This is a genomic window from Flavobacterium sp. UBA7680 (genome assembly GCF_002482975.1).
GTDB lineage: Bacteria > Bacteroidota > Bacteroidia > Flavobacteriales > Flavobacteriaceae > Flavobacterium.
Genome location: NZ_DLHA01000028.1, coordinates 240761 through 298431 on the forward strand (window position 1 = coordinate 240761; position 57671 = coordinate 298431).

Genomic DNA, 57671 nt, shown 5'->3' on the forward strand with positions numbered 1-57671 from the left:
ATCGCAATTGTTCATATTGATGAAGATTACGAAAATGCCATTCACATGCAGGAAAAAGAGAAAGGTTTTAGAGATTATTTTGAAAATCTTGAAAGCAAAAAATTCGAAATTAAAACCTTTAAGGTAAAACATCCGCAGTTTAAAAGTACACTGAAAGAGTTCTTAGATGCTAATCCAAAAATTGAAGGTCTTTTTGTTACGACTTCAAAAGCGTATCAGGTTGCAAAAATTATTGCCAAAAATCCTGAAAAGAAAATTGCGCTTGTGGGTTATGATTTATTAGAGAATAATCTGGAATATCTGAACAATAAAACGATTGACTTTTTGATTCATCAAAACCCGAAACGTCAGGCTTATTTAGGAACGACAAGTTTAATTGAGCATTTTATTTTTGAAAAAGAAATTAGTCCTGAAAAATTACTTCCAATTGATATTGTAAATACGGAGAACGCTAAGGATTATTTTTTATAGGTTCTTTGCGGGTATTTTATTTAAACACATAGAGACATAGGTTTAAATGTTCATAAAAAAGAATATAAAAGAAACTAGTTTCCACAAATAGCTATGTGTATTGATGCAAGTGAAACGCCTTTTTTAAACGCATAGAAAAGCTATGTCTCTATGTGTTTAAAATATCCACCAAAGATTGGCAAATATAGCCCGCGGTTTCAACCGTGGGAAACGAGTTATGATAATTTATTGTGCTCTCATTGTGTTCCAGTGGTTGAAACCACTGGCTATGTTTTATGTAGCTAGCCTAAAATTAGTTTTCCAAAAGAACTGGCGATATGAAAATTAGGAGTTTCTGTATTTGGATTTACCCACGTAATCCACGTTGGTTCAAATAATTTATTTTCCTGTTTGATGTATTTGGCCCTAAAAATTCCGGTTTCAATAATGTTGTCTTTTATTAAGTGAAAGTTTTTCAGCGATTGAATGCTTATGGAGAATTCTACAATAAAATGATCGCTTTTTATACTTGATTTTACCGACAGATTATTTTCTGGCCAATTCCAGTCAAAATCAAATTTCTTTTTCGGAGAAGCGATAAAATCCATTACTCTTGGCGTAGGATCAATTTCTAAACAATAATAGGGATTTAGGTTTTCATCTGTTCGAAAGAAAATCTCAACTCGGTCTGATTCTCCAATGCTGTCAATAGAATCGTCTTGTCTGTCAATGTGAATGTTAGCATCGTAAACCTTATAGCAGAAATAAATATTTTCGGTATCCCATAAAGATCTGAATTCGATTTTTTCAGGTTCTAAATCACTCCAGGGCGAAGTAAAATCGGTTAATGTTTCTGCTTTGTTCCAAAAAGGATTATCACCCAAACCATTTATTTGTAAAATGTTTTTCTCGATTCGGTTTACATTGTAATTTTTCATTCTAAAAAGGTACGGAATTTTGAAAAAAATAGAAAGGAGCAAAAGAAAAAATTCTTCTGCTCCTCAATAGTATTATTTTAAGTAAATTTTATTGTGTGTTATTTCATTATCGGCATTAATTTGAAGAATTACTAATTGCGAATTGATCTTCAAACTGGAAATATTAATTCTTGCTGATTCAACCGAACTGAAATCCTGTTTTAGAAGTTCTCTTCCGTTTAAATCCAATAAAATAATATGAGCTGAATTGACGCTTTTTCCGAAATTAATATTGATTTCATCTGAAGCCGGATTTGGGAAAACAGAAAAGCTTGGGGCAATTTGTTCTTCAGCAACTTCTAATGTTGCTGCTTTTTTGGAGGTAGATCCTGTCTGAAGTTCTGAACATCCAATATCGATTCTTCCGTTTCTTTTTCGAATATCATCATCAAAATCTAAAGTTCCCGAATTTGTACTACTATACGTTGGATCACCTTTATCAGTAGCAAAAGCTCCCGAAGCCAGCGTAAAATTAAAAGCAGCAGCGTTTGTAAATCCTGGTAAACCAACTACAGAATTTACATCTTGTCCGGTTGCTGTGGCAAACTGCGCCGCATTATACGATCCGGTTGTAGAACTTCCGTTAAAACTTGTTCCCGTTAAATCAATTATAAAATCTGTATTTGTTTCTCTGTAGTATAAATTATAGTTCGAAACAAAACTTGAAATCGTATATCCGTACGAAGCTAAAAATGCTTTTTTACCCGTTGTCGCATACATAATATTGTTTTTGTATGTAATTCCCGAACTGTTTTGAAAATGCACTTCACCTCCATAAATATCTGCTAATGTAGAAACTGCAGTTCCCTGAATTGTAGTAACTCCGTTAATCGTTGCTCCGGTTCTGTTTTTGTAAAAAGTATTATTGAATATTTTGGTATTCCCTACACTTGTCGTGTAACCAGAACCATTAACACCTCCAAAAATTGCTCCCGTTATAACATTGTTATAAACCGAATTGTTGTTTACAATATGCCCTGTAGAAAGACCTCCGTTTCCGGTTGAAGTATTTTGCTCTGCACCAACAGAAAGCCCTACTCCACAATTGAAAACTTCATTTCTTTGTACCGTACAATTTAAAGCACCGTCAACATAAATACCTGCGCTATTGGCAACGGCACTCATACAATTAAAAACTTCGTTTGAAGCAATTATACCGTTTCGCGCCTGATTATTGCTTGACGCTCCGGTTGATAAATAATTTCCAGCAGCCACAATTCCAATATTGGCAATGTCATAAACCGTATTTCCAGAAACCGAAAACCCGTTTACGTTTCCAGTTACAGTTACAGCTTCTCCCCAGCCTGTTGCGCAATTTGCAACTTCATTAGTTTCGATTTTTACGTTTGTAATGGCATACGTTCCGTTTCCTCCATCAACTTTTATGGCATTGGTAACAATACCGCTGTTTGCAGGTATCGCCGAAAGATTATTGCTAATCCAGCCGATATTTTTAACAATACAATTTTTGATTGTTATGTTATTCAAATTGGCTGTTGCACCAGAATTGGCTAAAATCCAGATTCCTTTACTTCCGTTTCCAATTTTGTTCGAAATTGTCAAACCATCAATAGTAACATTACTGGTGTTTACAATTCCTAAAACATAAGTATCAGGACTTGTCCATCCTGAAGCGTTTACAACAACGGCTCCAGATCCGCTTTTTTGAATCGTTAAAGGTTTTCCAACGAATATTGGTCCCGTAACGGCATACGTTCCGGAAAGCACTAAAACGGTTCCTCCAGACGGCGCAGCCTGAACTCCTTTTACAATGGTTTTATACGGCAGCGCAGCGGTTCCCGTACCGGTTGTATCGTTTCCTGTTGTTGAAACATAGGTTTGCGAAAAACCTTGTACAAAACACATTAAAATAAAAAATGTAATTTTCTTGACTTTCATAATTTTGATATTTTGGGTTAACAACTAAAAAAAATTATAGATAGAATATTGCAATATTTTCTATTTCAAATACGCCTTTTCTGCATTTCAATTTTAGAACTAAAAACATCAATTTAATGTTCTATTTTATTCTTTTTGAGTAACATAAAAAAGCTTATTTCTGACTAAAGTAAATATTGTATTGTAATTTGCAAGAAAATAATTAGAAAAAATGTGTTCGAACACAAAATTTTAATATTTTGAAAGTTTTTTAGTACAGATTTTTGAGCCGTTTTATCAAAATATTAAATGTGTTTGAGCACAAATAAATATTATACTACAAATAATATTAAGTTTAAATTTTAAAAGCAAAAAAAATGCCTTTAAAATCTCCATTTTAAAGGCATCATTTTATACTAATTTTGAAGCTTAGTTTTTCAATCTGTATTTATTAAAAATGATAAAAACTATAGCCGTAATTGCTAATAAAGAAATATTTGCTAATCCTAATAAAAACTGACTTTTTACAGCGTATATATTCACAAAACTATAGCTAAAAAGAGCACTTACCATATAAGCTCCACCCCCAGTTAATCCGCTGGCGACTCCGGCATTTTTGGAGAATCGGCTTAAACAATAACCCAGAACAATATTGTATATAAAACCACCGCAGATATTCAGTCCCATTGTAAAAATGACCAAAGTATAAATATTACTTTCGAAAGAAGAAGTAAAAATCATCAGCAAAGCCAAAATCAGCTGAATGGTTATGGCTGTTCCCACTTTTTTTGCCAAAGGTTTTTTGATCATAGATTTTGCCGTGATTCCGCCAATCATAACCGACAATCCAGATAATAAAGCGCTGTAACCTGTTGTTATGGCCGAATATCCAAAAATACGTTCTATGATAAACGGACTGGTTAAATTGAACATGATAACAATCGCAAAAGTGATTCCCAGAATTACAAATCCTAAAGTAAAATCAACTGATTTCAGCATGTTTGAATACGTATTTGTAATCGCTTTAAATTTAAACGGATGGAATTCTTTTATGGTTTCTCCGCTATGGCGAAGTTCTAAAAGCAACATAAGCAACGACAATCCGCCTAGGAAATAAAAGTTAGATTTCCACCCGAAACTATGTTCCAGATATCCGCCTAAAAATGGTGCCATAATAGGCGCGCTGGCCCAAATAATCGAAAACAAACTAATGTAGCTTTTTAATTTTTCGCCTTTAAATAAATCGACAAAATAAGCACGTTTTGCAATTACGATAAAGGCAATGGCGATTCCCTGAATGATACGCATGGCATAGATTACATAAATATCCGGAACGAGTGCGATAATAAAACTGGCTATTGAAAATACAGCAAGCGATGCAATACTGATTTTAAAACGTCCGAAACTGTCTAATATACTGCCAATAAAAATCTGGCTTATGCCGAGGCTGAACATAAAAAATACTAACGTAAGCTGAATGGCCGATGCCGAAACATTTAAATCTTTTGTCATTGCCGGAAGCGATGGCAGATAAATATCTGTTGCAAATCCTGATAACGGAATTAAGGCCAAAGCCAATATGGTACTGAATCCTTTGTGATCCTCTTTTAAATTTCTCATTCTAATTATTAATTTATTTATTACAAAATAGACCAATCGGTCTAAAATATTTTAAAAAAAATATGTTAGATAACATATCTTTCAAATTCGTTTTTTAAGATTTCTAAAACAACTTCCATTTGGTTGTTGTTATCAAAAACTTTTCGGCACAAAATAGCACCTTCTATCATCGAAAATGCCATTATAGCAAATTTTTCAGGGTTGATTTCTGCCAAAAGTTCTTTGTTTTCAACTCCCAATTCAATTATATCCGTATATCTTTTATGCGCTGAGAGAATAGCTCTTTTTACCTGCTCTTTTATAGCTGGGTTTGTATCATCTGCTTCAATTCCAAAATTTAAAATTGGACAGCCGTCCATCATGTTATCTTTATTTTCATAAACAGCCAATACTTTATAAAGCTTTTCTTTTGCTGTTTTTCCCTGCGAAACCGCATTGTCTAATTTGGCCGCTAACTGCGATCTTAAATACAAAAACGATTCTTTACAAATTTCTTCTTTACTTTCGAAATTTCCGTAAATACCTCCTTTTGCCAATTTTGTGGCTTCCATAATGTCGCTTAGAGAAGTTCCGGCCATTCCTTTTTTATTGATAATCGCAGCCGATTTTTCAATAATAAACTGTTTTGTACGTTCTGCTTTACTCATAATCTTTTTCATTTTGACACTGCAAATTTAGACCGATCGGTCTAAATTTGCAAGCTTTTTTTAATTTATTTTTCATAAATCATTAAAAGTCAAGCAAAATCAAGGGTTTATATTTCTGTTTTAAAAGAGAAAACGAAGCAATTCTTAAAGAAAATAATCTAATTTTAATTTTTCGAAGGCAATTCTATCCGTAGGAAGTATCAAAGGATTAGTCTCTGAATTAATATCAAACCATTCTAATTTTTCGATAGTTGGAATTTGAACTTCTAATTCTTCCATATTAAGAATCTTAACCTGATAATAAATAGTAAAGATCTGTCTGTTATCTTTCATTCTGGAAACTATAAAATTTTCTTGTGTATAAATATGTTTTATAACTTCAATTTTTAAGTTTAGCTCTTCCTGAAATTCTCTGTGCAGGCAGTCAATTGTTCCTTCACCAAATTCAAGTCCGCCGCCCGGCAGTTTGCAAATGTTTGATCCGGCATAGCTTTCGTGTAATGCTAAAACTTTGTTGTCATTTACACAAAACGCATATACCCTGACATTAAATCCAATTAATTCGCTCATAAAGTTTTAATTAACAACTTGTCGTTTTACAAAAATAAGCAATTGATCGCCCGCTGTTGAATAATATCTATTTAAAAAATAAATAGTAACTTTTCATGCTTTTTATTCAAACCTCAGCTTCCATTATGACAACCGATATTATAGAATTACACGATTGTATTGTTTTAGTAGAGCAATCTAATACGACTAAAACTATAGTTCAGAAATGTGAAATTGACGGAGATGCCGTGGGTTTTGCTTTTTATGGTTCTGGCAATGTTGAGCTGGAAATCAAGCATAATAATCAGACGAAATATTTAATGAATACAACGGGTTTGGCCATTTGTTTCTTCGGAAATCAAAAAGTCGAATTCTCACATAAAATTGAGCCTGATAAACCTTTGCAGTCTATCAGCATTTTTACCAAACTCAAAAATCTAAATTCGCTTCCGCAGGCTGAAAGGGAGATTTTCGAAAATTATTTACCGCAGTTATTAAATCCGAAAGAACATTTTGTAAAAGGACCTTCTTTTTATATGACGCTCGAAATGCAATTGGCAGTTCAAAAAATCTTTAATACATCGTATACCGGAAACACGCGTTTCCTGTTTTTAAAAAGTCAGATTAATGAACTTTTGGCGCATTTCTACGGACTTTTAGCTTCTGATAAAAAATCAGAATTATCAGAGATTGATAAAAACAAACTTTTTCAGGCTAAGGAAATTGTAACAACACATTATTCTACGCCGCCTTCGATTACGCAATTATCACAAATGGTGGGTTTAAATAGTAATAAATTAAAGAAGAATTTTAAAGAACTTTTCGGGATTCCGGTTTTTAAATATGTTCAGGAAGAACGGTTGAATAAAGCGTATGAATTACTCCGCGAAAGCGAAAAAACAGTTCAGGAATCGGCTTGGGAAGTTGGCTATGAAAGTCTGAGTTCGTTTTCGAATGCTTTTCATAAAAAATTCGGAATGCGCCCAAATGATGTAAAACAGCAATTCTTTTCAAACAAATCATAATTCTTTTACGACAAATGATTGTTTTTTAATCTCAGCAACTTTGTATCAGTAATCATTTAAAAACGATATTGATATGAAAACCAAAATTTTAGTTCTGGGTTCTACCGGAAAAACAGGAAGCAGAGTTGCAGCAAGATTAGAAAACAATGCTGAAGTTGAACTTCGTTTAGGTTCACGAAATGAGAAAATTCCATTTGATTGGGAAAAACCAGATACCTGGGAAAATGTTGTAAAAGATATTGACACGGTTTACATTACTTTTCAGCCAGATTTAGCCGTTCCTTTTGCTGCAGATGCGATAGAAAATTTCACCAATCTTGCCACAAAATCTGGCGTTCAAAAAATAGTTTTACTTTCTGGAAGAGGCGAACAAGAAGCGCAGGTTTGCGAGGAAATTGTAAAGAAAAATGCCAAAAACTGGACCATAATCCGCGCCAGCTGGTTCAACCAAAACTTTAGCGAAAGTTTCTTTTTAGATCCAATCCTTTATGGAATTGTTGCTTTACCAAGAGCCGAAGCACTTGAACCTTTTACAGATGCCGATGATATTGCCGATGTTGTTACGGCTGCACTTCTAGACGAAAATCACAACGGAAAAACGTATGAATTAACGGGACCAAGATTATTGACTTTTAAAGATGCGGTTAATGAAATTGCCAATGCAAGCGGCAGAAATATTTCTTTTCAAAGTTTAAGTTTAGAAGAATATACACAAATGCTGAAAGAGTATCAAATTCCTGATGATCACATTTGGCTGGTAAATTATCTTTTTGAACAGGTTTTAGACGGAAGAAATTCGAGTGTGACTTTTGATATTGAAAAAGTTTTGGGCAGAAAAGCGAAAGATTTTAACGCTTACGCGAAAGAAACAGCCAAAACCGGAATTTGGAATCCTGAAAATTAAAAAGATGAAATATATCAGAGCAATATTTTCGGGAATTTTGGTTTGGTTTGCGGTTAGTCTTTTCTTTTATATTTTAGAACAAATTCCCGTTGTAAAAGATTCCTTTTTTGAGCAGTCGGTTATTGTGGCGATCTCTATTGTATTTTTTGCCATTGGCGCGGCGAAGTTTTATTATCTGAAAAAATATAAAATGAGCGGTTTAAAACTCGGAATTATAATGTCGCTTACGGCTTTGTTTCTGGATATAATTATTACGGTTCCTTTTGTAGAAATTCCAAACGGACGAAGTTACGAGAGCTTTTTTACAAGTCCTGTTTTATGGATTCTGGCTTTTGTAAATGCGGTTTCTGTTTTTCTTTGGCGAAAGCTAAATAAAAGTGTGGTTTAATTTTAGAAAATAAAAAAATGGAAGGATCGCATTTATATCTTTCCATTTTTTTGTCGTTTTTTAATTAATTCAAGCTGCTAGTTTAATAAATAAATTGGCTCTAAAAGAAGTTTAATCCCTACGGGATATTTTTTCTGGTAGATTTTATTATTCTACTACCAATATTTAACTCCTAACGGAGTAACAAAAAAATATCTCGGAGAGATTATATATTGGTAGAAATCAATTTATTTATGTCAATTTTTGTCCCGTAGGGACTACTACTACCAATATTTAACTCCTAACGGAGTAATAAAAAAATATCTCGGAGAGATTACATATTGGTAGAAATCAATTTATTTATGTCAATTTTTGTCCCGTAGGAACTATACTTATTGAGTAATTTTATCCTGAGACTTCCTTTTTGCTAACAATTTTTAAATCCTAAAGGATTATCTCGTAGAGATTAAATATTGGTAGCAAAAAGTTATAAATAGATTATTGTCCCGTAGTGACTATACTTATTTATGCTTTTAATTTCCAAAAAAAACTCCTGTTTAGTGGAACAGGAGTTTTCGAATTAATATATAATAGTAGTCAGTGGAATTTATTATCCTCGTGTCAGCCAGCCTTTTTTGCGAACTGTAATAATTGAGTATGGCGCAATCCAGAACAATGAAAAGGTATAGAAAACACTATAAGAATAGGCCCAAAATGCTTCGCCTAATGAATATCTTTTTGCATAGAATAAAACTGAAAAGCTTGATACCAGCAATATTCCTAAAAGTGCAGAACTAATAAACAATAACGGATGTACTGCAATAAAATAGATCATAAATATAAAAAACGGATAAGTCATTAATATTCTTATAAATTGTTCTGTATACAAAAGTCTTGCTCCAACTTTAGATTCTTTCCTAAAATCTTTCCAAACATATTTTGCCATCATAATGTTTTCACGAACATTGCTTCTTCCCCATCTTATAAACATTTTGTATAATCCAGTATAATCTTCGGGAACGTTTGTTAAAACATAGGCATTACGCTGAAATAATACGTGATGTCCTTGTTTTAAAATCATGTTTGTCATGGCACGGTCTTCACCAATGTCAGACGGCTGTCCCATAAAAGTCTGGTCAATCCATTCTGGCAAACAAGCAAAAACGGCAGTTCTTTTGTAAGCTGCTAAAGCTCCCGGAGTACAAAGTACAGAACCTAATGCACTTTCGGCAGAACGCATGAATTCAAAACTCATTACAAAACTTACGTTTAGCATTTTTGGTAAAATTGCTTTTTCGTTGTTTAAAACCTGAACGTTTCCTGCAACGGCTCCGCATTTTTCGTCCACTACAAACGGACTTACCAAGTTTCTTAAAGTATCTTTTTTAACGATTGAATCTGAGTCAACAGTTACGAAGATTTCTCCTTTTCCTAAATTAAATCCACGGTATAAAGCGTGACGTTTTCCTTTGTTTTGCGGCTGTTGAAAAATAGAAACACGGTCTCCCAATTTTAATTTTGCTTGTTGAATCCAGTACCAGGTATCGTCTTTACTTCCATCGTCGATTGCCAGAAGCTCTAATTTATGAGCCGGAAAATCACTTTCGGCCAGACTCATTAAAGTTTCATACACTAATTTTCCTTCGTTGTAAGCCGGAACAATTACGGTACAAGTTGGCAGTAATTCATCTGATACAGATTCGATTGGTTTGTATTTGAAATACAAAACTACATTGTACAAAAACATTCCGCCTTTAAAAAGGAATAAGGCTACGGTAATAGCTAGAAAAATGATTCCTCCAGTTGAGTTTAATCTTTCTAAATGCAGCTGATCAAAATCGGGCTGCAATTGAACAACTAAAAGAGATCCTGCAATTAATAATAAAAATGTTGCGGCAAGAACCATAAAACCAAAAAGGCTTTTTGGTCTTTCTATATGTGTTTTGGTTGAGTTGTTGTTTATTTTAAAAATAGATGGGCTGATTACTTCGCTACTGATATCGCCTCCTGCATAAAATTGTTTTGAAATAATTGTTTCGCTTTCCATGTCCTGTTTGTTTGTATTAATTCTCTAAAATGGCTTTTATCAAATGGTCTTTCTTTGCATTTTTCTTAAGTAAACACCAAAAAAATTAAAGAGTGACATGTTCCCAATTTGCAAGCGTTGTGCCATTTAGGTTTTAAACTGAATTTAAGCGGTTTACGAATTATTACATAAAATGAGGTGTGTAATATTTTTACACTTTGTAGAATGTTTATACAGTTTTTTGTGTGTAAACAGCAGTAAAATAAGGGATTTTTGCAACTGCGAAGAAGTGTCGCAGAATATAAAAACGCATCCTTAATTCAAAAATTGTATTTGGTTTTGATACTTTTTAAAATTGGAGGCCCGTTTTTTCAAAATGAAAACTTTTACTTACAAAAATATTTTAGTACGAATTATTAAGAGAGAATCTTTTCAGATTTTAATTTAAATGAGTTAATTTTATGTGTATTTAAGTAATTTTCCTGCGAAAATTAATTTTATCTTAGCGGGAAACAATTCATTTTTGATTCTATTTTTTTAATATTTTATACTGCATGAACCAACAGATTTACAAAATTTTACTTGCTGACGACGATGATGATGACTGCTCTTTCTTTGAAGAAGCTCTTGATGAACTGTCGCTTGCAACAACTCTTGTAACTGTAAATGACGGAGTTCAGTTAATGAATTTTTTAGACGAGAAATCTGGAGAGCCTCTTCCTGATGTTCTTTTTTTGGATTTGAATATGCCTAAAAAAAATGGATCTGAATGCCTGACAGAAATCAGACAGATTGAAAGACTAAAAGATTTCCCCATTATTATATTTTCAACTTCTCTTGATACCAAAATTGTAGATGTGACCTACGATATGGGCGCTACATTTTATATTCGAAAACCCGGTGATTTTTCAAAACTAAAAACCGTTATTGAAAATGCACTTATTGCAGCTTCTCAAAATAATTTTAAACAGCCTGAAAGAGCGCATTATATAATTCAACCCTAATTTATTTTGAATGAGCCAAGAACATAAGGGACATTATTTTCTAGCCGATGGCGGTGAAATGGGAGAATTAATTCGGTCTAAAGACTGGAGCAAAACTCCTTTAGGTGATCCTGAAAACTGGCCTCAAAGTCTGCGAACCGTAACTTCTGTTATGCTTAATAATCCTTTTGGAATGTACATTGCCTGGGGAAAAGATTTTACGCAGTTATACAATGATGCCTTTTTAAAAATTATTGGTTCTGAAAAACATCCGCAGGCTCTTGGAACTTCTCCTAAAGATACTTTCTCAGAAATCTGGAACATTACAGAGCCAATGTTTGAAGAAGCTATGCAGGGAAAATCTATTTCTTTTCCTGATTTTGTTGTTCCCTTGAACAAAAACGGAGTTGTAGAAAGTTGTTATTTTGATTTTTCTTATTCGCCCATACGAATTGAAAATGGCGAAGTTGGCGGCGTTTTAGTAACCGTTGTTGAAACCACGGCAAAGAAAAAAGAAGTTATCGATCAGGTTGAAGCGCGTTCCAAACTTCAGGAAAGCGAACAAAAAATAAGACAGTTGGTTGAAAATGCTCCTTTTCCTATTGCGGTTTATGTGGGTGAAGAAATGCGCATTGAACTCGCTAATGATTCTATCATAAAAGTTTGGGGAAAAGGCGATGATGTAATTGGAAAGTCCTATCGCGAAATTCTGCCGGAACTTGATAATCAATTGGTTTTTGAACAGGTTCAAGGCGTTTTAAAAACTGGAAAATCTTTTCATAATAAAAACGCTCAAATTGATATCACGATAAATAATGAGCTCGAAACTTTTTATTTCAATTATAGTTTTACGCCACTTTTTGATACAAACGGAAATGTATATGCGGTTATGAATACGGCTGCTGAAGTTACTGATTTGCATCTTGCCTCTAAAAAAATTGAAATTGCAGACAAACGTTTCCGTGATACGGTAAAACAGGCGCCGCTTGGAATTACTATTCTTCGCGGTCCGAATTATATTGTCGAATCTGCAAATGAAGCTTATCTTAAACTTGTTGCACGAGAAGAAGAAGATTTTGTGGGCAAACCTTTATTTGATTCTCTGCCCGAAGTTAAAGATACAGTTGACTCCTTATTAAAAAATGTTTTAGCAACTGGTATTCCGTATCATGGTAATGAAGTTCAGATTCCTTTAAACAGACATGGAAAATTAGGTATTTGGTATTTCGATTTTCTTTACCATCCTTTAAGAGAAGAAAATGGTGAAATTTCAGGTATAATCGTGACGGTAACTGAAGTAACCGAAAAAGTCGAAGCCCGTAAAAAAATTGAACAAAACGAAGAACGCTTAAATATTATTGTTGAAGCCAGCGAACTAGGAACCTGGGAATTGAATGTAAAAACACGGGAACCACGTTATTCTCAACGATATCTTGAAATTATTGGCGGTTATACCGAAGAAATTATGTTATCGCACGAACAATTGCTGCAGCATTTGCATCCGGATGATATGCATATTCGAAACAAAGGTTTTAAAGATGCACTTACTCTGGGAGCGCTTCATTATGAAGTACGAACCATATGGCATGATAAATCGATTCACTGGATTGAAGGGAAAGGCAAAGTTTTTTACGATGAAAATAATAATCCTGAGAAATTAATTGGAACAATTAGAGATATTACAGCCGAGAAAAAACATCAGCAGGAATTAGAACAAAGCGAAAAAAGATTCCGTAATCTCGTTATGCAGTCTCCTGTTCCAAAAGCCATTTTGAAAGGCAGGGAAATGGTTGTTGAAATTGCCAATTTAGCTTTGCTTGAAACTATTTGGAACAAAAAAGAAAGTGATGTTCAGGGTAAAAAATTATTTGATATTTTCCCGGAACTTCTCACTCAAAAATACAGTCAATTATTAAACGAAGTTTTCACCACAGGAGAAACACATTCTGAAATTGAATCGCCGATATTTATTAATGGAAACAATGGCGAACAGTTGTTTTATATTGATTTTGAATATGCTCCAATATACGAAACAGACAACAGTATTTCTGGAATTAGAGCCACAATAATTGATGTAACGGAAAAAGTTGAAACCCGAAAAAAAATTGAAGAAAGTGAAAAACGTTTCCGCTCTTTAACAGAAAGTATTCCGCAGTTAATATGGGAAACTGATGAAAAAGGAAATGCTTTATTTACTTCTGGAAAATGGGAAGAATATACAGGAATAAGACCTGCCGGAGAAGCAGAATGGAAAGCGATGATTCATCCTGATGATTATGAGGAAAATATTAAAATCTGGACGCATAGTTTAGAAACCGGACAAGTTTACAGAACTGATGTAAGGGTTTTAAGAAAAGACGGAAGCTACAGATGGCACGCCGTTATTGGTGAACCTGTTCTGGATGATGATAATAAAATCATTAAATGGGTTGGTGCTTTTACCGATATTCATACCGAAAAAGCTTTTACACACGAACTTGAACAACAGTTTACGGCAAGAACCAGAGAGTTGAGCCAGATGTATGAATCGCTTAAAAAAAGTGAAGAACGTTATCATTTAATGGTCGAAGAAGTTCAGGATTACGCGATCTTGTATTTAAACCATAAGGGAATTGTTGAAAACTGGAATGTGGGAGCCGAAAAAATTAAAGGGTACAAAGCACAAGAAATAACCGGAAAACATTTTGGCATTTTCTATACAGCCGAAGATCAAAAAAATAATCTGCCCAATACATTACTTGAATTAGCCAGAGAAAAAGGCCGTGCGGTACAACAAGGCTGGCGCGTGCGTAAAAACGGAAGTTTATTTTGGGCAAGTGTTGTCATTACAGCGATTCATAATAAGAATAATGAAGTGATTGGTTTTTCGAAAGTTACACACGATTTAACGGAGAAAAAAAGAGCCGACGATAAAATTAAACTGAATGCCCTGGAACTGGAACAAAAAAATGCCGAGCTGGAACATATGAACAAAGAGCTTCAGTCTTTTGCTTATATTTCAAGTCACGATTTGCAGGAACCGCTTCGGAAAATTCAAACTTTTGCTTCGCAGATTTTGGATAAGGAATTTGAAAATTTATCAGATTCCGGAAAGGATAAATTCAAAAGAATGCAAAACGCAGCGCAGCGTATGCAGACTTTAATTAATGATTTGCTTTCGTATTCGAGAACGAATATTCAGGAACGAATATTTGAAAAAACGAATCTTTCTAAAATCATTGATGAAGTAAGAGAAGATCTTAAAGAAGAACTGGAACAGAAAAATGCCGTGATTGAAAACAATGATGTTGGTGAAATAAATATTATTCCGTTTCAGTTTAGACAGCTGCTTTATAATTTAATCAGCAATTCACTTAAGTTTTCAAAACCCGATATTCCGGCTATAATAAAAATTAACAGCGAAATTGCAAAAGGTTCCCATTTTCAGGAACAAGCTTTAGCGAAAGAAACCCGTTATTGTCATATTAATATTCTCGACAACGGAATTGGTTTTGAACCGCAATACAGCAAAAAAATCTTTGATGTTTTCCAGCGTTTACACGGAAGAGATCATTACACCGGAACCGGAATTGGTCTGGCAATCGTAAAAAAAATCGTTGAAAACCATAACGGATTCATTACGGCAAAAGGCGAACAAAATAAAGGCGCTTCTTTTGATATTTATATTCCGCTGGAATAATTCTTCAGCTACAATTCATAAAAAAACGGAAACAACTTTACTAAGTCATTTCCGTTTTTATTCCTGATTCTTCGAATTAGGAATTTACCTTAAAACCAATTTCTTATCTGGTATAAACTGTAATTATACCTGTAGTTTTGTCTTTAATTTTCAGCTCTTTATTAGTAAGGTTCATAATGTCACTCGTTGAGCTTACGTTACCAACAGTTATTGTTAAATCATTATGAGATCTTACATAAGTTCCTGTAGTTTCTACCAAAGCACAATTCTCACCGCTATAATCACCAATCACTGCTGCGTTACTTACCCTTAGATCTAAATAATCTCTATTGGCAGTACATCCTTCTTGATTTTCCGCTGCATCCACTAATACTTCATTTCCATTTACAATTGTTCCGGTTTTACTTAGATTATATTTTCCTGCTAACGGTACAATTGTTTCTCCTTCATTATCATCGTTGCTACAAGATGTTGCAAACATTCCCAGGCTTAAGGCTAATACGAATAATATGTTTCTACTTTTCATGTCGATTTGTTTTTTATTGATTTAATTTAATAATGCTAAATTAAAAGTATAATCTTACAGAAATTTCCATGATTTTAAGTTTATTTTACATAAATCGCATTTATTGACAGGGCTTGCCTTTTAAGTATTTATTAAACATATAATGTGTAACCGGCCTTAAAGCGCCTTTCGTTTCCGGATGTTTGCCATTTCCATTATCATTAAAAAAATCAACTCCTTCTGATGTTTTTCCATACCAAACGAAGGCTTCTCCATTTTTCATAAAACATGTCGTTGTATCACAAGCCTTTAATTTTCTAAAATCTAAAAGACTTTCATCAAGTGGAATTACAATATTAAAATTCCCGTTATCTTTTGTAGAACAGTCTACTACTTCATAATGATCATCAGACCACTGCATACAATGATTTTTAAAGAAGGCAAAATAAATTATTGCGCCTATTAAACCGAAAACTAATATTATAACTCCAGCAGTTTTCTTTAATCTTTTCTTAAAGTTGTAAATAATCTTTTCTTTAGCATTTATGAATAGATTAATACGTGGAGGATTTGATGTACTTGGTAAAAATGCATTTTGAACCTCATCTGCTCTATTTACTCCTTCTTCATTAAATGCTAAATTTAATGGCTTCCTATCTATTGTTATAAGGGGTTCAGAGATTTCAGGTAATCTATTCTCATTTAATTCAATAATTAATTTCTTCTCATTGTATGTAACAGATGATTCTGGAACTATGGAATTAACAGGATTGGTCTGTGTTTCATATCCAGCGACACCTTTTTCTCTAAATTTTCTAAATGGTCGCCACTGAAAATCTACAAGAATTGCGGCAAGTTCAACGGGTTCAACATTTAAAGGGTCTGTTTCTTCTTTTAAAAAAGTTCCAATAGGTCTAAATCTATCTGTCTGTTCCCTAAACTGGGTTCTTTTTATGGGATCAAATTCAAATCCAAAAAAAGATTTAAAAACAATTAAGTCATTTGAATTTGGATTCTCAATTCTTTTAAATATTTCCCAACACAAATTTCTAAGATTTGCCTGCGATGGATTTGGAAAATTATCTGCTTCAGTCTCTTTTTTATATTTCTCCTGAATCGCTTTTTTATAATCTTCAATAGTAAAGTTAGACATAGGCAAGTTATTTTTTTTAGGAATTTTTAGGAATTCCTATGAATAGTTAAACATTTTAGGAATTCCCGGAATTCCTTGTAAATGCAGGCTCAAAACCGCCGTTACTTTGCTTCAACAAAATTAGTTAGCGCTTTGATCTGCAGGTCAAAAACAAATGTACAAAACTAGTTTATTCAAAAAGTGTGGAAAACCGTAAGACGGAGTTTATCTGGGAAGTATAAACAAAAATCTTACTGTTCTACGCACTTCACTTCCCAAACAAAATTTGGTATTGCACTCAACCAAAAGCCCGGAAAAGTTCCGGCCAGCAATGCCTATGTCTAATTTTTAAACTTTAAAAAAATGAAAACTCTATATTTATTGGGAGCGTGCGCGCTGTTGTCAACTACATTATTTTCTTGTACTGCTGACGAATTTGATACAACAAGTAAAAAAACTGAAATACAAAAAGATGTGGTTCGAGACAGCATACAAGCAGATGTACCACCAGATGGCCCCGGTGACGAACCAATTAATGTTCCGCCGCCAAAAAAATAATAGGCAGAAGTAAATAATATACTATTAATTACTAATTTCGGGGAAAGTAAGTGTTATGCTGCGTTCCCCGTTTTTTTATTCTCTTTTTTTTGTTTTTTTTCTTTCCTGCCAAAAAGAAAAAAACATTCCTGTACAGCAAAATAATCCTAAAGAAAAAGATGCCATTAATATTCGGGACAAAGCCATTTTGGATCTTCAGAATAAAAATTACAATACGGCATTCTATAACTTTAATAAATCTAAAATACAGTTTGAAAACTTAAAAGACAGTTCCTTTATTATTTATAATCTTATACAAATGGCCTCTATTCAACAAATAAATGGAGACTATTATGGCAGCAAAGAAACACTCACAGAAGCTTTACCTTATATTAAAAAAAAGGATATTTACAGCGCTGCAATTAATAATTATTTTGGCATTGCAGATAAAGAACTTTCTATTTACGATGATGCCATTTATTATTACAAAGAAGCATTAAAAGATTGTAACGACTCCATTTCAAGAAAAGCACCATTAAATAACATAGCCGTTGTATATATTCTTAAACATAAATATGATAAGGCAATCGAAATTTTAAAATCAATTTTGTTTCAGGAAAATATTACCGACAAAACGTTTTTAAAAACTCAGGCAAGAATTCTTGACAATTTGGGATTTGCTTATTTTAAAAAAGGACTTACCGATGAAGGACTTAAATACATGGAAAAAAGTCTTGAGATAAGAAATAATTTAAATGATCTTTATGGCGGTATTGAAAGTAATTTACATCTGGCAGAATTTTATACCAAAACAAATCCTGCAAAATCAAATCAATTTGCACTTGAAGCATATAATAGTGCAACTACTTCTAATAGTGTCGATGAGCGCTTAAAAGCTTTGTCTTTTCTAATTTCAAATGATTCTCCCAATAAAAACACTCAGTATGCTAAAAAATTTATTTTATTAAATGACAGCATAACTAAAATCAGAAACAACTTTAAAAACAAGTTTGCCAAAATTAAATACGATTCTAAAAAAGAAAAAGACGAAAATCAGAAACTTCGATTAGAAAAAATAGAAAATGAATTATCACTTCAAAAAGTTAAATATCAAAGGATATTTTTTATAATTGGGATTGTATCGCTTTTCTTTCTATTGCTGTATTTGAGGAAGTTTTATCAAAATCGAAACCGAATCGAAAAAATAAAAACCGCCTACGATACCGAAACCAGAATTGCAAAAGACATTCACGATGAATTGGCAAACGATGTTTTTAACACCATAACTTTTACCCAGACACAATCATTAGAAATTGAAGCCACTAAAGAAACTTTAATTCAAAAATTGGATAATATTTATGCGCGAGTCCGCGGAATTTCGAGAGAGAATAATGATATTGATACTAAAGCAAATTATGCCGTAAACTTAAAAGAAATGCTTTCCACTTATAATACTCCTGAGACTAATGTTATTATTAACAGTATTGAAAAAGTTAATTGGGACTTAGTTGAAGAAATTAAAAAAGTTACGATATACAGAATTTTACAGGAATTAATGGTGAACATGAAAAAGCATAGTCAGGCATCAATAGTTGTTGCAAAGTTTGACAGCAATGCAAAAACAATATTTATTGATTATACAGATAACGGCAAAGGCACTGAAAAATCAAAAATTATAAAAAATGGTTTACAAAATATGGAAAACCGTATTCTGGCTATAAAAGGAACTATTACTTTTGACACTGAACCTGATAAAGGTTTTAAAGTAAAGATAACAATGCCTAAATAAAAGCCTATGTTTAAAAAAGTAATTGTAGCCGAAGATCTTGAAGATATCAATTTAGCAATCGAACAAACTTTAAAAGATTTGGAAATTGTCGATTTTCAACATGCAAAATATTGTGATGATGCTTTTCTAAAAATAAGAAAAGCAATTCAAGATGATGAACCATACGATTTATTAATTAGTGATCTTTCATTTAAAAAAGATCATCGTGAAGTAAAAATTAACAATGGCGACGAGCTAATTCAAAAAGTCAGAGAGATACAGCCCAATATTAAAATCATTGCCTATTCTATCGAAGATAAAAGCCTTCGTATTAAATCACTTTTTGATAATTCGGAAATTGATGCTTTTGTTTTAAAAGGCCGAAAGAGTATCGTAGAACTAAAAAAAGCGATTAACATAATTTCGACTTCTGACGAAACATTTATTTCTCCCGAAGTTGCTTCGGCATTACAAGAAAAAAACAATTATGAAATTGACGATGTCGATATTAAAATCCTAAAATATTTATCTGACGGAACTTCGCAAGATGAAATAATAGAAATTTTTAAAAACACCGATATCAAACCCAATAGTAAAAGTGCCGTAGAAAAAAGATTGTCTAAACTCAAAGACTTTTTTAAAGCCAATAATACCGTTCATTTGGTTTCTATCACAAAAGATATGGGGATTATTTAATTCCTTATCATTATACTTTCTTCAAGCTCCTTCGGGGGCTTTTTTTATTTCTTCAAGATAAATTTATGGATTATGGATTTCCGTAAAATACTGGTTTTGATTGGTTTTACTTTTGAGGAAAATAAACAACCAATGAAAGCCAAACAATTATATATCGGTCACATTTTCACATTGCTGTGCGGAAGTTTAATATATATTTTATTCAGAACTTCAAACTTAAAAATGTTTGTTTGGTTTGATGAATTACAAATCTTAGACATTATAAATAACCTAAGAAGTTTTACTGTCAGCTATTCAAATAATCTTCCAAACATCATTCTTTATTCATTACCAGACGGATTATGGATGTTTTCATATCTAAGTCTGGTTTTGTTTTTATGGAAAAACGAAATTAAAAATGAAAATCTATTTTGGATTTTCATAATCCCAATAATCTCAATTATTTCTGAATTTGGGCAGCTTGTAAAAATTGTTCCCGGCACTTTCGATTCTTCAGATCTTCTTATGTATTTCTTAGGAACAACTTTACCATTTATAATTTACAAAAAATCAATAACCATAAATTTAATACACTAATGAAAAGAAAAGTACAACACTTATTTTCTGCACTTACACTTGCAGGATTTATCTTCATCGCATTTGGAAGTGGAGATGAGGATAAAAAGAATTTTGAAAGTAATTCAACAACAGTTTCAGACACTGAAAACTCGAAACCTGATGTTGAAATTTTGAAACAGTCTGCCAGTTATGAACCAACTTTAAGTTCTTACACTGTTCATTGCCGACTTAAAAACAATACAAATGAATTAATTCCATATTTGGATTTAACAGCTACATTTTACGACAAAGAAGGAAACATTGTAGGTACGGGAATGGGTAACGCAGCAAATTTTGCGGCTGGTGCTGAAAAAACTGTAGATGTAATTGGACTCGATATTCAAAATTGTGAGACCTACGAAGTCGAAATTGGAAATGTAATGAACTAATATTTATCCTAAAAGGCATATATAATAAATTATAAAAATAAAGAACCATGATAGACGATTTAAAAAAGTTCTTAAACGAAGAACAAGACCCAAAGGCAGTTGAAAAGCTTTTAGTTAAAGTTAATGGATTATTAACCTCAGGAGAGCAGGTAGAATACATTGCTGTACAGAAAAAACCAGCTATAAATTTATCTCCGGACTGCATAGCTTTGACCAATAAAAGAATTATTTTCTGCAGACCTAAAAATTTAGGCTTATCTATGGATTTTCAGGATTACGCCTGGAAAGACATTCTTGATTGTCATATGAAAGAAGGAATTATGGGCGCAACTTTTTCAATGAAAACGATAAAAGGGCATATCAATATGCTTGATTATTTACCTAAAGCCCAAGCAAGAAAACTATATCAGTTTGCACAGCAAAAAGAAGAAGAAATGGTCGTGTTTAGACGTGAACACGATTTAGAAACAAAACGAGCAATTGCTGGCGGTGGAATCACGGTAAATGCAGGTTTGCCAATTTCTCAAAATCAAGAGCAAAAAGAAGATCCGTTAGAAACTCTTCAAAAATTAAAAAAATTATTAGAAAGCGAAATTATTTCGCAAACAGAATTTGATACTAAAAAAACAGAAATTTTATCTAAAATGTAAACTTATGAAAAGTAAATTAACCGCAGCAATCTTGACACTTTTTTTCGGAGGAATTGGAATCCATAAATTCTATTTAGGACAATCTGGCCAAGGAATTCTCTATTTATTATTTTGTTGGACTTTCATTCCTTCAATATTAGCCTTTTTTCAATTCTTCGGGCTTTTATTCATGTCTGATCACGCTTTTAATGTAAAATACAATAATGGTTTTTAACCTTTTTTAAAATGGGAAAACAAATAAAAAAGAAAGATGCTATTAATGTATCTCTAACAGATTTTATAGATTTTGTAAATAAATCCGGTGGTTCTAAAATGACGAAAGTAAAACAAGTTAAATATAGAGCTCCCTATAATCCTGCCACCGACTTTTATAAGGCATTACGTGAAGAAATCATTGAAAATCACAAAAATAATGGTGAAAAGAAAACATTAGATAACCTGCTACAAAAACTAACTGATTCAAAAAAAATAGTGAATTACCCCACATCTATAGATGGATATAAAAAGTTCTGGGGAAAGAAAAAAATCGAATGGTTTGATCCACCATTTTATCATTGGTTAACTGGTGATCTTGATATCAAAATAAATCCCGAATTAGGACTTGCGTTTGACAACAAACTTTATGTTATCAAATTATTTCTAAAAGCTGATAAAATTTCTAAAGATAAATTATCTCAAGTCTTATCCTTGATGGAAAGTCAATTACGAAAGGAAGCTGGAGATGAAGTTATTTTTGCAGTTTTAGATGTAAAAAATTCGAAACTATTCGAAAATGCAAAGGGTGATTTTACATACCTGCCTTTATTAGAAGGTGAAGCAAAAAGTTTTGAATCTATTTGGAAGGCTATATAAGTTTTTAGAGAATTAAATTAACAAAACCCGTATAAGTACTCATAATAAAGAGCTCAATTCTAATTAGATTTATCGAATTCTAAAATTAATTAAGTCTAACCAAATACCACAAAGCCTATGTCAAAAAACTACTTCATCTTACTTTTATTATTTACGTTTTATTCCTGCGAAAAAGCCGCTGCTCCGCCTCCACCGCAAATAAATACATTTTATAAACCGGTAATTACAGCAGACGATCGGAAAACAATTACGCCCGAAGAAGCAAAAACGTATCATGTAAATAAAACGCGTCATTACGAATACAGAACCGGAAATTCTGGAAACTATGAATACAATTATGATGTAAAAGGAATAAATGCAATAGGCGACTCAGTTTTTGGGAATATTAATGTTCAGGGAAAATACGGCGCCGGAATTTTAAACGACACTGTTGCCGAAATAGAAATTAATACCGAATGGATTGCATACGGAAAATTAAAAGCTACTGATAAAAAAGGAAATGAATACAATTTAATTGTCAAATAAAAACGCACTAATGAAATATACTTTACTCTTATTTTTTGTTTTTTTGACTTCCTTTTCTCCTCCAGATACCAGCGTTTATATCTGCGGATCAAGCGGATCAAAAAAATATCATTATAAAGAACATTGCCGGGGTTTATCGTCATGCAGGCAGGAAGTGGTCAAAACATCACTCAAACAAGCTCAGGGCCTTGGTTTAACTCTTTGTGGATGGGAAGATTGATTTATCTTCCCATTTTTTATTTAATTATTTGATAATAATGGCTTTACAATAAATTCACATTAGTTTTCGTAATTTGAATAAAACTAATCGTTATGAAATTCTTTAACCTAAATTTCCTCGTATCATTCAAAGAATGGCTTTTTTTAAGAGCTATGCAATCTTCTTTCCTTCATTAATAAACAGTTTAGAAAATAAAGGAAAGTACTATTGAATGAATAAAATTGAAAACTCATTTTTGAACAAAAACCAATTTGGTGAAGATTTCTTGTGGGGTGTTTCTACCGCCGCTTTCCAAATTGAAGGAGCACATGATTCTGACGGAAAAGGTTCTTCTATCTGGGACGTTTTTACTTCTCAAAAAGGAAAAATAAAAAACGGACATCATGCCCTAACCGCCTGCGATTTTTATAATTCTTATCAGGGTGATATTGATTTAATTAAGGAATTAAATATTCCGAATTTTAGATTTTCTATCAGCTGGCCGAGAATTATGCCAACAGGAACTTATCCTGTAAATCAAGCCGGAATAGATTATTACAATAAAATTATCGATTCATTACTTGCATCTGGAATAGAACCCTGGATTACGCTTTACCATTGGGATTTACCACATGAACTCGAATTAAAAGGAGGCTGGACAAACCGCGAATCGGTTTCCTGGTTTTCAGAATATGTTGAAGTTTGTGCGCAGTATTTTGGTGATCGTGTTAAAAACTGGATGGTAATAAATGAACCTTCGGTATTTACTGGAGCGGGATATTTTTTAGGTATTCATGCACCCGGAAAAAAAGGCATTACCAATTATCTAAAAGCGATGCATCACGTAACGCTGGCAACAGCTGCGGGTGCTAAGATATTGCGAAACAAAATTCCGAATGCTAATATTGGAACTACATTTTCGTGTACGCATATTGAGCCTGCAACAGATAGTCAAAAAGATGTTGAAGCCGCAAAACGTGTCGATACTTTATTAAACCGAACTTTTATTGAGCCAATTTTAGGATTGGGATATCCGCAAAAAGATCTTCCGGTGCTTAAAAAACTAAATAATTATATTTTAGAAGATGATTTAAACAATCTCGATTTTGATTTTGATTTCATCGGATTACAATGTTATACACGTGAAGTTGTAAAATCGGCCATGCTGATTCCGTATATTGGTGCCGAATTGATTAGTGCCGAAAAACGAAACGTAATTTCAACCGAAATGGGCTGGGAAGTTTATCCGCCTGCATTGTATCACGTTCTAAAAAAATTCAACGAGTACAAAAGCATCAAAAAAATTATCATTACTGAAAATGGTGCAGCTTTTCCCGATACCGTTACAAACGGAAAAGTATTCGATATAAAAAGAACCCACTTTATCCAAGATAACTTAGAACAAATCTTAAAAGCAAAAGAAGAAGGTTTAAATGTTGAAGGCTATTTTGTATGGAGTTTAACTGATAACTTCGAATGGGCTGAAGGTTATAATGCCCGCTTTGGATTAATCCACGTTGATTTCGAAACACAGAAAAGAACAATCAAAAACTCAGGATTATGGTTTAAGGATTTTTTATCTTAAACCTTAATTTAACCGCAATCCCGATAGCTATCGGGAGCAAGGTATTTTATTAAATATTATAAAAAAAACGCAAAGTTCGCAAAGCTTTATTTAAATATCAGCTTTGCGAACTTTGCGTAAATCTTAGCGCCCTTTGCGGTTAAATCATTCTAATCAATTAATGAAATCTATATTTATATGCTTGTTTTAAGATTCCAATATGGATTTTCCCATTCTTTTTTAAATAAGCAGATACTAAAATATATCTTTCTTCGGGATACTTTATATCATAAGTAAATATCGTGTCTTTTACTTTTACCTGAAGCTGGTGTTTTCCTTCGTCAGATACCGACAATTCAGCCGTTTCATAAGTAGGCATTGCATTTGTCGCTTTTAAGTTAATTTCCTGAACCTTCTTTTTATCCAGAAGCACTTCCAGTTTTAAATTATCTAACTTCATATCTGTTGGCTGTTCAAACGAAACAACAAATTTTTTGCACCCAAAAAGGCAAAAAATGATTAATAACAGTAAAACTTTTTTCATCGAAATAATCTTTATTATTTTATAAATATAAATATTTTTATTGATCTGACTGCTATTTTTCATCATAAGCACAAACTTCATTTAAATATAAAAAGCCTTTCAGAATTTCTTCTAAAAGGCTTTTCTCTTCAAAAAACAATAAAATTATAACCTTTACAGCTTATAATGTTTCCTTTAAAACCGCAACGGCTTCTTTCCAGTTATTTACTCTTATATGATGATTTTGATTCACATTATGAAATGCAGTGAACATAATAGGTTTTCCCATACAATAATCTAAATTTTTGCAATGATCATCAATCATATAATCGGTATTGATAATTCTTTTGCTGCCGCATAAAATAATATTATCCCATTTAATAAAAGGAAAATGCTCCGCAAGCCAGGCCATTTTTTCTGAAAGTGAAATAGGAAATTCTGTTGCGGCAGACACAATAAAGATTTCAAAATCTTTATCCAATTCAAGTAAACTTTCAACAGCATCGGGCATTACAGGCAATGTTCTAAAGAAGTTTTCTGAATGCAAAAGTTTATGAATAAAATCTCTTTCTTTAAAAGCAACATCAGAAGTTAATCCTTTAATACTTTCCTTTGACAAAGTAGTTCCGTGAGCTTTATTGTAATGGTCAATTAATTGTGCGTCAATGTCGGCAAGTACACCATCCATATCTATTGCAATTGTTTTCTTTCTCATTGTAAATTTATTTTGCGGTAAAATTATGCAAAAATTGCAATATATTGCAATTTTTAACTTATTTTTGCAATATAAAACCGCAAGTAAAATGAAAAAGGAAGAACGTCAACAGGTTATATTAGAATATTTATCTAAAGAACATCGCGTAACATCTATAGAATTAAGTGAATATTTAAGCGTTTCAGAAGATACTATTCGACGTGATTTAAAAGAACTTTCAGATCAGGGACTTTTAAAAGCCGTTCGCGGAGGCGCGGTTGCTCCTTCTCCAATTCCTTTGCATTATAGAAAAAGAGAAAAACATGATGTTGAAAATAAAAAGATTATTGCCGAAAAAGCGATTTCCTATCTAAAAGACGGACAAGTTGTTTTTATTGACGGCGGAACAACTTCTGTAGCTTTGGTTTCGAGTTTTCCTTACGATTTAAAATTAACCGTTGTTACAAACAGTTTTCCGGTTGCTTTATTAGTGGAAGATTTACCAAATATCGAATTAATTTTTGCCGGAGGATTAATGAGTAAAACCTCTTTTACAACTTCTGGAATTGATACAATCGATTTTTTACGAAATTTTAGAGCAGATGTTTGTATTCTGGGAATTTGCAGTATTCATCACGAGCGTGGTATTACGGGTGTTTTATATGATGATTCTCAAATTAAAAAAAGCATGATTCAGAATTCTAATCTTGTTATCGCGCTGAGTTCTATTGAAAAAGTGGGAACTGCAGAAGCTTATTATATTTCACCAATTACAGATATTGACGTTTTGGTTACCAACATTTCTCCTGAAGATGAAATTTTAAAAAAATATAAAGAAATAGGTTTGACTATTCTTTAAATAACAAATAAAAAAGCCTTTCAGAATTCAACTTCCGAAAGGCTTTTTCTCTACAAATTAACAGGCAATTTTATTTCCATCCGCCGCCCAAGTCTCTATAAACATGAACTGCAGCATTTAATTGTTCTTTTTTAGTATCTATTAATTCTAATTTAGCTTCTAATGCATCTCTCTGCGTCATTAAAACCTCAAAATAATCTACTCTTGCCGATTTAAACAAATCGTTTGAAACATCAATAGATTTATTTAAGGCATCAACTTGCTGCGATTTTAAATCGTAACCTTTTTGAAGATTATCGATTTTAGAAAGCTGAGTTGAAACTTCTAAATACGCATTCAGGATGGTACGATCGTAATTGTACAACGCCTGAAGCTGTCTTGCATTAGCACTAGAAAATTCTGCTTTAATCGCATTTCTGTTAATTAATGGCGCAGCAATATCTCCGGCTAATGAATATAAAATCGATTCAGGGAATGTAAACAAATAAGACGGTTTAAAAGCCTGAACTCCAAAAGCTGCTGAAATATCCAGTGAAGGATAAAATTCTGCACGAGCTACTTTTACATCTAATTTTGCAGCAACTAATTCTAATTCTGCTTGTTTAACATCTGGACGATTTGTTAGCAATTGAGATGGAATTCCAGAATTTACAGCTGCCGGAAGCAAATCTGTAAAATTGGTTTTGTCTCTTTTAATATCCTGCGGATAACGTCCTAACAAAAAGTTGATTTTGTTTTCGTTCTCTTTTATTTTCTGCAAAATATCAAACTCCAAACTTTTTGAAGTTAGAACCTCAGCCTGAAATTTCTGAACTCCAAGTTCAGTCGCTCTCGCAGCTTGCTTTTGAATTTTTACAATTTCTAAAGCGTTTGTCTGTAAAGTAATCGTTTGTTTTACAATTTCTAATTGGCTGTCTAAAGCTAATAATTCATAATAATTATCAGCGATTTCAGCAATAAGGTTTGTAATCACAAAGTTTTTACCTTCAACAGTTGCTAAATAACGGTTTACAGCTGCTTTTTTAGAATTACGCAGTTTTTTCCAGATATCTACTTCCCAGTTTGCATAAGCTGCAATTGTGTAATCCGGTAACGGATCTGGAGTTTCAATTCCCGGTTTAATTTCTGTTGTTGCATCACCCGCACCTTGGCTTGTGTAACGTCCAACCTTTTCGATTCCTGCACCAGCACGAACGCCGACAGTTGGCAATAAAGCTCCTTTACGAACTCTGATATCATTCTTTGCAATTTCAATTTCCTGCAAAGTCATATTCAGTTCCTGATTGTTTTTTAAGGCAACATCAATCAACTCTACAAGGTTTTGATCCTTAAAGAAATCTTTCCATTTTAAAGTCGATGTATTTGTGGTGTCCTGCGATTTTACGCTTCCAAATGCTTCCGGAACCGGAGCGCTTGTACTTGCTGTTTCAGCTGCAGGGGCTTTACATCCTGCCACGGCAAGACATAAACCCAATGCAATACTGTATTGATATAATTTAACTTTATACATGATTGTTATCAATTTCTTCTGTTAATGGATTTTCTTCTTCATGTTTTACCAGTTTGTGTTTCTCGGCAATTTTGGCAAATATGTAATACAAGCCCGGAATTACAAATACTCCACAAATAGTTCCTATAAGCATACCTCCAGCGGCCGCAGTACCAATGGTTCTGTTACCAATTTTACCCGGACCAGTTGCAAATGCAAGCGGTAATAATCCCGCAATAAACGCAAATGAAGTCATCAAGATAGGACGGAACCTTGCTTTTGCTCCTTCCATCGCAGCTTCTAAAACGGTTCTTCCTGCTGCGTGCCTTTGTATCGCGAACTCTACAATCAATACGGCATTTTTACCTAATAAACCAATAAGCATTACCATGGCAACCTGCGCATAAATGTTGTTTTCTAATCCTGCAACTTTCAATAAAAGGAAAGCTCCAAAAATACCCGCAGGTAAAGAAAGAATTACAGATAATGGTAAAATAAAACTTTCATACTGAGCTGCTAATACCAGATAAACAAATCCTAAACAGATTAAGAATACCCAAATTGCCTGATTACCTTGAGCAACCTCATCGGCAGAAATACCTGCCCAGTCAATATCATAACCTCTAGGTAATTTTTTAGCGGCTATTTCCTGAATTACTTTAATAGCTGTACCAGAACTGTATCCCGGAGCCGGTCCACCACTAATCTCTGTAGAAGTGTACATGTTGTGTCTCGTAATTTCAGAAAGTCCGTATACTTTTTCTAACTTCATAAAGGCAGAGAAAGGAACCATTTCATCACGATTATTTTTTACATACAATTTCAGGATATCATCTGGCTGTGCACGATATTCCGGAGCAGCCTGAACGATAACTTTATAGTTAATACCGTATTTAATGAAACTAATCTCGTAGTTACTTCCCACAAGAGTTGACAAAGTATTCATGGCGTTTTCAATAGAAACTCCTTTTTGCTGTGCCAAATCATTATCAACTTTCATCATGTATTGAGGGAAACTCGCACTAAAGAAACTGAATACGTTAGATAACTCAGGACGTTTGTTCAATTCTTCAACAAACTCTTTATTAACTTCTTCCAGTTTTTTGAAATCTGTAGTACCTGTTTTATCTAGTAAACGAAGCTCAAATCCTCCCGCAGCTCCATATCCTGGTACTGCCGGCGGTTGGAAAAACTCAATATTTGCACCTGCAATATCTTTTGATTTTTCTTCCAGTTCCGTCATAATTTCCTGAACAGATTGTTTACGATCGTTCCAGTCTTCTAAGTTGATCAAACAAGTTCCCGCATTTGATCCTGTACCTTCTGTCAAAATTTCGTAACCTGCCAATGCAGATACTGATTTTACACCTTCAACAGTTTCTGATATTTTTTGAAGTTTCAATGCAATATCATTTGTTCTTTCTAATGATGAACCTGGAGGCGTTTGAATAATAGCGTAAAACATTCCCTGATCCTCATTCGGGATAAATCCAGAAGGAACAGTGCTGCTGATTAACCATGTTCCGGCACAGAAACCAAGAAGTGCTATAATTGTTACAGCTCTTCTGTTTACAATTTTACCTAATACATTTTGGTACTTACCTTGCGCAAGGTTAAACTTGTTGTTAAAGCCATCAATAAATATGTTTACAGGAGTTCTCTTTTTAGGTTTACCATGATTGTTTTTTAACATCATCGCACAAAGTGCAGGTGTTAAAGTCAAAGCCACAATACCAGAAAGAATAATCGCTGTTGCCATTGTAATCGAGAACTGTCTGTAAAAAACTCCAACAGGACCTGACATAAACGCAACCGGAATAAATACCGCAGCCATCAAGAATGTAATCGCAATAATTGCTCCTGCGATTTCGTGCATTGCTTTTTTAGTTGCTTTTAATGGCGAAAGATGTTCTTCTTCCATCTTGGCGTGAACGGCTTCAATTACCACAATCGCATCATCGACGACGACCCCAATTGCTAATACTAAAGCAAACAACGTAATTAAGTTCAATGAAATATCAAAGAATGTCATGAACACAAACGTTCCAACTAATGAAACGGGTACAGCAATTGCCGGAATTACCGTAGAACGCCAGTCTCCTAAGAAAAGGAAAACTACTATACCAACTAAAATAAAGGCTTCAACAAGTGTGTGAATTACTTTTTCGATAGAAGCATCAAGGAATTTAGAAACGTCATAAGAGATTTCATAATTCATTCCTTTTGGGAATTTTTGCTTGATTTTTTCCAGTTTCGCTTTTACATCTTCAATAACCTGATTTGCATTACTTCCAAAAGATTGTTTCAATACAATCGCTGCAGAAGGTTTTCCGTTCAAGTTAGAATAGATATCATACATTGAACTTCCAAATTCAACATTTGCAATGTCTTTCAAACGCAAAAGTTCTCCGTTGGCATTCGATCTTACCACAATATTTCCATATTGTTCTTTTGTTGTAAAACGCCCAGAATATTTCAATACATATTCAAATGCCTGAGAACGTTTACCAGAACTTTCTCCCGTTTTACCTGGCGAAGCTTCCAAACTCTGACTTGATAATGCTTCCATTACCTCATCAGCAGAAATTTTATACGCTAACATACGGTCTGGTTTCAACCAAATACGCATTGCATATTCACGTGTTCCCAAGATATCTCCTGAACCAACTCCATTTACCCTTTTTAATTCAGATAATACGTTGATATCGGCATAGTTGTACAAGAACTTCATGTCGGTATTTTTGTCCGTACTATAAAGATTCACGTACATCAACATACTCGGAACTTCTCGTGTAATCTTAATACCTTCTCTAATTACTAAAGGTGGAAGTTTATTGGTTACCGAAGCCACACGGTTTTGAACGTTAATCGCTGCCTGATTAGGATCTGTTCCTAAGTTAAATACAACCTGAATACTTGCTTCACCATCATTTCCGGCATCAGAAGTCATATATTTCATTCCCGGAACACCGTTTAAGGCTCTTTCCAACGGAATTACAACAGATTTAATCATAAGCTCTCCATTCGATCCAGGGTAATCCGCAGTAACGTTTACCATTGGAGGAGAAATCGAAGGGAATTGGGTAATTGGTAAATTCAATACCGACAATACTCCCAAAAAGACAATAATCAACGATATCACTATCGACAATACGGGTCTTTGAATAAATTTATTAAACATTTTTATATTTTTTTAATGATTAAACTTATTTGAAGTTTAAAAAAGGGTTTCAGGTTTCAGGTTTTCAGTGCGAACTTGAAACATGAAACAACTAAAAACAAAAACTTACTCCGCTTTTAAGCGCAGGTTATTAATTACCTTTTTAGGAGACACAAATTCGTATTTGATTTTGTCATTTTCTTTTACTTTCTGAACACCTTCAAGTAAGATTTTATCATTTTCATTAAGTCCCGTTTTAATCACATACAAATCAGGAATTTCACCTGTAATAGTGATTTCTTTTGAGCTTACTTTATCATTTTTATCAACTATAAAAACATATTTTTTATCCTGAATTTCGTAAGTCGCTTTTTGCGGAATTACGATAGCATTTTTAAGAGGAACCATCATTTGAACTTGTCCTGTTTCTCCGTTTCTAAGCAATTTTGCTGAATTTGGGAATCTTGCTCTAAAAGCGATGTTTCCTGTTTCATTGTCAAATTCACTTTCGATAACTTCTACGTTACCTTTTTCTTTAAAAGTATCTCCATTAGCTAAAACCAAATTCACTTTGTTTTCGGCACGATCTTTAACATTTGTCTGATACTGAAGATATTCTGGCTCTGAAACGTTGAAGTAAGCAAACATTTGACTGTTGTCTGAAAGGCTTGTCAATAATTCGCCTTCATCAATAAGACTTCCTAATTTCAAAGGAATTCTGTCTATTGTTCCGTCAAACGGAGCCTTGATTTCTGTGAATGATAAATGAAGTTTTGCCAATGCAACTTCTGCTTTTGAAGATTGCAATTTTGCCTGAGCAACGCTCAATTCGTTTTTAGAAACGATATTTTTATCTGCCAGTAATTTAGCATTTTGCAGTTCGATTTCTACTGATTTTTGTTCAGCCTGCGCTTTCAATAATTCTGCCTGATACATGTTTGGCATAATTCTGAACAACAGCTGACCCGCTTTTACAAACTGTCCTTCATCAACATAAATGTTTTGTAAAAACCCTTTTTCCTGGGCGCGGATTTCAATATTTCGAACAGACTTAATCTGCGAAACGTATTGTTTTGTAAATGAAGTATCAATTCTAACCGGATTTGTAACCGTGAATTTTTCTGCTTCTTCTTTTTCTTCCTTTTTAGATGTACAGCTAGTTAGGCACACTAGGGCAAACAAGCCCGTGAACACGATAATTTTTTTCATGATTTAGTTTGGAAATTAAGCGATTGAATGCTTGGAATAATGATTTCTTTAGATGATAAAATGCATCAGCCAGCCTGAAGTCAGAACTTAATTTTCATATAAGCGGAAGTAAAAAAATATACATCAACGAGATATGGAGATCACGACTTAGGTAACCGATGTATACTGTAAAATCAAATTCTTAATACTCGTTGAGTAATGTAGATAGGATTTGAATGCCCTAGAGAAGGCGTAAAAATTTTAAAACGATTGGAATCATTCGCTGCAGACTGATCTGAAAGTGCCAGATACAAATTGTCTACCACGCTGTACGAAGCAGCAAAAAGTTTGTTCGTAAGTAAAGCATCATCATTTCCTAATAGATCTTCTTCAAGATCAACATCGGCATCTTCAATTATAGAACTTCCACGATCCTGGCTCGTGAATTTAACTCTATGTTTCTGTGCAAGATTATGATGATGAGAAAAAGTATTAGCATTAAGATATTGGCCTCCGCCTAGCAGAAGCAAATTCATGAATACTAAAAATACTATTAACTTTCTCATTTGGGTGCGAAAGTAGTAAAACTATCAAAACAAAAAAAGAATTTTTAACAAGGTTTAACAGTTATATAAAACGAAAACGTTTTCATTTTTTTATTACATTAAAATTATATTGAAAAATGACGTTTTTTAAAGTAATTTAAGACAATAAATATCTTAGTATTAATTTGTTAGAAGAATGTAAGAAATCTATTTTGATAAATTGATTTCCATAATGGTAAATTCCTGTCCGGCTTTAATAAAAGTTTTAAAAGTATCTTTCATTCCAAATTTTTCATAAAAAGACTTTTTATTGGTTCTGGCATTGCACCAAACTTTTTCTAAATGCCTGTCTTTTGCAAACTGTAAAATATATTCTAAAAGATGTGAAGCAATTCCTTTTCCCTGATGTGCTGTTAAAGTGGCTAATTTTCGAAACTGCATTTCTTTACCTTCAATAAAACAGGAAATTATAGAAACTAATTTATCATTTTCAAAAACTCCAAAATGAAATCCTGAATTGTCTTCTTCTAATTGTACAAATTGAAAAGGCAGATCCGGCCACATTACTTCGTGTCGAATCTGCCAGGTTTGTGAAGCTTGAATTGCTTTGATTTCCATTTTATGTTTATTTCTGGTATTTCAAAATTACATTAATTTTAAAATAAAAAAGAGAATCTTAAAACAGATTCCCTTTCTAATTATATTGATTTTTTGAATTACTTCGCTCTTACAAAATAAACTTCAGGATTATTTTCGGTTATTTTTTTGACACCTTTTTTTCCATATTTTGCTATATTAATGGCACGCATTACTTTATGATCGTCATTTAAAATGCAATCCCAAACTCTTCCGTCTGATAAAATAAATGCCGAATACAAAGAATCTGATCTGTCATCATTAAAGTAAAGCAAATCCTCTGTTTTAACCAGCGTTTTTACTTTTGATTTACGATCCTGCTCATAAAATAAAATTTTATCCTGCGCTACTTCTACTAATTTATCAACTTTTTGGTTTTTAAAATCATCATGGGCAGTAACTGTCCAAATTGGTTTATCGCCCGTAACTAACCAGGTTCCGCTTATTTTTTCTAAAACATCCTTTCTTAAAATTTCTTTTAAAGTATCTATCTCTTTTAATGATTCCTGTCCTATTTCGTTTTCCGGTTTAATTCTCGATGCCAGTGAAAACAAATCAAGAGCTTTTACATACTCTGATTTCTTTAAATAAGAATGAGCCAAATCGTATTTATTTTTCTGAAATGTTTCCTTTGAAGCATTTTGCGCTATACTTTTTACTGAAAAAAGCAAAATGATAAGAATCAAATAATTTTTCATCTGTTTAAACTTTATTTTTATTTTGCAATATTAGAATATTTTTCTTACAAAGTGAAATAAAAAATAAGTTTAATCTGATAATAATTTTTAATTTGAAAATGAGTTTAAAACCGCCATTGCTTTTGCAGCATCTTTTTTATTGACAAAAATATGGTCGTGATAAAATGCAGCCACAACATTACAGCTTATATTATGGTCTGAAAGTGCCTTTGAAAATGCTGCTGTTAAACCAACAGCTTCCAACGAAGAATGTACTGTAAGCGTTATCCACGACATTACTACAAAGTAATTCAGTTTCATTTTTACCGCTATTTCTTCTTTTAGAATAAGTGTTATTGCTTCTTTTTCTCTAAAAAACATTTCAACTTCATCTAAATTGAAATTCTCTACTGTATCAACTTTACAAAAAACATAATCGCCCTGTTTGTGTTCAGGTTTCATCGTTTTAAGTAATTTTTGAAGATCTTTTTCTCCTGACATTTTCTCTATTTTATTTTAAAAGCTTATCTAATTTTCCTTTTGTTTCAGGAAAGTTTTTATCCATTGCTAATACCTTTTCATAATTTGCAATGGCATTTTTCTTGTCGCCGCTTGCTTCATAAAAATCACCTAATGAATCGTATACATTTGGACTTTGCGGATAATTGGCAACATTTAACTTGAATAAATATCCTGCAAGTTCTAAATCTTTTTTGCCAAGCGATTGATACGCAAAATTATTTACTGTGCTTTCCGGAACGTCTACTTTATATCCTAAATGTTTTGAAACATCTTTAAAGTGTTTTTCAATTTTGGCAAAAACAGCTGCATTAAAATCAATCTGTTCTGGTATGGAAAGCTTTAATTGATTGAATTTAAAGATAAAACGAAATGCATCATAAGTTGCAATTAAAGGTACAGAACCGTGATTATCTTCGTTATAATATTTGTAATCGTAATTAAGATTGCTCTTTTTATTCTGCTTCAGGAAATCATTTAAATCTAAAATAGCTCTGATATGTCTGGTGAAAACAGTTGTATCTTTTCTAACTTTTACAACATCCATGTTATCATCCATTGTATTAGCCGCTGCGAGAAACAATGAAATATTAGCTAAGTTTTTTGTGGCTAGTTTTTTTGTAGTTTCTTTTAAAAACTGATCATGATCCCACCACATACTTGGGTCAATAGCCACGTACGAATTGAATAAAGAAGTATAATTGGTCAAAATATTCATAACGGTCAATCCGCCAAAAGAATGTCCTACTAATGTTTTGTAGGGCGCTGTTGGATATTTAGTATTGATATACGGAATCAGTTCTTTTTCCAGAAACTCGGCAAATTTTTCTCCGCCTCCGGAGGGTTCACTTACTGCTTTTGGCACAAACGGAAGATCAATCTCAGAATGTGTTGGGGTTAAATCCCGATTACGATTTGTATTTGTAATCCCCACAACAATCATTTCAGGGCAGTTTGTATTGCCATTTATTTCGCTTAATTGTTCAATCATTCCCACAACAGAACTAAAATGGGCATCGCCATCGAGTAAATAAACAACAGGATATTTTTTTTCTGCAAAAACTCCTGCATATTGTAAACTTCTAGGAAGATGAATCCAGATTTTTCTATTTTCATTTAAAACTTTAGATGAAATACTATCGATAGTTCCTATTTCGATTTTTGAATTTTTCTGGGCAAATCCAAAATTAGACAGCATTACAAAAACAAAAAACAAGGCGAGTTTATTTATTAAAATCCTAACTAAGCTACTTTTCATAATTGGTTATTTTATTTTGGTTGATTGTTAAAAGATTTTTTGCTGATAAAAAAAACCGTCTTAATCATTAGAAAAAGACGGCTCTTTAATTTTTTATTTGGCTGCCCAAGTATTATTGTCTGGTGTAGCGTCCATGAAAATTCCACCATCCAACGTAACTTTTTTAATTTGCTTTTTGCCTTTTAAAGCTACTGAAACTGAGTTTTGGTTTTTCTCCCAAACTGCCGGAGTCTGATGTACTGTTTCTGTTGTATCATCAGCATAAACAATATTTACATCAAACGGAATGGCAAATCCTCCTTTGTTTTCGATAGCAACTGTGTTTTTTGAAACGTCTTTAACCGAAAGATCAATGTAATTGTTGGTAAAGAACCAGTTATTGAAAAACCAATTTAGGTTTTTTCCTGAAGCTGTATTCATTGAATTAAAATAATCCCACGGAATTGGGTGTTTTCCGTTCCAGGTATCCATATAATGGTGCAGTGCTTTTTTGAATAAATCGTCTCCAAGTAAATCTTTTAAAGCGATATAAGAAAGAGAAGCTTTTCCGTAAGAGTTATTTCCATAACCCGGGCCAGAAACTTGTGTAGACATTGTGATTATTGGCTGATCTTCTTCTGTTGATTTATCATTGATATAATCTTCAACTCTAAATTCTTTATAAAATTTATCTGCTGCTTCTTTCCCGTGTTCAGCAATTCCAATTAAATATTCAAAAGTTGTTGCCCAGCCTTCGTCCATAAAAGCATAACGTGTTTCGTTGATTCCCATATAAAAAGGAAAATAAGTATGTGCTACTTCGTGATCCTGAACTAATTGAGCAAATTTTGGATCATTCATTTGTGAATCGTTACACATCATTGGATATTCCATATCTGCAAACCCTTGAAAAGCCGTCATTTTAGAAAACGGATATGGAACTCCAGGCCAGTTATTTGAGAAAAAATCTAAAGCGTATTGATTGTTTTTAATTGAATTTACAAAATCAGTTCCTTTTACATCATAAGCTGCCTGAACGCTGGCGCGGCGATTTGTTTTTTTATCTACCACAACGCTGCTTGCATCCCATAAATAATGATCGCTTAATCCAAAACATACATCTGAGATATTTTTAACTTCAAATTTCCAGACATTCCATTCATTTTGTTTCGTCACGATACCGCTTTTCATTTCCTGCTCGTTTGCGATATGCAGGATTTCATCTTTTACATAAGATTTTTTCAAACGTGCTGCAAACTCAGGCTGTAAAACCTCATCTGGATTTAAGAAATCTCCGGTTGCATAAACCACATAATTTTTAGGTGCTTTTACAGAATATACATAATCGTTGAAATCATTATAAAATTCCTGACGATCTGTGTGCGCTAATCTGTCCCATCCATTATAATCATCAAAAACAGAAACTCTAGGATAACTATACGCTACAAAAAATGTAGTTTCGTCAATTTGTCCTTCTCTTCCGCTTTCTTTAGATAAAGGATAATTCCAGTCGATATTAATGGTGATTTTAGAATGTGGTGCAATTGCTTTTTTCAGTTTCACATTTCCAACTGTTCCCCAGCTTCTGGCATCTTCTTTATAGACTTCGTCTGCCACTTTTAGAGACGTAATCGTTAATCCGTTACTTAAAAAATCATCACTTACGCTTCCGCCTCTTGGTGAAGAAGGTTTATGAAGATTGTTTACAAAACGAATCGCAAGATTTCTTAAACTATCGTTACTGTTGTTTTCGTAAACGATTGTTTCTGTTCCGCTGACCAATTTTGTTTTGGCATCAACAGTAATATCCATTGTATATTTTCCGTGGTTCTGCCAATAGTTTTTTCCAGGTTTTCCGTCTTTAGAACGAGTACCTTTGGCGTAAGCTTGTTGAATATTTCTAGGCATATAAAGCTCTTGTGCAAAGCTGGTTTGTGCCAAAAACAAAAATGCAATAAATGCAAATTGAGATAGTTTTTTTTCCATAAGTTGTTTTTTGGTTTGATGATTAAATGATGTTAATAAGTCACAACTTTTAAAATAATGTTACAAAACTTTATAAAATTATATTTTTAAAGAATAGAAACAACACAAAACCTTAGAATCTTAGAACCTCAGCATCTTAAAAAAGAAAAACCGCCTAATTCAAGAAGAAAAAGACGGTATCTACAATTAATATATAACCTTGATACTACAAAATATAGTCGGTATTAATAAAATTTGATTCCTTGCTGTTTAGCAATTCCTGCAAAATTTCATTGTTATAAGCGATATCTTTTGAAGCGACAAACGTACGAATTGAGAAAGAACGCAAAGCATCTGGAATACTTAAAGTACCAACTGCAGAATCTTTACGACCTGTAAATGGGAAAGCATCCGGACCTCTTTGGCAAGAACTGTTTAAGTTCACGCGGCATACTAAGTTTACCAAAGCATCGATAAGCGGTGCAAGGGTTTTAATATCTTTTCCGAACAAACTTACCTGCTGTCCGTAATTAGATTCAGCCATGTCTTCTAACGGCTGCTGAATATCTTTAAAAGAAATAACTGGAACTACCGGCCCAAATTGTTCTTCGTGATATACACGCATTTTGCTGTTTACCGGATATAAAACGGCTGGGAAAATAAAATTATCGGTATGTTTTCCTCCTTTTTCATTCAGGATTTTAGCGCCTTTACTTGTTGCATCGTCAATTAATCCCTGAATATATTTTGGTTTATCTGTTTCTGGAAGCGGCGTTAATGCAGCTCCTTTTTCCCATGGATTTCCAAATTGTAATGCGTCTACTTTTTCAGAGAATCTTTTGTTGAATTCTTCTATAATAGATTCGTGAACATATAAAACTTTTAATGCTGTACAACGTTGTCCGTTAAAAGATAAAGTTCCTGTAATACATTCCTGAATTGCCAAATCTAAATCGGCATCCGGAAGAATAATCGCCGGGTTTTTTGCTTCTAATCCTAAAATTAAACGAAGTCTGTTTTTATTTGGATGTTGATCCTGTAAAGCAATCGCTGATTTACTGTTTCCAATTAATGCCAAAACATCAATTTTACCCGATTTCATAATTGGCGAAGCGACTTCTCTTCCTCTACCGTAAACGATATTGATAACACCTTTTGGAAAACTGCTTCTAAAAGCTTCTAACAATGGCGAAATACATAATACACCATGTTTAGCTGGCTTAAAGATTACAGTATTACCCATAATCAAAGCCGGAATCAATAAAGAGAAAGTTTCGTTTAATGGATAATTGTAAGGTCCAAGACATAAAACTACTCCAAGAGGTCCGCGGCGAATCATAGCGTTTACACCCTGCACTTTTTCAAAATGTGCGCTTCGTCCGTTTAATTCCTTGTAGCTGGCAATTGTATCATAAATATATTCGACAGTTCTGTCAAATTCTTTTTGAGAATCGCCAAGGTTTTTTCCAATTTCCCACATCAAAAGTTTCACTACTTCTTCGCGGGTTTCTTTCATTTGTGTAACGAAATTCTCCATGCATTTAATACGGTCAGCTACTTTCATAGTTGGCCATAATCCCTGTCCTTTATTGTAGGCCGTATTTGCAGCTTCAACAACTTCGGCAGCTTCTGCTTCTGCCATAAACGGAATAGATCCTAATAATGTCGGCGTATATTTTTCTGTAGAAGAAATAGTCGAAAAAACAGGTGTGGTTTGTCCTGTCCATTGTTTCAACTCTCCATTTACAAGGTAAGTGTCTTGATTTATAAGGCTTTTAATCTCAAACTCTTCTGGAATTAAACTCATAATCTGGTAATTTTTATTTGGTTATTAATAGTGGTTTAATGAAAAAAGAGGCTTTTTTATGCCTCTTTTTTCATTTTATGGTTGTACGGTTTCGCCTTCCCAGTCCAGGATTCCGCCTAGCAGATTATAGGCATTTTCGATGCCCAATTCATTCATAACCTGGCAAGCTTTTGCACTTCTGGCTCCAGAACGACAATACACGTAGTAGTTTTTATTTTTATCTAATTCTTCGATTTCATAAATAAAACCCTGACCTTTATTGATATCAATGTTTAAAGCATTTTCAATATAGCCATCATTAAATTCGTCTTCAGTTCTTACGTCCAGTATAACTGCATTCTCGTCAGCAGCAAGCTGATTAACCCAATCTTCTTGTGATAAATTCATAATAAATGTGTTTTTGTAAAATTACGACGTTTCTATTAATTAAAAACGTACCAAATGCGATTTCGATTATTATTCTCAGAAAACGTTTTAGAGAAAGTATTATAATCAGTGAAACACAAATTTACTTACTATTTTTAAAAATACACCCTAGAAAATCGATAGAAAATAGGATTTTTTCATTTGCCCAAAATACCTTCAAATATAGTTTTCTGACAATTTATGACAGCCGAATCTATTATCTTTGTAAAAAATTATAGTATTTAATCTCTTTTTGATAAAAGTATTCGCCATGAATTACACTAATTTTCACGAATTAATTTTTGGAATTTTGTAAAATTCGCGCCAAAAAAATAATTTTCAACATATAGAAAAACATCCAATATTTCAAAAAAACATCCGTCATCAATTCAAAAATAAACGCAAACCTAATTTGTGAAAATTCGTGTAATTCGTGGCAAAAAAAATATAATACATGCAAAATTCATTAAAAACCATCTTTCCTAATTTCTCCAGCGAACTTATTGCTACTATTGAAGAAAACGGAAGCCATCAGGATTTTGAGGCCGGAACTATTTTAATGCGTACCGGACAGTATATTAAAAACACTGTTTTGATTACGAAAGGAAAAATCAAAATTTATCGTGAAGGTGAAGATGGCGGCGAATTTTTAATGTATTACCTACAGCCCGGACAAGCCTGCGCCATTTCTATGATTTGCACCGCTAAAAGCGAAAAAAGTCAAATCATGGCAAAAGTGGTCGAAGATGTTTCGGTTATGATGATTCCGCTGCAAATGATGGACAAATGGATGATGGAACACCGTTCGTGGTATGAATTTGTTATTGAAACTTACCGAAGCCGTTTTGAAGAAGTTCTGGAAGTTGTCGATAATATCGCTTTCCGTTCTATGGATGAGCGTTTGGAATTTTACCTAAAAAGACATTCTGATGCCTGCGGATGCTCTGAAGTCAAACTTTCACATCAAGAAATCGCTACTGAACTAAATACCTCGAGAGAAGTTGTTTCCAGATTACTAAAAAAAATGGAACAGCGAGGTTTGGTCAAACTAAACCGAAACCAGATTGAATTATTAAACACAAATTTCACTAATTAACACAGGTTTGATTAGTGAGAAATGTCAGTTCGAGCGAAGTCGAGAACCCGCAAAGCATTTCGACTTCGCTCAATGTGACAAACTTTATCTTCAATTTTAAACACATAGAAACATAGATTTTTTTCTTGGTTAAAGGTTGAAATAAATAATACATTATTTACACATAGCTATGTGTATTCATGAAAAGTGAAACGCCTTTTTTTGAGTTAGTAAAGCTATGTCTCTATGTGTTAAAATTTATCTGCTCAATGCAACAAATAATCTGTGTAAACCCGTTCCATCCGTAAAATCTGTGGGCAAAAATTTACTTCTGTGATAAATGTTACTGTAGGATTCTAATTTCCGAAGCAACTTTGCATAAAAATAAATGCAATGGAATATTTAGGATATTTTGCTTCAATCATTATCGGGGTTTCGCTGGGTTTAATTGGCGGTGGCGGATCGATATTGACAATTCCTATTTTGGTGTATTTATTTAAAGTAAATCCAGATCAGGCCACTTCATATTCTTTATTTATTGTTGGCTTAACCGCTTTATTCGGAAGTTATAGTCATTATAAAATGGGGAATCTTAAACTGAAATCAGCTTTATATTTTGCTATTCCTTCTGTAATTTCAATTTTGATAATTCGTGAAGTTATATTTCCTCAAATTGCTGCGACACTTTTTTCTGTAGCATCTTATACCGTTTCAAAAGATTTTCTGATTATGATTGTCTTTTCGGTTTTAATGATAACGGCGGCAATTTCGATGATTCGAAAAAACCTTCCAGAAGTAAAAAGTACCGAAACCAATTATGTTCAATTAAGTTTCATTGGATTTTTAGTTGGGATTGTAACCGGATTTCTTGGTGCCGGAGGCGGGTTTTTAATAATTCCTGCACTTTTGTTTTTTGCCAAATTACCAATGAAACAAGCTGTTGGAACTTCATTATTGATTATTACAATCAATTCTTCAATAGGTTTTGGAGGAGATTTATATATAGGAACTCCAATCGATTATTCTTTTTTATTAGGAGTTTCTGGAATGGCACTTCTTGGAATGTTAATTGGAAGCCAGCTTTCTAAAAAAATCGACGGAACTAAATTAAAACCGCTTTTTGGCTGGTTTGTTCTCGTAATGGGATTTTATATAATTGCTAAAGAGGTTTTGTTTTAGAAGTTATTTTCTCCCGCAGATTTGGCTGATAACGCAGACTTTTTCTTTAAATATTTTTGAATTTAGTTTCACTTGTAGATAATCTTTGTCAAAGTTTTAAACTTTGACAAAGATGAAACTATCTAAATTATTTTCTTCTCGGCAGTTTTAGTTGGTTTTCTATAAAATAAATACCTCAAAACCAAAGTATAAAAAGTAAAAATAGAAGTCGTTAAAGTTCCAACAACAAATAAAAACTCCGTTTGCGATAAAATAAAGAATTTATACGATGCGCCTGCTCCGTGCAGTAAAATAACAAGAGCAATAAAAATCGCCCATCTTGACGAAAAAATAAAAGCTTTTTTAGCATTTTCCTGTCTTAGCTTTCGCTCTAAACTTTCATTTGCCTGCTCGATTTCAAATCTTTTAAGTTCAATATATTCCGAATGGCTTTTAGGATCGTAAGGTCTCATTAAATGATCTTCTTTTTCTGCCTCTTTCGTCACATCTTTTGGAACATTAATAATATCGTTTCCTAAAGCACTTTCCGGTAATTTTTCTGCTAAAGTTCTTTCCATTAACTATTTAGTTTTTCCTGATAATATTCTTTAATTAAATCATTTCCAATAACAACATCATGTGATCCGTCCCAGGTTTGCCACCACGGACTTCCCTCTTCATGCGTTAATGCCGAAAGCTGCAATCCGGATAAACCTTTGTAATTATTCCAGATTTTTTTCAAGAACTCTTTATCTTCTTCATTTAATGGCGTTTTCGCAGATATATTCAACAAAAACGGATCGACTGGATCTTTCCCAAACATTCGTATGGCATAATACAAATCTGGAATAACTGCACCGTATTTCCAAGCCTGAATCTCGTTTTCAAAAAGCGGCTTTCCAGTAATTCCCAAATGCCATCCATCCGAAATATAAGTCAGCTTTAGCAATTTCATTGGATCAAGTCCCTGCCCTTCTTCTTTTGCTAATTCTATGAAGTACTTGGCTATATCAAAACAATTATACATTTTCTAAAATTTTAATTATTTCTCTTCTAACAAAACTAAGAAAATCCCAACCAAATACAATATTTGTAAAAATTATATTAAAAAAAATTAATGAGAAGTTTTTGGGCGTTACCTTCGGCCGGGCTATCCGCTTGTATCTTTTTGTTTTTAAAGAAAAAACAAAAAGGATACCGCTTCTATCCCTAACGCAAACCCGGATAAATAACTTTATAGTTTTTCAATAAATTGCCTCCAGTTTTAGCTGGAGGTAAGCGAATCTAAATAAAAAAGGCTTTAGCCAAACTTTACGATTTGGGCTAAAGCCTTCTTAATATCAATAAAAAAACCTCCAGTTAAAAGTGGAGGCTATTGATCTTATACCAAAATTTACTTAGCGTTGTCCGCCAGAAACAGCGATAGTTTCACCAGTAATCCAATATGAATCTTCAGAAGCAAGAAACACAGCAACTTTCGCAATATCCTCCGGTTTCCCTACACGGGCTAGAGGCGTTTCAGATACGTGCCATTTTTCTGCATCTCCATTCATAACTCCGGAACTATGAGAACCTTCTGTTTCGATCAGTCCGGGATTAATAGAATTGACACGAATTTTCATTGGACCAAATTCTTTTGCAAGAATACGCGTCATGGCATCAACAGCGTATTTAGTTTGTGTATAAACCAATGTAGTTGGCATGTCAAGCGTTGACACTATCGAACCTACATTAATAATAGCACCGCCTTTATCACCAAATAATTTCGCCGCTTGCTGAATCGTCAATATACTTCCCAAGACATTAATATTAAACATACGGTGAAAAGATTCTTCGGTAATATCTTCAATACCTGCAAAGCTGTAAACACCTGCATTATTTACCAAAATATCAAGCTTACCAAATGTTTTTGCAATTTCTTCAAAAATGCGTTTTACATCAGCTGCTTTTTCAACATTACCTTGTATTGCAATTGCTTTTCCGCCATTAGTAGTTATTTCTTCAACAACTTTATCGGCGTCATTCTTATTACTAGCATAATTGACAACCACTGTTGCGCCCTGATTTGCGTATGCTTTAGCGATTCCCGCGCCTATACCTTTTGATGCACCAGTTATTAAGGCTACTTTACCATTTAATTTTTCTGAATTTTCCATTTTAACTTTATTAATTATACGTTGTTAATTGATAAAGCAAAGTTGGGTATTAAGTCAGGCTGAAAAGTTGAAGTATCTTAGGAAAAAAGGTTGAACTAGTTCAACCTTTTTTCTTTACTTTTTCATTACGTATTTTCGATAAAAACTCTGTAGTCATATTAAGATAAGATGCGAGGGCGTATTGTGGCAGGCGCTGCGCAACTTTTGGGAACTTTTCCAAAAACTCCGTATAACGTTCTTCTGCATTTTGCGTAAGCGTTGCAATAATACGACGCGCAAAAAATGCCGCCGACTTTTCGGCCATTATACGAAATAATGTTTCCAGATTATGAGACAACGATTTCAGTTTCTGTTCGGCTTCATGATTTATTTGCAGAATCACGCTGTCTTCTAACGCTACTACAAACATCGTCGCCGGAGTTTGGTATATATAACTATTATAATCGGCTATCCACCAGTCTTCAATAGCAAACTGAATCGTATGCTCGTTTCCTTTTTCATCTACAACATAAGCGCGAAAAGCCCCTTCAAGCACATAAGTTCTGTGTTTGTTTACAAATTCCGGCTGTACAATAAACTGTCTTTTCTTTATTTTTCGCACTTTAAACTCTGACAATAGAGCATCCATTTCGCCCGGCAATAAAACGACTTTCTGATTAATATTTTCAATAAATGATGTCAGGTCTTCCATGGAGTTTAAGTTACAATTTAGAATAGATAAGCAGTTTTATTAATTGCCTCCAGCTTTAGCTGGAGGTAAACAAATCTATATAAATAAAAGGCTTTAGCCAAACTTTACGATTTTGACTAAAGTCTTTTCTGGCTATCAATAAAAAAACCTCCAGTTTAAACTGGAGGCAATTAAATCTAGTAGTTTATTCCCATTTCTGATTAAACCTTAATTCAGACAATAAATCAAACAGTCTATCCAAACTGTAATTTCCAATTGAACCATTATTTTCAATAATTTTCTCTTTGCCATTATCATACGTAATTTTTAGAATTGAGTTACCACTATCTTCTTCATATCCCATGTTCTCATTTTTAAAATTTGCAAAATTCATGTACTCTAATAGTCCTAAAATTTGATTATAATTTTCTTGTTTTATCACAGTTTTGAAAGTTCCTTCTCTGTTATAAGATGTCATTTTTTTCATCTTTTCTTCTTCACTTCCAAAATTAAAACGTTCAGCAAAAAAAGTTGAGTTTCTTTCTTTATCGATTACTAATAAAAACACTGGACAAGTCCCGTAGCAACCAAAAGTCGAAAATTCAATTTTTTCTATAGAATGTTTTGCATATTCTTCATTATAATCAATAAATCCGTCATATTTGTAGATTAGAGTATGTTGTACTACATTATTCCCTTTAGCATTCAAAATTCCTCTTCTTCGGTTATAAACTTCTAATATTGTTTGATTATTTCTCTTTACAATTTTTGGAATAATACAACCTCCACCTATATTAAGATTATATATCTTTACCGAATCTTTTGGAAATTTCATCATAACTAAAGAGCTGAAATTACAGCTAATTGATCTTGATTCATCACAATTATAATCATCCCCGATCAGCAAAAAATCTGTCAAGCCGTTATTATCAAAATCTGCTTTATAATAATATTCGTTAATTTTAAGAGAATCTCCTATTCTTCTACAAATAGAATCTTGAGCATCCCTTTCAGGAGGAAAATCATGTATTTTTTTTAGCTCAAATTTTGCAAATCTTTTACTGTTCGCATGAACATATTTTTCAATTTCTGCTTTATTTTCTAAAATACTACTTTCATTATTCTGGGAATAACAATCGACAAGAAAAAGCAACAGTATGATTATAATTATTTGCTTCATATATTTAATAATTACTTATAAATTGCCTCCAGTTAAAGCTGGAGTAAACAAATCTAAATAAAAAAAGCTCTAGCCGAACTACGATTTTGACTAAAGCCTACTAAATATCAATAAAAAAACCTCCAGTTAAAACTGGAGGCAATTAAATATAATTCTTCTTCAAAAATATTTTTTAGTACCAATATAAATTAAAAGCACCGTAAGGATGTAATTTAAAATTCCAACTTTCTACCTTAATCAATATCAATAATCTCTCTGAAAATATTAAATGTCTTTGAGCACTTGAAACAAATACATCAATTAAAGTATGAGCCAATTTTATATTCATAATATCAAGATTATCAAATACAACAACTAAACCATTTTCTTTGATTTCTATTTCATTTAAACATTCTTGCAACGCATCCCAATTATGCCCGTAATAAACAGGAAAATCGAATTTACTGTGTAAAGAATTATGCATAAATTCTTTATTTGACCATTCTGTACAATCAAAGTTTAAAATATTATATCCTTCGGAGATTAACCAATCTGTATCATTTTTTAAAATTTGATAATCATTATATGGTTTTACAAAACCACGAGCCATTATTGTATAATCTAATCTTTTCCAGCTGTCAGGCCCATTTGTAAATTTAATCATGTTTTTTAAATCTATTTTTGATCTTCGGTTTAAGCCAAATATAACAAACATTTTGGCTAAAGCCGATATCCAAAAAATTAAAAAACCGTTGGTTAAAACCAACGGCTATTAATAAAATTAATTCGTGAAAATTCGTGTAATTCGTGGCAAAAAATAAAAAAATCAATGTTCCCCATACCCAATATCATCCATCTTCCCACTAAAAACTCTATACTGAATAACAAAATAAATAATCACAAGAAACAAAGCCACAAAAAACCAGCTCATTCCGGCATTTAATCCGTATTCTCCGGCGGCAGTATTATAAATTGTTAACGATGAATTTACTTTATTGGTTGAAGGTAGAACATTCGGAAAAATCGAAACAGCTGTTGAAGCAAATCCTCCCACTAAGAAGAAAGTAGAAAACATAAATCCGTAACCGTCTTTTTGAAACGAACGTACTTTAAATAATCCCAGAATTCCAACGAAAGTTAAAAGCGGAAAAAACCAAAGAATAGGGTTTTCAACGAAATTATGAAACGGTTTTGGTTCGATAAAATGCCAAACCTGCAATGAAATACAAACTAAAACCAAAAGAACAATATTCAATGCAAAAACAACTTTTTTAAGTTTCGGATTTAAAGACGAATTTGTTTTATAAATAATCCAGTTTGCACCGTGAATCGTTAAAGCAACAGTACTCACAATCCCAAGGAAAAGTGTAAACCAGTCTATAATTCCCAACTCATTTGCCTGCGGACTAAAAGTTGGATTCCACAAAGGGAGAAAGAAATAATGCGCTTCCTGTGTTGAAACTCCATTTTGTACCATTCCGAGATTTACACCGCGAACAATATTTCCTAAAGCAATTCCGAAAAATAAGGCTAAAAGTAAACTCGCAATTCCGAAAGCCTTATCCCAAATGGTTTCCCACATTGCGTTATGAATCTGTCCGCGCATTTCTAATCCGATAGCACGGAAAATCAAAAGCCATAAAATCATAATCAAAGGCAGATAAAATCCGCTGAAAGAAGAAGCGTATAAAGTTGGAAAAGCAAAAAACAAAACACCTCCGGCAGCAATCAGCCAAACTTCATTAGCATCCCAAAACGGGCCAATAGCGCTTGTAATTGCTTTTTTATCTTTTTCTGTATCGGCAAAAAATAAATGAATAATTCCTGCTCCAAAATCATAACCGTCTAAAACCAGATAAACAGCCAGAATTCCCATTAAAACTACGTACCAAAAAAATTCCATACTTATATTTTTTCTGTTGAAAGTTCCACATGGTGCGGCCCTTTATTGATAATTTTTCCAATCAAAAGTAAAAACAACATTCCCAGTAAAAGGTATAAACCAATAAAACCAAGCAATGTAAACAAGGTATTTCCGGATGAAACTGTTGGCGAAGCTCCGGCAGCAGTTCGCAGTAAATTATAAACCAGCCAAGGCTGTCTTCCTAATTCTGCCGTATACCAGCCTGTTGTATTGGCAATATACGGAAACGGCATCATAAACATAAGCGACCATAAAATCCATTTGGTTTCAAACAATTTTCCTCTAATTAATTGAAAAAGAGAAAGAGCCATTAAACCAATAAAAACCGTTCCGAGTCCCACCATAATATGATAGGCATAATACAATCCTGAAATATTTGTTGGATGCAGATCTTCTTCAAACTGATCCAAACCTTTAATTTCCTGATCCCAATTTCCGTAAGTCAGGAAACTCAAAATGTTAGGAACCGCAATTTTATTATCGAGTTTTTTATCTTTTACATCGGGCTGACCAATTAAAACAATTTCAGAACCTTTCTCTTCGGTATGAAAAATCCCTTCCATTCCGGCAAAAGTTACGGGTTGGTATTTCACCACATTTTTTGCCAGTAAATCTCCTGTCGGAACTGCCACAATAACACTAGAAATCAATCCGAAGATAACTCCCGTTTTAAGGAACAACTTTCCAAAAGAAACATTCTTCTGACTTAAAATATAGAAAGCACCAATTCCGGCAACAACAAAAGAACTTGTCACCAATGAAGCTGCCTGATTGTGCAGATAAGAAGGCCAAAGCCAAGGATTTAAAAACAAAGCCTGAAAATTATTCAGAACAAATTTTCCGTTTTCGAGAATTTCATAACCCACCGGATTCTGCATCCACGAATGTGTTGCAATAATTAAAAATCCGCTGGCCCAGGAACCAATGCAAATTAATAATCCGGTTACAAAATGCCATTTATGTCCAAGAAGTTTTTCTCCAAATAAAAATATTCCAAGAAAAGAAGATTCGAGAAAGAAAGAAAACATTCCTTCCATTGCAAGGGTTTGTCCAATGATTCCGCCTGTTAATTCGGAAAATTTTGCCCAGTTCGTCCCGAATTGAAATTCCATTGGAATTCCGGTTACAACACCCATTGCAAAATTCAGAGCGAAGATTTTCATCCAGAAATGAGTGGCGTGATTGTATTGTTCGTCTTTAGTTTTTAGGTATTTCCATTTGAAGTAAACAATAATGAGCGAAAGACCCATTGTAAGCTGTGGAAAAAGATAATGAAAAGTAATGGTGAACGCGAATTGCATTCGATCATAAAAGAGCATTTCTTCCATAAGTGGTAATTTGTTTATGAAGTTCCACAAATTTAACCATTACAACCCGAATTAATGCCTTTTAAAAAAAGTTTATCACTTGATATTTGTTAAACTTTTCAACAATTTAAAAGTATAAATAACACTTATACGTATAGCAATTTATCAAAGTTTGTCATTTCGACCGAAGGGAGAAATCGCACTATCCCGAATTTTCGGGACGCAAACAAAATCGCCAATCTTTGTCGATCATCTTGTGCGATTTCTCCCTTCGGTCGAAATGACAAGATTACGTATAGCTATGCGCATTTAAACATAGCCCGCGGTTTCAACCGCGGGAAACGTATCGTGATTATGCATGAGTTCCTGCGGTTGAAACCGCAGGCTATGTTTGATTTTGATTACGTGGGTATTATTGATTATTTTTCTAAAATCCCTTTTTCAACACTTTCGTTTATCAAACCTTCGGCATAATTCCACAACGATTTTGAACCTTCTTTTATAATGCTTTTTTTCTCGTAAACCTTATTATAGTTTACACCAAACTCTTTCCAGGTTCCGCCGTTGTTAGAAGTATTCTGCAGTAAAGGTTCTAATCTGTCCATAGATCTTGCAAATTTGGCTTCATTCGTTTCTCCAGCTTCAAATTCTTCCCAAATAGCAATTAACTCTTCTGCTTGTTTTTTTGGAAGTAAACCAAAAATTCGATTCGCTGCCAATCGTTCTTCATCTGTATTATCATGACTTTTCACTGTATCATAAATAAAAACATCTCCAGCATCGATTTCTACAATATCATGAATTAAAACCATTTTCACCACTTTCAAAACATCGATTGGTTCATTAGAGTGTTCTGCCAAAACAATTGCCATTAATGCCAAATGCCAGCTGTGTTCGGCATCATTTTCACATCGATCGCTGTTAAACAGCTTCGTTTTACGCTGAATATATTTTACTTTGTCAATTTCTTTTATAAAGGCAATTTGATCTAATAAGTCCGCTGTATTCATATCAATAATTTTCGTCAGTTGTAAAATTACGTAGATTTTTTTTTGCCACCATATAAGTTATATAAGTTCATTTTAGCAAAACGCAAATTACACGACGCCTTAAATTTACTTATATAACTTATATGGTTAAATTTCTATTTTTTACACAAAAATCAAATTTCTGTAACATTAGTCACCTATTTTAAAAGAAAACAGAGTTATCTTTGTATTCCCATTATTTTTCAATACATACCATGAAAATAGAACAAATTTACACCGGATGCCTCGCACAAGGTGCATACTATATAACTTCAAACGGAGAAGCAGCAATTATTGATCCGTTAAGAGAAATCCAACCTTATTTAGATCGTTTAGAACGTGACAATGTTAAACTAAAATACATTTTTGAAACACATTTTCACGCTGATTTTGTTTCCGGACATATCGATTTAAGTAAAGAAACAGAAGCTCCAATTGTTTACGGACCAAATGCTGCCTGCGAATTTGAATGCATTTCTGCAAAAGACGGACAAGAATTTAAACTCGGAAATGTAACCATAAAAGCATTACATACTCCGGGTCATACAATGGAAAGCACGACTTATTTGTTGATTGACCAAGACGGAAAAGATTATGCAATTTTTTCTGGCGATACTTTATTTATAGGCGATGTTGGCCGTCCGGATTTAGCTCAAAAAGCGGAAGGAATGACTCAGGATCAATTGGCCGGAATTTTATTTCATTCTTTAAGAGATAAAATTATGACGCTGAATGATGACGTCATTGTTTATCCTGCGCATGGAGCGGGAAGTGCCTGTGGAAAAAACATGAGTAAAGAAACAGTTTCAACTATTGGAAATCAAAAAGCTACTAATTATGCTTTGCGTGCGGATATGACGGAAGCTGAATTTATTGAAGAAGTAACGGACGGATTATTGCCTCCACCAGCCTATTTCAGCATGAACGTTGCCATGAACAAACAAGGTTACGAAAGTTTTGAAACGGTTTTACATAACGGAATGAAAGCTATTGATGCAAAAGAATTTGAGGCTGTCGCTGAAGAAACCGGAGCTTTAATTTTAGATACACGAAAAAGCGGTGATTTTGCCAAAGGATTTATTCCACAGTCTATTAATATTGGAATCAACGGTGATTTTGCTCCGTGGGTTGGAACTTTAGTTGGTGATGTAAAACAACCTATTATATTAGTAACCGAATTGGGTCTTGAAGAAGAAACGGTTACACGTTTAAGCCGTGTTGGTTTTGATTCGATCATCGGACATTTAGAAGGCGGTTTTGAAGCTTGGGAAAAAGCTGGTTTTGAAATTGATACCGTTAACCGAATTTCTGCAGAACAATTTGCAAATCAATTTAATATCAAAGAAGATAAAGTTATTGACGTTCGTAAAGAAACGGAATACGAAGCAGAACATATTGAAGATGCTTACAGCAAACCTCTTGCTTATATTAATGACTGGGTAAAAGACATTAACCCAAATGAGCATTTTTATCTGCATTGCGCTGGCGGTTACCGCAGTATGATCGCAGCTTCGATTTTACAGGCACGCGGTTTCAGAAATTTTAGCGAAATTGACGGCGGTTTTGGAGCGATTTCCAAAACCAATATTCCAAAATCAGATTTTGTCTGCCAAAGTAAGGTTCTAAAATAGATTTTGCCACAGATTAAAATGATTAACACAGATTAAAATTAAATATAAATTAGCAGGCAGACTTTACAGATAAAAAAGAAATCCTTTTGAATCTGTGAAATCTGTGGCAAAAAAACTAACAAATGAATATACTGGAAATTATTCAAGAGCCTTGGCCTTGGTACGTTGCTGGTCCTTTAATCGGATTGACTGTTCCTATTTTATTGATTATCGGAAATAAATCTTTCGGGATTAGTTCTTCGCTTCGTCATATTTGTGCGGCTTGTATTCCGGCGAATATTTCATTTTTTAAATACGACTGGAAAAAAGAAAGCTGGAATTTATTTTTTGTTTTGGGAATATTTCTTGGCGGTGTTATTGCTGCTTACTTTCTTTCAAACCCAAATGACGTTCAAATTACTTCAGAACTTTCACAGCAATTATCATCTTACGGAATAACAGATCATTCTGGTTTAGTTCCTTCGCAATTATTTTCGTGGGAAAGTTTATTAACCCTTCGCGGATTCATCATGATTGTTGTTGGCGGATTTTTGGTTGGTTTCGGAACACGTTACGCGGGCGGATGCACAAGCGGACACGCCATAATGGGATTATCAAATTTACAATGGCCGTCTCTTATTGCTACAATCTGTTTTATGATTGGCGGTTTTGTAATGTCACTTTTGATTTTACCTTATATTCTTTCACTTTAAAATTTCAAAAATGAGCAATTTAGAAAATAAAAATACTGACGGAGAAGGAATCAATGCAAGTCATAAAAAAGAATCAGGATTCGCTAATATTAAATATTTAATCGTCGGAATCTTTTTCGGGATTGTATTTGTAAAAGCCGAAATCATCAGTTGGTTTCGCATTCAGGAAATGTTTCATCTGCAGTCATTCTTTATGTATGGCGTAATTGGAAGCGCAGTTGCTGTGGGTGTTATCTCGGTTTTCATCATTAAAAAATTCAACATTAAAACGCTTCAGGGCGAGAAAATCGAAATTCAGCCAAAGACTTTCAGCAAAGGACAAATCTATGGCGGATTACTATTTGGTTTTGGATGGGCGATTACCGGAGCTTGTCCGGGTCCCCTTTTCGCTCAAATTGGAACTGGTGCAACTGTAATTATTGTGACTTTATTAAGTGCTATTGCAGGAACCTGGTTTTATGGTTTGATTAAAGACAAACTTCCTCATTAAAATTTGTTTCAGGTTTCAGGTTTAAAGTTGATTTAACCGCGAAGCACGCAAAGTTCGCAAAGTTTATTTATAAAGCTTTGCGAACTTTGCGCTTTATAATAGTCTTGTTTCTAAAAAAACTTGCGCGCTTTGCGGTTAAATGTATTCAACATTAATCAACTTGAAACAAACTTTAACAACTAAGATATTTCTTCATCTAAATCTAATTTCGTTTCGTTAAGTTTGCTTTAAACAATGAATCCCAAAAAATAGAATATAATATATGAACCGTTCAGAACAACTATTGATATTAAAGAACACTGAAAAATGGGATGTAATTGTAATTGGAGGCGGAGCCAGCGGTTTAGGAACTGCTCTTGATGCTGCAAGCAGAGGATACAAAACAATTTTACTTGAAGCAGTTGATTTTGCAAAAGGAACTTCGAGCAGAAGCACTAAACTGATTCATGGTGGTGTGCGTTATCTGGAACAAGGAAATATTCACTTGGTCATAGAAGCACTTAAAGAAAGAGGTTTAATAGCTAAAAATGCAGGTCACTTAGTCAAAAACCAATCTTTTGTGATTCCAAATTACAATTGGTGGAGCACTTTCATATATACTATTGGGTTAACTGTTTATGATTTATTGGCCGGACGTTTAAGTTTAGGCCGCTCCAAATATATTTCTAAGAAAAAAACAATCGAAATGCTTACTAACGTAGAAGAAGCTGGTTTGCTAAATGGCGTTATTTACCATGATGGACAATTTGATGATTCGCGTTTAGCCATTAATATTGCTCAGACTGCTGCAGAAAAAGGAGCTTGCATTTTAAACTATACAAAAGTTGTAAATTTAATAAAAGACAATAAAAACCAAGTTATTGGTGTTGAAGTAGAAGATCAGGAAACTGGGGATAAATACAATTTAAAAGGTGCTGCAATTATAAATGCTACGGGAGTATTTACAAATGCCATAATGAAACTAAACGATACTGTTTATAAAAAATATATTGTTCCGAGCCAAGGGATTCATCTTGTGTTTGATAAATCTTTTTTACCCGGAGATCATGCTTTGATGATTCCAAAAACAAGTGACGGACGAGTTTTATTTGCAGTACCCTGGCATAACCGAATTGTAGTAGGCACAACAGATACTTTAATTAAAAAACAAAGTTTAGAACCCGTTGCTTTAGAAAGCGAAATCAAATTTGTATTAGAAACAGCCCAGCACTTTTTAGCAAAAAAACCTACCAGAGCAGATGTTTTATCGGTTTTTGCAGGTTTACGACCTTTGGCTGCACCCGAAGAAGAGGGCAAAAAAACCAAGGAAGTTTCCAGAAGCCATAAAATTATTGTATCAGAAACTGGTTTAATAACTATTACAGGAGGAAAATGGACAACATACAGAAAAATCGCCGAAGACATTATAAACAAAGCAATTACTATTGGCAAACTGCCTAAAAAATCATGTGTTACAGAACATCTTCCCATTCATGGAAATAAAACTACGACGACTTTAGATCGAGAAAATCATTTGTATATCTATGGTTCAGACATTCCTAGCATAATCGAATTACAACAAAACAATCCTGAATTAAACGAAAAAGTACATCCTGATCACGAATTTACTATGGCAGAAGTGCTTTGGGCGATTCGATATGAAATGGCAAGAACTGTAGATGATATTTTAGCCAGACGTGTTCGTTTATTGTTTTTAGATGCAAGAGCCGCCATTCAATCTTCAGAAAAAGTAGCAAAACTGCTTGCAAAAGAGCTTGGACATGATGAAAACTGGATAAATGACGAAGTTTTAAATTTCAAAAAAACTACAAAGGGCTTTCTTTTGTCCGAATTTCAATAAATCTTTTTTAAATTCGATAAATTTGATAGAATTTATAACGACAAGTTTAATTTTTAGTTAAATATTTAAAAATCAATATTTTGAAACTAAAAAATATACTATTTTTATTCTAACTTTTTCCATTCAGAATTGATGTCATTTTGAATTAACAAAAAATTAACATGACATTTGTATATACAACTATTAAAACTTCTACATTTGTATATACAAATTATACACTTACGACTATGACAATTGAAGAGGTTATTAAAAGTACAGTTAAGATGGATAATGCGAAAAAAGTTATTCTAAATATCATGTACACACAAAATGTGATTCAGGATCATTTCAGCGAGTTGATGAAACCGTATGATTTATCCGGAGAGCAATATAATGTATTGCGTATATTAAGAGGACAAAAAGGAAAACCTGCTAATATGTGTGTGATACAGGAACGTATGCTGGCTAAGACAAGTAATACAACCCGATTAGTAGATAAATTATTGCTGAAAGATTTAGTAACAAGAAATGTCTGTCCGGGAAACCGACGCAAAATTGAAGTTTTGATTACACAGAAAGGATTAGATATTTTAAAAGAGTTAGACCCAAAGGTAGATGAGCACGAGCGTTTGTTTGCCGAGAATATAAGCCAAGAAGAATTAGAATTATTAAACACATTATTAGAAAAATACCGAACCCAACAAAATTAAAATTATGAGTACATTATTAGATAATTTAAACTGGAGATATGCAACTAAAAAATATGATGCATCTAAAAAAGTATCTTCAGCAGATTTAAACACTATAAAAGAAGCTGTTAGATTAAGCGCTTCTTCATACGGATTACAACCTTACAGAGTTGTTATTGTAGAAAATCCGGAAATTAGAGAACAATTAAAAGCTGCTGCTTACGGACAAACACAACTTACAGATGCTTCGCAAATTTTTGTATTTGCAAATGATGTAAATCTTGGAGCACATTCTGTAGATAGCTATATCAACAATATCAGCGAAACAAGAGGTATTCCTGCTGATGCTTTGGCTGGATTTGGTGATATGATGAAAGGTACAGTTGCAAACTTATCTGATGATGCTAAAAATACTTGGACAGCAAAACAAACTTATATTGCTTTAGGAACTTTATTAGCTGCAGCTTCTGAATTAAAAATTGATGCTACTCCTATGGAAGGTTTCAATGCAGCAGAATTCAACAAAATCTTAGGTTTTGACAAACTTGGCCTAAGTGCTACAGTAATTGCTGCTGTAGGTTACAGACATACTGAGGATGATACTCAGCATTTTAAAAAAGTTAGAAAATCTAACGAGGAATTATTTATCACTATATAATTATTATTAATCAAATTCAATTTTACAACATGAAAAATTTAAAGACAATTGCAATTGCATTATTCGTAGCAGCAGCTGGTATCTCAGTAAACGCACAAACTAAAAAAATCGACGTAAAAGCGTCTACTATCAAATGGGTAGGTAAAAAAGTAACTGGAGAGCACTCTGGAACAGTAAACTTTAAAGAAGGAGCTGTAGTTTTCAAAGGAAAAAAATTAGTTGGAGGAAGCTTTACTGTTGATATGACTTCATTAACTTCTACAGATTTAACTGGAGAATACCAAGGTAAATTAAACGGTCACTTAAAAGCTGAAGATTTCTTTGGAACTGATAAATTCCCAACTTCAAAATTAGTTTTCAAAACTATTGGTGCTAAATCAACTGACGTTTACACTGTAACTGCTGATTTAACTATTAAAGGGATCACAAAACCAGTAACTTTTGATATCACTGTAAGTGGAAACACTGCTACAACTGCATTTAAAGTTGACAGAACTAAATATGATATTAAATACGGTTCTGGAAGTTTCTTCGAAGGTTTAGGAGACAAAACTATCAGCGACGAATTCGAATTAACAGTAGCTTTAAAATTCTAATTTTAGGCTTCCCTAATTCATATATAAGAAAAACCCCAATAGTTGATTCTATTGGGGTTTTTCTTTTTTATTTCTTTTCAAAATGATAACATTCTTAACGATAAAATAACGCTTTCATAATAACTATCCCCGTATTGATTAACATTCGGGCTCTAATTTTGAGGAAATTAAAAATCCAAAACTAGAAATTAAAATTATAGTTATGAAAACAAAAATACGTGTTATAATAATTACACTTCTAAGCACTTTTTTACTTCAAGCTCAACAACAAACAAAAGGAATAATCGGTACTAATAACTGGATGAACAATTGGACCAATTTTAATCCGGCAAAAATGGAATACAGCGAAGCGACCAACATAATTGCAGGAACAATTGATAAAGATACCAGATTAGT

Annotated in this window: 57 protein-coding genes (1 of these 57 cut by a window edge); 27 read left to right on the top strand and 30 right to left on the bottom strand. The window is 33.3% G+C overall.

Annotated elements, in window-relative coordinates; translation table 11 throughout:
• Positions 1 to 471: substrate-binding domain-containing protein (locus tag B3C18_RS11595; protein ID WP_291146812.1), on the top strand; the 471-nt coding region annotated here is incomplete at its 5' end.
• A gap of 281 nt (positions 472 to 752) precedes the next feature.
• On the opposite strand, the gene B3C18_RS11600 is transcribed toward B3C18_RS11595, so the two are convergent.
• From B3C18_RS11600 to B3C18_RS11620, 5 genes are all read right to left on the bottom strand, one after another.
• Positions 753 to 1388, bottom strand: coding sequence for a carbohydrate-binding family 9-like protein (locus B3C18_RS11600; RefSeq protein WP_291146814.1), 636 nt, complete (start codon positions 1386 to 1388; stop codon positions 753 to 755).
• Between the two features lie 72 nt (positions 1389 to 1460).
• A complete protein-coding gene (locus B3C18_RS11605; protein ID WP_291146816.1) occupies positions 1461 to 3326 on the bottom strand; it encodes a T9SS type A sorting domain-containing protein in 1866 nt (621 codons plus the stop codon).
• A gap of 408 nt (positions 3327 to 3734) precedes the next feature.
• Entirely contained in the window at positions 3735 to 4925 is a 1191-nt protein-coding gene (locus B3C18_RS11610) for an MFS transporter (protein ID WP_291146819.1), read from the bottom strand.
• Between the two features lie 65 nt (positions 4926 to 4990).
• Positions 4991 to 5572 carry a TetR/AcrR family transcriptional regulator gene (locus B3C18_RS11615; RefSeq protein ID WP_291146821.1) on the bottom strand — a complete coding sequence of 194 codons (582 nt, stop codon included), beginning with the start codon at positions 5570 to 5572 and terminating at the stop codon, positions 4991 to 4993.
• A gap of 144 nt (positions 5573 to 5716) precedes the next feature.
• Positions 5717 to 6142 carry an NUDIX domain-containing protein gene (locus tag B3C18_RS11620; RefSeq protein ID WP_291146823.1) on the bottom strand — a complete coding sequence of 142 codons (426 nt, stop codon included), beginning with the start codon at positions 6140 to 6142 and terminating at the stop codon, positions 5717 to 5719.
• A gap of 95 nt (positions 6143 to 6237) precedes the next feature.
• Between B3C18_RS11620 and B3C18_RS11625 the strand changes: the two genes are divergently transcribed.
• The 3 genes from B3C18_RS11625 to B3C18_RS11635 all read left to right on the top strand — a co-directional run bounded on the left by B3C18_RS11625 (position 6238) and on the right by B3C18_RS11635 (position 8438).
• Complete coding sequence (locus B3C18_RS11625; protein WP_235992045.1) at positions 6238 to 7146, top strand: helix-turn-helix domain-containing protein; 909 nt, start codon at positions 6238 to 6240, stop codon at positions 7144 to 7146.
• A gap of 73 nt (positions 7147 to 7219) precedes the next feature.
• Positions 7220 to 8050, top strand: coding sequence for an NmrA family transcriptional regulator (locus B3C18_RS11630; protein ID WP_291146827.1), 831 nt, complete (start codon positions 7220 to 7222; stop codon positions 8048 to 8050).
• A gap of 4 nt (positions 8051 to 8054) precedes the next feature.
• Positions 8055 to 8438 (top strand): DUF5367 family protein, encoded by a 384-nt coding sequence (locus B3C18_RS11635; RefSeq protein WP_291146829.1) that lies wholly within the window; start codon positions 8055 to 8057, stop codon positions 8436 to 8438.
• A 589-nt stretch (positions 8439 to 9027) separates the two neighbouring features.
• Here B3C18_RS11635 and B3C18_RS11640 read toward each other — a convergent pair.
• Positions 9028 to 10464: a glycosyltransferase gene (locus tag B3C18_RS11640; RefSeq protein ID WP_053473951.1), complete on the bottom strand. Its 1437-nt coding sequence runs from the start codon at positions 10462 to 10464 to the stop codon at positions 9028 to 9030.
• Between the two features lie 533 nt (positions 10465 to 10997).
• Here B3C18_RS11640 and B3C18_RS11645 point away from each other — a divergent pair.
• Complete coding sequence (locus B3C18_RS11645) at positions 10998 to 11447, top strand: response regulator (protein ID WP_291146832.1); 450 nt, start codon at positions 10998 to 11000, stop codon at positions 11445 to 11447.
• A gap of 10 nt (positions 11448 to 11457) precedes the next feature.
• Positions 11458 to 15105, top strand: a complete 3648-nt coding sequence (locus B3C18_RS11650; RefSeq protein WP_291146834.1) for a PAS domain-containing sensor histidine kinase — start codon at positions 11458 to 11460, stop codon at positions 15103 to 15105.
• 103 nt (positions 15106 to 15208) lie between these two features.
• Here the strand turns inward: B3C18_RS11650 and B3C18_RS11655 are convergent, their stop codons facing one another.
• Together B3C18_RS11655 and B3C18_RS11660 are read right to left on the bottom strand one after the other, a co-directional pair.
• Positions 15209 to 15631, bottom strand: a complete 423-nt coding sequence (locus B3C18_RS11655) for a lipocalin family protein (RefSeq protein ID WP_291146836.1) — start codon at positions 15629 to 15631, stop codon at positions 15209 to 15211.
• Between the two features lie 100 nt (positions 15632 to 15731).
• Positions 15732 to 16763, bottom strand: a complete 1032-nt coding sequence (locus B3C18_RS11660; RefSeq protein ID WP_291146837.1) for a hypothetical protein — start codon at positions 16761 to 16763, stop codon at positions 15732 to 15734.
• Between the two features lie 342 nt (positions 16764 to 17105).
• Between B3C18_RS11660 and B3C18_RS11665 the strand changes: the two genes are divergently transcribed.
• From B3C18_RS11665 to B3C18_RS11710, 10 genes are all read left to right on the top strand, one after another.
• Positions 17106 to 17300, top strand: coding sequence for a hypothetical protein (locus B3C18_RS11665; protein WP_291146840.1), 195 nt, complete (start codon positions 17106 to 17108; stop codon positions 17298 to 17300).
• Between the two features lie 55 nt (positions 17301 to 17355).
• On the top strand, positions 17356 to 19068 hold the full coding sequence (locus tag B3C18_RS11670) for a tetratricopeptide repeat-containing sensor histidine kinase (RefSeq protein WP_291146842.1): 1713 nt from the start codon (positions 17356 to 17358) through the stop codon (positions 19066 to 19068).
• A gap of 6 nt (positions 19069 to 19074) precedes the next feature.
• Complete coding sequence (locus B3C18_RS11675) at positions 19075 to 19743, top strand: response regulator (RefSeq protein ID WP_291146844.1); 669 nt, start codon at positions 19075 to 19077, stop codon at positions 19741 to 19743.
• A gap of 72 nt (positions 19744 to 19815) precedes the next feature.
• Entirely contained in the window at positions 19816 to 20319 is a 504-nt protein-coding gene (locus B3C18_RS11680; protein WP_291146846.1) for a hypothetical protein, read from the top strand.
• Positions 20319 to 20729, top strand: a complete 411-nt coding sequence (locus B3C18_RS11685; protein ID WP_291146848.1) for an FxLYD domain-containing protein — start codon at positions 20319 to 20321, stop codon at positions 20727 to 20729. Before B3C18_RS11680 ends, B3C18_RS11685 begins: the two co-directional genes overlap by 1 nt.
• Before the next feature lie 47 nt (positions 20730 to 20776).
• Complete coding sequence (locus B3C18_RS11690) at positions 20777 to 21379, top strand: PH domain-containing protein (RefSeq protein WP_291146850.1); 603 nt, start codon at positions 20777 to 20779, stop codon at positions 21377 to 21379.
• 4 nt (positions 21380 to 21383) lie between these two features.
• Positions 21384 to 21593: a TM2 domain-containing protein gene (locus B3C18_RS11695; protein ID WP_056202137.1), complete on the top strand. Its 210-nt coding sequence runs from the start codon at positions 21384 to 21386 to the stop codon at positions 21591 to 21593.
• An 11-nt stretch (positions 21594 to 21604) separates the two neighbouring features.
• A complete protein-coding gene (locus B3C18_RS11700) occupies positions 21605 to 22231 on the top strand; it encodes a hypothetical protein (protein ID WP_291146853.1) in 627 nt (208 codons plus the stop codon).
• Between the two features lie 117 nt (positions 22232 to 22348).
• Positions 22349 to 22756 carry a hypothetical protein gene (locus B3C18_RS11705; RefSeq protein WP_291146855.1) on the top strand — a complete coding sequence of 136 codons (408 nt, stop codon included), beginning with the start codon at positions 22349 to 22351 and terminating at the stop codon, positions 22754 to 22756.
• A gap of 431 nt (positions 22757 to 23187) precedes the next feature.
• Positions 23188 to 24540 (top strand): GH1 family beta-glucosidase, encoded by a 1353-nt coding sequence (locus B3C18_RS11710; protein ID WP_291146857.1) that lies wholly within the window; start codon positions 23188 to 23190, stop codon positions 24538 to 24540.
• Positions 24541 to 24697: 157 nt separating this feature from the next.
• Here B3C18_RS11710 and B3C18_RS11715 read toward each other — a convergent pair whose 3' ends face one another.
• Both B3C18_RS11715 and B3C18_RS11720 read right to left on the bottom strand, forming a co-directional pair.
• Positions 24698 to 24979, bottom strand: coding sequence for a hypothetical protein (locus tag B3C18_RS11715; protein WP_291146859.1), 282 nt, complete (start codon positions 24977 to 24979; stop codon positions 24698 to 24700).
• Between the two features lie 244 nt (positions 24980 to 25223).
• Entirely contained in the window at positions 25224 to 25757 is a 534-nt protein-coding gene (locus tag B3C18_RS11720; RefSeq protein WP_291146861.1) for a 5' nucleotidase, NT5C type, read from the bottom strand.
• Positions 25758 to 25845: 88 nt separating this feature from the next.
• Between B3C18_RS11720 and B3C18_RS11725 the strand changes: the two genes are divergently transcribed.
• A complete protein-coding gene (locus tag B3C18_RS11725; protein ID WP_291146863.1) occupies positions 25846 to 26595 on the top strand; it encodes a DeoR/GlpR family DNA-binding transcription regulator in 750 nt (249 codons plus the stop codon).
• A gap of 70 nt (positions 26596 to 26665) precedes the next feature.
• Here B3C18_RS11725 and B3C18_RS11730 read toward each other — a convergent pair whose 3' ends face one another.
• The 11 genes from B3C18_RS11730 to B3C18_RS11780 all read right to left on the bottom strand — a co-directional run bounded on the left by B3C18_RS11730 (position 26666) and on the right by B3C18_RS11780 (position 40205).
• On the bottom strand, positions 26666 to 28105 hold the full coding sequence (locus B3C18_RS11730) for a TolC family protein (RefSeq protein ID WP_053473931.1): 1440 nt from the start codon (positions 28103 to 28105) through the stop codon (positions 26666 to 26668).
• Positions 28098 to 31265: an efflux RND transporter permease subunit gene (locus tag B3C18_RS11735; RefSeq protein WP_291146869.1), complete on the bottom strand. Its 3168-nt coding sequence runs from the start codon at positions 31263 to 31265 to the stop codon at positions 28098 to 28100. The genes B3C18_RS11730 and B3C18_RS11735 overlap by 8 nt, the downstream gene beginning before the upstream one ends.
• Positions 31266 to 31370: 105 nt before the next feature.
• Complete coding sequence (locus tag B3C18_RS11740; protein WP_291146871.1) at positions 31371 to 32453, bottom strand: efflux RND transporter periplasmic adaptor subunit; 1083 nt, start codon at positions 32451 to 32453, stop codon at positions 31371 to 31373.
• Between the two features lie 173 nt (positions 32454 to 32626).
• A complete protein-coding gene (locus tag B3C18_RS11745) occupies positions 32627 to 32998 on the bottom strand; it encodes a hypothetical protein (protein WP_291146873.1) in 372 nt (123 codons plus the stop codon).
• A gap of 186 nt (positions 32999 to 33184) precedes the next feature.
• Positions 33185 to 33595 carry a GNAT family N-acetyltransferase gene (locus B3C18_RS11750; protein WP_291146875.1) on the bottom strand — a complete coding sequence of 137 codons (411 nt, stop codon included), beginning with the start codon at positions 33593 to 33595 and terminating at the stop codon, positions 33185 to 33187.
• 98 nt (positions 33596 to 33693) lie between these two features.
• Positions 33694 to 34311 carry a hypothetical protein gene (locus tag B3C18_RS11755; RefSeq protein ID WP_291146877.1) on the bottom strand — a complete coding sequence of 206 codons (618 nt, stop codon included), beginning with the start codon at positions 34309 to 34311 and terminating at the stop codon, positions 33694 to 33696.
• An 87-nt stretch (positions 34312 to 34398) separates the two neighbouring features.
• On the bottom strand, positions 34399 to 34791 hold the full coding sequence (locus tag B3C18_RS11760; RefSeq protein ID WP_291146879.1) for an ACT domain-containing protein: 393 nt from the start codon (positions 34789 to 34791) through the stop codon (positions 34399 to 34401).
• 10 nt (positions 34792 to 34801) lie between these two features.
• Complete coding sequence (locus B3C18_RS11765; RefSeq protein WP_291146881.1) at positions 34802 to 36067, bottom strand: alpha/beta hydrolase-fold protein; 1266 nt, start codon at positions 36065 to 36067, stop codon at positions 34802 to 34804.
• Between the two features lie 93 nt (positions 36068 to 36160).
• Entirely contained in the window at positions 36161 to 38032 is a 1872-nt protein-coding gene (locus B3C18_RS11770; protein ID WP_291146883.1) for a M1 family metallopeptidase, read from the bottom strand.
• A 205-nt stretch (positions 38033 to 38237) separates the two neighbouring features.
• A complete protein-coding gene (locus tag B3C18_RS11775; protein WP_291146885.1) occupies positions 38238 to 39818 on the bottom strand; it encodes an NADP-dependent glyceraldehyde-3-phosphate dehydrogenase in 1581 nt (526 codons plus the stop codon).
• A gap of 75 nt (positions 39819 to 39893) precedes the next feature.
• Positions 39894 to 40205 (bottom strand): rhodanese-like domain-containing protein, encoded by a 312-nt coding sequence (locus tag B3C18_RS11780; protein ID WP_053473922.1) that lies wholly within the window; start codon positions 40203 to 40205, stop codon positions 39894 to 39896.
• Between the two features lie 472 nt (positions 40206 to 40677).
• On the opposite strand from B3C18_RS11780, the gene B3C18_RS11785 reads away from it, so the two are divergent.
• Both B3C18_RS11785 and B3C18_RS11790 read left to right on the top strand, forming a co-directional pair.
• Positions 40678 to 41319, top strand: a complete 642-nt coding sequence (locus B3C18_RS11785) for a Crp/Fnr family transcriptional regulator (RefSeq protein WP_291146887.1) — start codon at positions 40678 to 40680, stop codon at positions 41317 to 41319.
• Between the two features lie 372 nt (positions 41320 to 41691).
• Positions 41692 to 42477, top strand: a complete 786-nt coding sequence (locus tag B3C18_RS11790; RefSeq protein WP_291146889.1) for a sulfite exporter TauE/SafE family protein — start codon at positions 41692 to 41694, stop codon at positions 42475 to 42477.
• Positions 42478 to 42599: 122 nt separating this feature from the next.
• Here the strand turns inward: B3C18_RS11790 and B3C18_RS11795 are convergent, their stop codons facing one another.
• The 9 genes from B3C18_RS11795 to B3C18_RS11835 all read right to left on the bottom strand — a co-directional run bounded on the left by B3C18_RS11795 (position 42600) and on the right by B3C18_RS11835 (position 50682).
• On the bottom strand, positions 42600 to 43034 hold the full coding sequence (locus tag B3C18_RS11795; protein ID WP_291146891.1) for a hypothetical protein: 435 nt from the start codon (positions 43032 to 43034) through the stop codon (positions 42600 to 42602).
• A complete protein-coding gene (locus B3C18_RS11800; RefSeq protein WP_291146893.1) occupies positions 43034 to 43483 on the bottom strand; it encodes a Panacea domain-containing protein in 450 nt (149 codons plus the stop codon). The genes B3C18_RS11795 and B3C18_RS11800 overlap by 1 nt, the downstream gene beginning before the upstream one ends.
• 370 nt (positions 43484 to 43853) lie before the next feature.
• Positions 43854 to 44612, bottom strand: coding sequence for a glucose 1-dehydrogenase (locus B3C18_RS11805; RefSeq protein ID WP_291146895.1), 759 nt, complete (start codon positions 44610 to 44612; stop codon positions 43854 to 43856).
• A gap of 100 nt (positions 44613 to 44712) precedes the next feature.
• A complete protein-coding gene (locus B3C18_RS11810) occupies positions 44713 to 45303 on the bottom strand; it encodes a Crp/Fnr family transcriptional regulator (protein WP_291146897.1) in 591 nt (196 codons plus the stop codon).
• A 184-nt stretch (positions 45304 to 45487) separates the two neighbouring features.
• Positions 45488 to 46462 carry a DUF6438 domain-containing protein gene (locus B3C18_RS11815; RefSeq protein WP_291146899.1) on the bottom strand — a complete coding sequence of 325 codons (975 nt, stop codon included), beginning with the start codon at positions 46460 to 46462 and terminating at the stop codon, positions 45488 to 45490.
• 172 nt (positions 46463 to 46634) lie between these two features.
• Complete coding sequence (locus tag B3C18_RS11820) at positions 46635 to 47105, bottom strand: barstar family protein (protein ID WP_291146902.1); 471 nt, start codon at positions 47103 to 47105, stop codon at positions 46635 to 46637.
• Between the two features lie 162 nt (positions 47106 to 47267).
• On the bottom strand, positions 47268 to 48344 hold the full coding sequence (gene cydB / locus B3C18_RS11825; protein ID WP_291146903.1) for a cytochrome d ubiquinol oxidase subunit II: 1077 nt from the start codon (positions 48342 to 48344) through the stop codon (positions 47268 to 47270).
• A gap of 2 nt (positions 48345 to 48346) precedes the next feature.
• Positions 48347 to 49693 carry a cytochrome ubiquinol oxidase subunit I gene (locus B3C18_RS11830; protein ID WP_291146905.1) on the bottom strand — a complete coding sequence of 449 codons (1347 nt, stop codon included), beginning with the start codon at positions 49691 to 49693 and terminating at the stop codon, positions 48347 to 48349.
• A 398-nt stretch (positions 49694 to 50091) separates the two neighbouring features.
• Positions 50092 to 50682, bottom strand: a complete 591-nt coding sequence (locus tag B3C18_RS11835) for an HD domain-containing protein (protein ID WP_291146907.1) — start codon at positions 50680 to 50682, stop codon at positions 50092 to 50094.
• A 233-nt stretch (positions 50683 to 50915) separates the two neighbouring features.
• On the opposite strand from B3C18_RS11835, the gene B3C18_RS11840 reads away from it, so the two are divergent.
• The 8 genes from B3C18_RS11840 to B3C18_RS11875 all read left to right on the top strand — a co-directional run.
• Positions 50916 to 52331, top strand: coding sequence for an MBL fold metallo-hydrolase (locus B3C18_RS11840; RefSeq protein ID WP_291146909.1), 1416 nt, complete (start codon positions 50916 to 50918; stop codon positions 52329 to 52331).
• A 122-nt stretch (positions 52332 to 52453) separates the two neighbouring features.
• Positions 52454 to 53023, top strand: coding sequence for a YeeE/YedE family protein (locus tag B3C18_RS11845; RefSeq protein ID WP_414655347.1), 570 nt, complete (start codon positions 52454 to 52456; stop codon positions 53021 to 53023).
• 10 nt (positions 53024 to 53033) lie between these two features.
• Positions 53034 to 53513 carry a DUF6691 family protein gene (locus tag B3C18_RS11850; RefSeq protein ID WP_291146911.1) on the top strand — a complete coding sequence of 160 codons (480 nt, stop codon included), beginning with the start codon at positions 53034 to 53036 and terminating at the stop codon, positions 53511 to 53513.
• A 262-nt stretch (positions 53514 to 53775) separates the two neighbouring features.
• Positions 53776 to 55353 carry a glycerol-3-phosphate dehydrogenase/oxidase gene (locus B3C18_RS11855; RefSeq protein ID WP_291146913.1) on the top strand — a complete coding sequence of 526 codons (1578 nt, stop codon included), beginning with the start codon at positions 53776 to 53778 and terminating at the stop codon, positions 55351 to 55353.
• 227 nt (positions 55354 to 55580) lie between these two features.
• Positions 55581 to 56042 carry a MarR family winged helix-turn-helix transcriptional regulator gene (locus B3C18_RS11860; protein WP_180858039.1) on the top strand — a complete coding sequence of 154 codons (462 nt, stop codon included), beginning with the start codon at positions 55581 to 55583 and terminating at the stop codon, positions 56040 to 56042.
• A gap of 4 nt (positions 56043 to 56046) precedes the next feature.
• Positions 56047 to 56679 (top strand): NAD(P)H-dependent oxidoreductase, encoded by a 633-nt coding sequence (locus B3C18_RS11865; protein ID WP_180858037.1) that lies wholly within the window; start codon positions 56047 to 56049, stop codon positions 56677 to 56679.
• A gap of 29 nt (positions 56680 to 56708) precedes the next feature.
• Positions 56709 to 57275, top strand: coding sequence for a YceI family protein (locus B3C18_RS11870; protein ID WP_291146915.1), 567 nt, complete (start codon positions 56709 to 56711; stop codon positions 57273 to 57275).
• 202 nt (positions 57276 to 57477) lie between these two features.
• Positions 57478 to 57671, top strand: partial view of a hypothetical protein gene (locus B3C18_RS11875; RefSeq protein WP_291146917.1) — the beginning only. It continues 1084 nt past the right edge of the window; only the first 194 of its 1278 coding nucleotides appear in the window; the start codon lies at positions 57478 to 57480; its stop codon lies off the right edge, out of view.

Coding starts and splice junctions, on each gene's coding strand:
- B3C18_RS11600 (WP_291146814.1), bottom strand. CDS start 1,388: ATGAAAAATTACAATGTAAACCGAATCGAGAAAAACATTTTACAAATA.
- B3C18_RS11605 (WP_291146816.1), bottom strand. CDS start 3,326: ATGAAAGTCAAGAAAATTACATTTTTTATTTTAATGTGTTTTGTACAA.
- B3C18_RS11610 (WP_291146819.1), bottom strand. CDS start 4,925: ATGAGAAATTTAAAAGAGGATCACAAAGGATTCAGTACCATATTGGCT.
- B3C18_RS11615 (WP_291146821.1), bottom strand. CDS start 5,572: ATGAGTAAAGCAGAACGTACAAAACAGTTTATTATTGAAAAATCGGCT.
- B3C18_RS11620 (WP_291146823.1), bottom strand. CDS start 6,142: ATGAGCGAATTAATTGGATTTAATGTCAGGGTATATGCGTTTTGTGTA.
- B3C18_RS11625 (WP_235992045.1), top strand. CDS start 6,238: ATGCTTTTTATTCAAACCTCAGCTTCCATTATGACAACCGATATTATA.
- B3C18_RS11630 (WP_291146827.1), top strand. CDS start 7,220: ATGAAAACCAAAATTTTAGTTCTGGGTTCTACCGGAAAAACAGGAAGC.
- B3C18_RS11635 (WP_291146829.1), top strand. CDS start 8,055: ATGAAATATATCAGAGCAATATTTTCGGGAATTTTGGTTTGGTTTGCG.
- B3C18_RS11640 (WP_053473951.1), bottom strand. CDS start 10,464: ATGGAAAGCGAAACAATTATTTCAAAACAATTTTATGCAGGAGGCGAT.
- B3C18_RS11645 (WP_291146832.1), top strand. CDS start 10,998: ATGAACCAACAGATTTACAAAATTTTACTTGCTGACGACGATGATGAT.
- B3C18_RS11650 (WP_291146834.1), top strand. CDS start 11,458: ATGAGCCAAGAACATAAGGGACATTATTTTCTAGCCGATGGCGGTGAA.
- B3C18_RS11655 (WP_291146836.1), bottom strand. CDS start 15,631: ATGAAAAGTAGAAACATATTATTCGTATTAGCCTTAAGCCTGGGAATG.
- B3C18_RS11660 (WP_291146837.1), bottom strand. CDS start 16,763: ATGTCTAACTTTACTATTGAAGATTATAAAAAAGCGATTCAGGAGAAA.
- B3C18_RS11665 (WP_291146840.1), top strand. CDS start 17,106: ATGAAAACTCTATATTTATTGGGAGCGTGCGCGCTGTTGTCAACTACA.
- B3C18_RS11670 (WP_291146842.1), top strand. CDS start 17,356: ATGCTGCGTTCCCCGTTTTTTTATTCTCTTTTTTTTGTTTTTTTTCTT.
- B3C18_RS11675 (WP_291146844.1), top strand. CDS start 19,075: ATGTTTAAAAAAGTAATTGTAGCCGAAGATCTTGAAGATATCAATTTA.
- B3C18_RS11680 (WP_291146846.1), top strand. CDS start 19,816: ATGGATTTCCGTAAAATACTGGTTTTGATTGGTTTTACTTTTGAGGAA.
- B3C18_RS11685 (WP_291146848.1), top strand. CDS start 20,319: ATGAAAAGAAAAGTACAACACTTATTTTCTGCACTTACACTTGCAGGA.
- B3C18_RS11690 (WP_291146850.1), top strand. CDS start 20,777: ATGATAGACGATTTAAAAAAGTTCTTAAACGAAGAACAAGACCCAAAG.
- B3C18_RS11695 (WP_056202137.1), top strand. CDS start 21,384: ATGAAAAGTAAATTAACCGCAGCAATCTTGACACTTTTTTTCGGAGGA.
- B3C18_RS11700 (WP_291146853.1), top strand. CDS start 21,605: ATGGGAAAACAAATAAAAAAGAAAGATGCTATTAATGTATCTCTAACA.
- B3C18_RS11705 (WP_291146855.1), top strand. CDS start 22,349: ATGTCAAAAAACTACTTCATCTTACTTTTATTATTTACGTTTTATTCC.
- B3C18_RS11710 (WP_291146857.1), top strand. CDS start 23,188: ATGAATAAAATTGAAAACTCATTTTTGAACAAAAACCAATTTGGTGAA.
- B3C18_RS11715 (WP_291146859.1), bottom strand. CDS start 24,979: ATGAAGTTAGATAATTTAAAACTGGAAGTGCTTCTGGATAAAAAGAAG.
- B3C18_RS11720 (WP_291146861.1), bottom strand. CDS start 25,757: ATGAGAAAGAAAACAATTGCAATAGATATGGATGGTGTACTTGCCGAC.
- B3C18_RS11725 (WP_291146863.1), top strand. CDS start 25,846: ATGAAAAAGGAAGAACGTCAACAGGTTATATTAGAATATTTATCTAAA.
- B3C18_RS11730 (WP_053473931.1), bottom strand. CDS start 28,105: ATGTATAAAGTTAAATTATATCAATACAGTATTGCATTGGGTTTATGT.
- B3C18_RS11735 (WP_291146869.1), bottom strand. CDS start 31,265: ATGTTTAATAAATTTATTCAAAGACCCGTATTGTCGATAGTGATATCG.
- B3C18_RS11740 (WP_291146871.1), bottom strand. CDS start 32,453: ATGAAAAAAATTATCGTGTTCACGGGCTTGTTTGCCCTAGTGTGCCTA.
- B3C18_RS11745 (WP_291146873.1), bottom strand. CDS start 32,998: ATGAGAAAGTTAATAGTATTTTTAGTATTCATGAATTTGCTTCTGCTA.
- B3C18_RS11750 (WP_291146875.1), bottom strand. CDS start 33,595: ATGGAAATCAAAGCAATTCAAGCTTCACAAACCTGGCAGATTCGACAC.
- B3C18_RS11755 (WP_291146877.1), bottom strand. CDS start 34,311: ATGAAAAATTATTTGATTCTTATCATTTTGCTTTTTTCAGTAAAAAGT.
- B3C18_RS11760 (WP_291146879.1), bottom strand. CDS start 34,791: ATGTCAGGAGAAAAAGATCTTCAAAAATTACTTAAAACGATGAAACCT.
- B3C18_RS11765 (WP_291146881.1), bottom strand. CDS start 36,067: ATGAAAAGTAGCTTAGTTAGGATTTTAATAAATAAACTCGCCTTGTTT.
- B3C18_RS11770 (WP_291146883.1), bottom strand. CDS start 38,032: ATGGAAAAAAAACTATCTCAATTTGCATTTATTGCATTTTTGTTTTTG.
- B3C18_RS11775 (WP_291146885.1), bottom strand. CDS start 39,818: ATGAGTTTAATTCCAGAAGAGTTTGAGATTAAAAGCCTTATAAATCAA.
- B3C18_RS11780 (WP_053473922.1), bottom strand. CDS start 40,205: ATGAATTTATCACAAGAAGATTGGGTTAATCAGCTTGCTGCTGACGAG.
- B3C18_RS11785 (WP_291146887.1), top strand. CDS start 40,678: ATGCAAAATTCATTAAAAACCATCTTTCCTAATTTCTCCAGCGAACTT.
- B3C18_RS11790 (WP_291146889.1), top strand. CDS start 41,692: ATGGAATATTTAGGATATTTTGCTTCAATCATTATCGGGGTTTCGCTG.
- B3C18_RS11795 (WP_291146891.1), bottom strand. CDS start 43,034: ATGGAAAGAACTTTAGCAGAAAAATTACCGGAAAGTGCTTTAGGAAAC.
- B3C18_RS11800 (WP_291146893.1), bottom strand. CDS start 43,483: ATGTATAATTGTTTTGATATAGCCAAGTACTTCATAGAATTAGCAAAA.
- B3C18_RS11805 (WP_291146895.1), bottom strand. CDS start 44,612: ATGGAAAATTCAGAAAAATTAAATGGTAAAGTAGCCTTAATAACTGGT.
- B3C18_RS11810 (WP_291146897.1), bottom strand. CDS start 45,303: ATGGAAGACCTGACATCATTTATTGAAAATATTAATCAGAAAGTCGTT.
- B3C18_RS11815 (WP_291146899.1), bottom strand. CDS start 46,462: ATGAAGCAAATAATTATAATCATACTGTTGCTTTTTCTTGTCGATTGT.
- B3C18_RS11820 (WP_291146902.1), bottom strand. CDS start 47,105: ATGATTAAATTTACAAATGGGCCTGACAGCTGGAAAAGATTAGATTAT.
- cydB (WP_291146903.1), bottom strand. CDS start 48,344: ATGGAATTTTTTTGGTACGTAGTTTTAATGGGAATTCTGGCTGTTTAT.
- B3C18_RS11830 (WP_291146905.1), bottom strand. CDS start 49,693: ATGGAAGAAATGCTCTTTTATGATCGAATGCAATTCGCGTTCACCATT.
- B3C18_RS11835 (WP_291146907.1), bottom strand. CDS start 50,682: ATGAATACAGCGGACTTATTAGATCAAATTGCCTTTATAAAAGAAATT.
- B3C18_RS11840 (WP_291146909.1), top strand. CDS start 50,916: ATGAAAATAGAACAAATTTACACCGGATGCCTCGCACAAGGTGCATAC.
- B3C18_RS11845 (WP_414655347.1), top strand. CDS start 52,454: ATGAATATACTGGAAATTATTCAAGAGCCTTGGCCTTGGTACGTTGCT.
- B3C18_RS11850 (WP_291146911.1), top strand. CDS start 53,034: ATGAGCAATTTAGAAAATAAAAATACTGACGGAGAAGGAATCAATGCA.
- B3C18_RS11855 (WP_291146913.1), top strand. CDS start 53,776: ATGAACCGTTCAGAACAACTATTGATATTAAAGAACACTGAAAAATGG.
- B3C18_RS11860 (WP_180858039.1), top strand. CDS start 55,581: ATGACAATTGAAGAGGTTATTAAAAGTACAGTTAAGATGGATAATGCG.
- B3C18_RS11865 (WP_180858037.1), top strand. CDS start 56,047: ATGAGTACATTATTAGATAATTTAAACTGGAGATATGCAACTAAAAAA.
- B3C18_RS11870 (WP_291146915.1), top strand. CDS start 56,709: ATGAAAAATTTAAAGACAATTGCAATTGCATTATTCGTAGCAGCAGCT.